The organism is Pseudomonas sp., from assembly GCF_035277045.1.
Taxonomy (GTDB): Bacteria; Pseudomonadota; Gammaproteobacteria; order Pseudomonadales; family Pseudomonadaceae; genus Aquipseudomonas.
Genome location: NZ_DATELE010000265.1, coordinates 1 through 56,959, shown reverse-complemented (window position 1 = coordinate 56,959; position 56,959 = coordinate 1). Strand labels below are relative to the sequence as shown.

At 64.0% G+C, this 56,959-nt stretch carries 50 protein-coding genes (1 of these 50 cut by a window edge); 35 read left to right on the top strand and 15 right to left on the bottom strand.

Annotation, left to right across the window (positions count from 1 at the left end; genetic code table 11):
* On the bottom strand, nt 1-1,695 hold the 5' portion of the coding sequence (plsB, locus tag VJS90_RS14910) for a glycerol-3-phosphate 1-O-acyltransferase PlsB (protein ID WP_324122412.1). It extends 780 nt beyond the left edge of the window; 1,695 of the gene's 2,475 nt are visible here — the first part of the coding sequence; it begins with the start codon at nt 1,693-1,695; its stop codon lies beyond the left edge, outside the window.
* A gap of 223 nt (nt 1,696-1,918) precedes the next feature.
* Between plsB and VJS90_RS14905 the strand changes: the two genes are divergently transcribed.
* Nucleotides 1,919-2,128, top strand: a complete 210-nt coding sequence (locus tag VJS90_RS14905; protein WP_158459571.1) for a cold-shock protein — start codon at nt 1,919-1,921, stop codon at nt 2,126-2,128.
* Nucleotides 2,129-2,226: 98 nt separating this feature from the next.
* On the opposite strand, the gene VJS90_RS14900 is transcribed toward VJS90_RS14905, so the two are convergent.
* From VJS90_RS14900 to VJS90_RS14885, 4 genes are all read right to left on the bottom strand, one after another.
* A complete protein-coding gene (locus VJS90_RS14900; RefSeq protein WP_324122411.1) occupies nt 2,227-2,601 on the bottom strand; it encodes a hypothetical protein in 375 nt (124 codons plus the stop codon).
* A gap of 16 nt (nt 2,602-2,617) precedes the next feature.
* Complete coding sequence (locus VJS90_RS14895; RefSeq protein ID WP_324122410.1) at nt 2,618-3,430, bottom strand: putative RNA methyltransferase; 813 nt, start codon at nt 3,428-3,430, stop codon at nt 2,618-2,620.
* Nucleotides 3,430-4,581: a succinyl-diaminopimelate desuccinylase gene (dapE, locus tag VJS90_RS14890; RefSeq protein WP_324122409.1), complete on the bottom strand. Its 1,152-nt coding sequence runs from the start codon at nt 4,579-4,581 to the stop codon at nt 3,430-3,432. The genes VJS90_RS14895 and dapE overlap by 1 nt, the downstream gene beginning before the upstream one ends.
* A 143-nt stretch (nt 4,582-4,724) precedes the next feature.
* Entirely contained in the window at nt 4,725-7,316 is a 2,592-nt protein-coding gene (locus VJS90_RS14885) for a glycosyltransferase (RefSeq protein ID WP_324122408.1), read from the bottom strand.
* 252 nt (nt 7,317-7,568) lie between these two features.
* Between VJS90_RS14885 and tcdA the strand changes: the two genes are divergently transcribed.
* Entirely contained in the window at nt 7,569-8,390 is an 822-nt protein-coding gene (tcdA, locus tag VJS90_RS14880; protein ID WP_324122407.1) for a tRNA cyclic N6-threonylcarbamoyladenosine(37) synthase TcdA, read from the top strand.
* On the opposite strand, the gene VJS90_RS14875 is transcribed toward tcdA, so the two are convergent.
* The 4 genes from VJS90_RS14875 to VJS90_RS14860 all read right to left on the bottom strand — a co-directional run bounded on the left by VJS90_RS14875 (nt 8,369) and on the right by VJS90_RS14860 (nt 11,472).
* Entirely contained in the window at nt 8,369-8,779 is a 411-nt protein-coding gene (locus VJS90_RS14875) for a SufE family protein (RefSeq protein WP_324122406.1), read from the bottom strand. The genes tcdA and VJS90_RS14875 overlap by 22 nt on opposite strands.
* The gene (locus VJS90_RS14870; protein WP_324122405.1) at nt 8,776-9,981 is read right to left on the bottom strand and encodes a cysteine desulfurase; all 1,206 of its coding nucleotides are present in this window, start codon (nt 9,979-9,981) and stop codon (nt 8,776-8,778) included. Before VJS90_RS14870 ends, VJS90_RS14875 begins: the two co-directional genes overlap by 4 nt.
* Before the next feature lie 66 nt (nt 9,982-10,047).
* On the bottom strand, nt 10,048-11,082 hold the full coding sequence (gene dapD, locus VJS90_RS14865; RefSeq protein ID WP_324122404.1) for a 2,3,4,5-tetrahydropyridine-2,6-dicarboxylate N-succinyltransferase: 1,035 nt from the start codon (nt 11,080-11,082) through the stop codon (nt 10,048-10,050).
* A 42-nt stretch (nt 11,083-11,124) separates the two neighbouring features.
* A complete protein-coding gene (locus VJS90_RS14860; RefSeq protein WP_324122403.1) occupies nt 11,125-11,472 on the bottom strand; it encodes an ArsC family reductase in 348 nt (115 codons plus the stop codon).
* 324 nt (nt 11,473-11,796) lie between these two features.
* Here VJS90_RS14860 and VJS90_RS14855 point away from each other — a divergent pair, with 324 nt between their 5' ends.
* Nucleotides 11,797-13,443 (top strand): Na+/H+ antiporter, encoded by a 1,647-nt coding sequence (locus VJS90_RS14855; RefSeq protein ID WP_324122402.1) that lies wholly within the window; start codon nt 11,797-11,799, stop codon nt 13,441-13,443.
* 42 nt (nt 13,444-13,485) lie between these two features.
* Here VJS90_RS14855 and dapC read toward each other — a convergent pair whose 3' ends face one another.
* Genes dapC through map form a run of 3 tightly spaced genes read right to left on the bottom strand, consistent with a single transcriptional unit; the run spans nt 13,486 to nt 18,209 of the window.
* Nucleotides 13,486-14,682 (bottom strand): succinyldiaminopimelate transaminase, encoded by a 1,197-nt coding sequence (gene dapC / locus VJS90_RS14850; RefSeq protein ID WP_324122401.1) that lies wholly within the window; start codon nt 14,680-14,682, stop codon nt 13,486-13,488.
* Nucleotides 14,683-14,704: 22 nt separating this feature from the next.
* Nucleotides 14,705-17,404: a [protein-PII] uridylyltransferase gene (locus VJS90_RS14845; RefSeq protein WP_324122400.1), complete on the bottom strand. Its 2,700-nt coding sequence runs from the start codon at nt 17,402-17,404 to the stop codon at nt 14,705-14,707.
* Nucleotides 17,405-17,426: 22 nt separating this feature from the next.
* Nucleotides 17,427-18,209 carry a type I methionyl aminopeptidase gene (map, locus tag VJS90_RS14840; protein ID WP_324122399.1) on the bottom strand — a complete coding sequence of 261 codons (783 nt, stop codon included), beginning with the start codon at nt 18,207-18,209 and terminating at the stop codon, nt 17,427-17,429.
* 291 nt (nt 18,210-18,500) lie between these two features.
* Here map and rpsB point away from each other — a divergent pair, with 291 nt between their 5' ends.
* The 23 genes from rpsB (at nt 18,501) to ispD (ending at nt 44,456) form a co-directional block, all read left to right on the top strand.
* A complete protein-coding gene (gene rpsB, locus VJS90_RS14835) occupies nt 18,501-19,238 on the top strand; it encodes a 30S ribosomal protein S2 (RefSeq protein WP_158459585.1) in 738 nt (245 codons plus the stop codon).
* A gap of 188 nt (nt 19,239-19,426) precedes the next feature.
* Nucleotides 19,427-20,290, top strand: a complete 864-nt coding sequence (gene tsf, locus VJS90_RS14830; protein ID WP_324122398.1) for a translation elongation factor Ts — start codon at nt 19,427-19,429, stop codon at nt 20,288-20,290.
* 182 nt (nt 20,291-20,472) lie between these two features.
* A complete protein-coding gene (gene pyrH / locus VJS90_RS14825; RefSeq protein ID WP_324122397.1) occupies nt 20,473-21,216 on the top strand; it encodes a UMP kinase in 744 nt (247 codons plus the stop codon).
* Complete coding sequence (gene frr, locus VJS90_RS14820) at nt 21,213-21,770, top strand: ribosome recycling factor (protein ID WP_324122396.1); 558 nt, start codon at nt 21,213-21,215, stop codon at nt 21,768-21,770. Before pyrH ends, frr begins: the two co-directional genes overlap by 4 nt.
* 14 nt (nt 21,771-21,784) lie before the next feature.
* The gene (gene uppS / locus VJS90_RS14815) at nt 21,785-22,540 is read left to right on the top strand and encodes a polyprenyl diphosphate synthase (RefSeq protein WP_324122395.1); all 756 of its coding nucleotides are present in this window, start codon (nt 21,785-21,787) and stop codon (nt 22,538-22,540) included.
* Nucleotides 22,540-23,355 (top strand): phosphatidate cytidylyltransferase, encoded by an 816-nt coding sequence (locus VJS90_RS14810; RefSeq protein WP_324122394.1) that lies wholly within the window; start codon nt 22,540-22,542, stop codon nt 23,353-23,355. The genes uppS and VJS90_RS14810 overlap by 1 nt, the downstream gene beginning before the upstream one ends.
* The gene (gene ispC / locus VJS90_RS14805) at nt 23,352-24,542 is read left to right on the top strand and encodes a 1-deoxy-D-xylulose-5-phosphate reductoisomerase (RefSeq protein ID WP_324122393.1); all 1,191 of its coding nucleotides are present in this window, start codon (nt 23,352-23,354) and stop codon (nt 24,540-24,542) included. Before VJS90_RS14810 ends, ispC begins: the two co-directional genes overlap by 4 nt.
* A gap of 57 nt (nt 24,543-24,599) precedes the next feature.
* Entirely contained in the window at nt 24,600-25,952 is a 1,353-nt protein-coding gene (rseP, locus tag VJS90_RS14800) for an RIP metalloprotease RseP (protein WP_324122392.1), read from the top strand.
* Nucleotides 25,953-26,028: 76 nt separating this feature from the next.
* Entirely contained in the window at nt 26,029-28,377 is a 2,349-nt protein-coding gene (gene bamA / locus VJS90_RS14795) for an outer membrane protein assembly factor BamA (RefSeq protein WP_324122391.1), read from the top strand.
* 110 nt (nt 28,378-28,487) lie between these two features.
* Entirely contained in the window at nt 28,488-28,925 is a 438-nt protein-coding gene (locus VJS90_RS14790; RefSeq protein WP_414704945.1) for an OmpH family outer membrane protein, read from the top strand.
* 2 nt (nt 28,926-28,927) lie between these two features.
* Nucleotides 28,928-29,983 carry a UDP-3-O-(3-hydroxymyristoyl)glucosamine N-acyltransferase gene (gene lpxD, locus VJS90_RS14785; protein ID WP_414704944.1) on the top strand — a complete coding sequence of 352 codons (1,056 nt, stop codon included), beginning with the start codon at nt 28,928-28,930 and terminating at the stop codon, nt 29,981-29,983.
* 113 nt (nt 29,984-30,096) lie between these two features.
* Entirely contained in the window at nt 30,097-30,537 is a 441-nt protein-coding gene (fabZ, locus tag VJS90_RS14780) for a 3-hydroxyacyl-ACP dehydratase FabZ (RefSeq protein ID WP_324122389.1), read from the top strand.
* Complete coding sequence (lpxA, locus tag VJS90_RS14775; protein ID WP_324122388.1) at nt 30,534-31,310, top strand: acyl-ACP--UDP-N-acetylglucosamine O-acyltransferase; 777 nt, start codon at nt 30,534-30,536, stop codon at nt 31,308-31,310. Before fabZ ends, lpxA begins: the two co-directional genes overlap by 4 nt.
* A 1-nt stretch (nt 31,311) precedes the next feature.
* On the top strand, nt 31,312-32,439 hold the full coding sequence (lpxB, locus tag VJS90_RS14770; protein ID WP_324122387.1) for a lipid-A-disaccharide synthase: 1,128 nt from the start codon (nt 31,312-31,314) through the stop codon (nt 32,437-32,439).
* On the top strand, nt 32,440-33,069 hold the full coding sequence (rnhB, locus tag VJS90_RS14765; protein ID WP_324122386.1) for a ribonuclease HII: 630 nt from the start codon (nt 32,440-32,442) through the stop codon (nt 33,067-33,069).
* 90 nt (nt 33,070-33,159) lie between these two features.
* Entirely contained in the window at nt 33,160-36,684 is a 3,525-nt protein-coding gene (gene dnaE / locus VJS90_RS14760; protein ID WP_324122385.1) for a DNA polymerase III subunit alpha, read from the top strand.
* A gap of 98 nt (nt 36,685-36,782) precedes the next feature.
* Nucleotides 36,783-37,730 carry an acetyl-CoA carboxylase carboxyltransferase subunit alpha gene (locus VJS90_RS14755; RefSeq protein WP_324122384.1) on the top strand — a complete coding sequence of 316 codons (948 nt, stop codon included), beginning with the start codon at nt 36,783-36,785 and terminating at the stop codon, nt 37,728-37,730.
* 87 nt (nt 37,731-37,817) lie between these two features.
* Nucleotides 37,818-39,101 carry a tRNA lysidine(34) synthetase TilS gene (tilS, locus tag VJS90_RS14750; RefSeq protein WP_324122383.1) on the top strand — a complete coding sequence of 428 codons (1,284 nt, stop codon included), beginning with the start codon at nt 37,818-37,820 and terminating at the stop codon, nt 39,099-39,101.
* 273 nt (nt 39,102-39,374) lie between these two features.
* On the top strand, nt 39,375-41,003 hold the full coding sequence (locus tag VJS90_RS14745) for a CTP synthase (protein WP_324122382.1): 1,629 nt from the start codon (nt 39,375-39,377) through the stop codon (nt 41,001-41,003).
* 4 nt (nt 41,004-41,007) lie between these two features.
* On the top strand, nt 41,008-41,853 hold the full coding sequence (gene kdsA, locus VJS90_RS14740) for a 3-deoxy-8-phosphooctulonate synthase (protein WP_324122381.1): 846 nt from the start codon (nt 41,008-41,010) through the stop codon (nt 41,851-41,853).
* Nucleotides 41,854-42,010: 157 nt separating this feature from the next.
* On the top strand, nt 42,011-43,300 hold the full coding sequence (gene eno / locus VJS90_RS14735; protein ID WP_324122380.1) for a phosphopyruvate hydratase: 1,290 nt from the start codon (nt 42,011-42,013) through the stop codon (nt 43,298-43,300).
* A gap of 173 nt (nt 43,301-43,473) precedes the next feature.
* Nucleotides 43,474-43,752 (top strand): cell division protein FtsB, encoded by a 279-nt coding sequence (gene ftsB, locus VJS90_RS14730; protein ID WP_158459606.1) that lies wholly within the window; start codon nt 43,474-43,476, stop codon nt 43,750-43,752.
* On the top strand, nt 43,749-44,456 hold the full coding sequence (gene ispD / locus VJS90_RS14725) for a 2-C-methyl-D-erythritol 4-phosphate cytidylyltransferase (RefSeq protein WP_324122379.1): 708 nt from the start codon (nt 43,749-43,751) through the stop codon (nt 44,454-44,456). The genes ftsB and ispD overlap by 4 nt, the downstream gene beginning before the upstream one ends.
* Before the next feature lie 95 nt (nt 44,457-44,551).
* Here the strand turns inward: ispD and VJS90_RS14720 are convergent, their stop codons facing one another.
* Nucleotides 44,552-45,454, bottom strand: a complete 903-nt coding sequence (locus VJS90_RS14720; protein WP_324122378.1) for a LysR substrate-binding domain-containing protein — start codon at nt 45,452-45,454, stop codon at nt 44,552-44,554.
* Between the two features lie 106 nt (nt 45,455-45,560).
* Here VJS90_RS14720 and VJS90_RS14715 point away from each other — a divergent pair, with 106 nt between their 5' ends.
* The 8 genes from VJS90_RS14715 to rpoS all read left to right on the top strand — a co-directional run bounded on the left by VJS90_RS14715 (nt 45,561) and on the right by rpoS (nt 52,691).
* A complete protein-coding gene (locus VJS90_RS14715; RefSeq protein WP_324122377.1) occupies nt 45,561-46,673 on the top strand; it encodes an S-(hydroxymethyl)glutathione dehydrogenase/class III alcohol dehydrogenase in 1,113 nt (370 codons plus the stop codon).
* Between the two features lie 8 nt (nt 46,674-46,681).
* A complete protein-coding gene (fghA, locus tag VJS90_RS14710) occupies nt 46,682-47,536 on the top strand; it encodes an S-formylglutathione hydrolase (protein ID WP_324122376.1) in 855 nt (284 codons plus the stop codon).
* Nucleotides 47,537-47,607: 71 nt separating this feature from the next.
* Nucleotides 47,608-48,081, top strand: coding sequence for a 2-C-methyl-D-erythritol 2,4-cyclodiphosphate synthase (gene ispF, locus VJS90_RS14705; protein WP_324122375.1), 474 nt, complete (start codon nt 47,608-47,610; stop codon nt 48,079-48,081).
* Nucleotides 48,078-49,136 (top strand): tRNA pseudouridine(13) synthase TruD, encoded by a 1,059-nt coding sequence (gene truD, locus VJS90_RS14700; protein WP_324122374.1) that lies wholly within the window; start codon nt 48,078-48,080, stop codon nt 49,134-49,136. Before ispF ends, truD begins: the two co-directional genes overlap by 4 nt.
* On the top strand, nt 49,124-49,873 hold the full coding sequence (surE, locus tag VJS90_RS14695) for a 5'/3'-nucleotidase SurE (protein ID WP_324122373.1): 750 nt from the start codon (nt 49,124-49,126) through the stop codon (nt 49,871-49,873). Before truD ends, surE begins: the two co-directional genes overlap by 13 nt.
* 38 nt (nt 49,874-49,911) lie before the next feature.
* Complete coding sequence (locus VJS90_RS14690) at nt 49,912-50,550, top strand: protein-L-isoaspartate(D-aspartate) O-methyltransferase (RefSeq protein ID WP_324122416.1); 639 nt, start codon at nt 49,912-49,914, stop codon at nt 50,548-50,550.
* A gap of 173 nt (nt 50,551-50,723) precedes the next feature.
* Nucleotides 50,724-51,581 carry a peptidoglycan DD-metalloendopeptidase family protein gene (locus tag VJS90_RS14685; protein WP_324122372.1) on the top strand — a complete coding sequence of 286 codons (858 nt, stop codon included), beginning with the start codon at nt 50,724-50,726 and terminating at the stop codon, nt 51,579-51,581.
* A 102-nt stretch (nt 51,582-51,683) separates the two neighbouring features.
* Nucleotides 51,684-52,691: an RNA polymerase sigma factor RpoS gene (gene rpoS / locus VJS90_RS14680; RefSeq protein WP_324122371.1), complete on the top strand. Its 1,008-nt coding sequence runs from the start codon at nt 51,684-51,686 to the stop codon at nt 52,689-52,691.
* Between the two features lie 465 nt (nt 52,692-53,156).
* On the opposite strand, the gene fdxA is transcribed toward rpoS, so the two are convergent.
* Both fdxA and mutS read right to left on the bottom strand, forming a co-directional pair.
* The gene (fdxA, locus tag VJS90_RS14675) at nt 53,157-53,480 is read right to left on the bottom strand and encodes a ferredoxin FdxA (protein WP_324122370.1); all 324 of its coding nucleotides are present in this window, start codon (nt 53,478-53,480) and stop codon (nt 53,157-53,159) included.
* Between the two features lie 139 nt (nt 53,481-53,619).
* A complete protein-coding gene (gene mutS, locus VJS90_RS14670) occupies nt 53,620-56,187 on the bottom strand; it encodes a DNA mismatch repair protein MutS (RefSeq protein ID WP_324122369.1) in 2,568 nt (855 codons plus the stop codon).
* Nucleotides 56,188-56,421: 234 nt separating this feature from the next.
* Between mutS and VJS90_RS14665 the strand changes: the two genes are divergently transcribed.
* Nucleotides 56,422-56,904 (top strand): CinA family protein, encoded by a 483-nt coding sequence (locus VJS90_RS14665; RefSeq protein ID WP_324122368.1) that lies wholly within the window; start codon nt 56,422-56,424, stop codon nt 56,902-56,904.
* The last annotated feature ends 55 nt before the right edge of the window (nt 56,905-56,959 follow it).

Here is a 56,959-nt window from a genome sequence, read left to right as displayed (position 1 = left end):
GTAGGGCACCTTGCGCAGCAGCGTCAGGTACAGGTCGAGCACCCGCGTGAGCGCGTTTTCGTCCAGTGCCATGCGGCTGGTCGAGAGCAGCGCCAGCGCCATGAGGTTGACAGGGTTGATGGCGGCCGCTTCGTTCAGGCGCCGGGCCACGGTTTCGCCGAGGCGTGAAGTGGCCTGGTTGAGCCAGGCCGGGCGGAACTGCGGGCCGAGAGCCTGCTCGCGCCAGTCGGATTGCTGCTGGTCGAGAAAGCCCGCCAGGCGGATCGGTTCGCCAAAGTTGACGTAGACCTGGCCGAAGCGCTGCTTGAGCGCGCCGAACACCTTGAAGATGTCGAGGATCGACTCCTTTTTCTTGCTTGCCCCGCGCAGCTCGCCCAGGTAGGTGCGCCCCTCGAGTACCCGCTCGTAGCCGATGTACACCGGTACGAAGACGATCGGGGTGCGCGAGGAACGCAGGAAGCTGCGCAGGGTGATTGCCAGCATGCCGGTCTTGGGTTGCAGCATGCGTCCAGTGCGCGAGCGGCCGCCCTCGACAAAGTATTCGACCGGGAAACCCTTGGTGAACAGCGTGTGCAGGTATTCGTTGAACACCGCTGTGTACAGCGGATTGCCCTTGAAGGTGCGGCGCATGAAGAACGCCCCGCCGCGGCGCAGCAGGCTGCCGATCACCGGCATGTTGAGGTTGATGCCCGCGGCGATGTGCGGCGGGGTGAGGCCGTTGCGAAACAGCAGGTAGGACAGCAGCAGGTAGTCGATGTGGCTACGGTGGCAGGGCACGTAGATCACCTCGTGGCCAGGCGCGATGTCCTTCACCTGCTCGATGTGGTTGACCTTGATGCCGTCGTAGATCTTGTTCCAGAACCAGCTGAGCACCACCTCGAGGAAGCGGATGGCGGTGTAGGTGTAGTCCGAGGCGATCTCGTTGCCGTAGTGCAGTGCCCGGGCCTCGGCCTTGGCCAGCGGGATCTTCTCGCGCTCGGCCTCATCGCTGATGGCCTGGCGCACCAGCGGGTCGTGGACCAGTCCCTTGACCAGGTTGCGCCGGTGCGAGATGTCCGGGCCGATGACGGCGCTCCTGAGATTGCGAAAGTGCACGCGCAACAGGCGCTGGGCCATGCGCACGGTGCGTTCGTGCCCCTTGTTGTGCTGCACCAGTTCGCGCAGGTGAATGGGGGCCGAGAACTGCACGCGGGTCTTGCGCCCCAGCACCAGCACGGTCAGCAGGCGGCGCAGGCGCCCGGTCACTGCCCAGCTGTCGGCGAACAGCAGCTTCCACGGGCTCGACTCGCTGGCTGGCGTTTGCCCCCAGAACACGCTCACGGGGATGATCTGCGCGTCTTCTTCGGCATGCTGGCTGATCGCGCCGACCAGGCGCTGCAAGGTCGGCGGGGCGCCGCGCTTGTCGTGGCGGCCGAGCCAGTCGGGGTCTGGAGTCAGGTAAAAGAACGCGGCAGGCTCCTGCAACGGGCCCACGCTGACGGGCAGCACCGGACGAGGCAGCCCCGCCTTGGTGCATTCGCGGTCGAGCACGGCAAGGTCGGTCAGCGACGGCGAAGGCAGGGCGTAGAACACCGGGCGGCTGCGGTCGAGCTGGAGGGCCATGGAGGGCGGGTTGATGGTTTCGGATCGCACCCACAGGTACAGCAGGCGGCGCAACGCGCCGAAGATCAGGCGGTGCAAGGGGGAACGGGTCATACGGTGAGTGCCTTGGACAAGGATATTCGAGTACCGGCTCGGGTGGGCCAGTGTGCCGTATCCGCGCAGGTTCGGCAAAAACAGCTCACGTCATAAAATTTCTTTGTTGCCTGACATATACTCGGTCCGCCGCTTGCAGGGGATTTGGCAAGCGGCGTTGGCGCAAGGCAGTAACCCTGTGCCTGCAAGGCGATCTTCACAATAAAAAACCGGAGTAGTTCAGATGTCGTCTCGTGAGACTGGAAACGTAAAGTGGTTCAACGATGCCAAGGGCTATGGCTTCATCCAGCGTGAGGGAGGGGCGGACGTGTTCGTTCACTTCCGCGCGATTCGCGGCGAGGGGCATCGCACCCTGACCGAGGGTCAGCAAGTGGAATACGCGCTAGTGGAAGGGCAGAAAGGCCTGCAGGCCGAGGATGTCGTCGGCCTTTGAGGCCGGCCGCCGCAAGCGCCAAGCTTCAAGCTGCAAGCCGATCGCAGGGCCTGCAGCCTGATGCTTTTGCCGTTGCTCTTACCTGAAACCCACGGCTTTCAGGTCCGCCAGGTAATTTCTTCTTCGCCGTCGGCACTGATGCGGATCCAGCGATCGGCATCTGCCTCGCCTTCTTCCTCGATCCAGCTGCCCGGCGCGCAGCGCACTTCGACCTGCAAGGCCGCATGGGCGGCGCGGGCGCAGGCGATGTCGTCTTCCCACGGCGTCTTGTCACTTTCAAGGAACAAACTGTTCCATTTTCCTACAGCCTTCGGTAACCAGGTAACCGGAATGTTACCGGCCTTGCACTTCCAGGTCTGACCCTTCTGTTGCCACTCGCTGCAAGGGCCCACGGCCTCGTTGAGCCAGGCAGTCACCTGCTTGTGGTCGACGTCGGCGTCCTTGAGGTAGATCTCGATATCAGGTTGGCGCATGTTTGGCTCCGGGTGCTCAGTCTTGACGCACGAAATAGTCGTATCGCATGGAAACCGTGACCACCAGCGGCTCGGCCTGCTCGATCACCAGGGCCCGGCGTTCGGCGCTGGCGCGCCAGCCGTGCGGGGTCATGGCGAGCAGGTTGGCGCGGGCGCTGGCCTCGGCGAGCTCCAGGCGGAAATTCAGGGTTTCGCTGTGGGCATGCCGCATTCCTTCGGGGACCAGCGCCAGGTGCTTGTCGTCGGCATAGGGGCGTACCTCATCGTAGAGCACCTGGCGCAGCTCCATCAGGTGGCCGCTGGTCGGGCCGACGCGCATCAGGCCGCCGCCAGGGCTCAGCAGACGCAGGGCCTCTTGCCAGTCGAGCGGGCTGAAGACACTGGCGATGAACTGGCAGCTGGCATCGGCGAGCGGCACGCGGGCCATGCTGGCGACCATCCAGGTGACCGCCGGATCGCGCCGGCAGGCACGCTTGACCGCTTCACGCGAGATGTCCAGCGCGTAGCCGCAAGCCTCTGGCAGGGCCTGGGCGATCTGCGCGGTGTAATAGCCTTCGCCGCAACCGATGTCGAGCCAGTGACCGGGCTGGCGCTCGGCGGCCAGTTCCGCCAGCCGCCGTGCCACGGGCGCATAGTGGCCGGCGTCGAGAAAGTCGCGGCGCGCCTCGACCATGGCCTGGTTGTCGCCCGGGTCACGGCTGTTCTTGTGCTGCACGGGCAGCAGGTTCAGGTAGCCCTGGCGGGCACGGTCGAAACGGTGTCCGGCCGGGCACACCGCGCCGTTGTCGACACGCGAGAGGGCGGCGCTGCACAGGGGACAGGTAAGCATCAGGCGAGCAACCGTACCAGGGTCTGGTAGTAGATCTCGGTCAGCACATCGAGGTCGCTGGCCAGGATCCGTTCGTTGACCTGGTGGATGGTGGCGTTGACCGGGCCCAGCTCTACCACCTGGGTACCCAGGGTGGCGATGAAGCGCCCGTCGGAGGTGCCGCCGCTGGTCGAGGCCTGGGTCTCGCGGCCGGTGATGGCCTTGATGCTGGCCGATACCGCATCGAGCAGCTCGCCCGGTTCGGTCAGGAACGGCAGGCCGGACAACGCCCATTCGATCGTCCACTGCAGCTGGTGCTTGTCCAGAATTGCCGCGACACGTGCCTGCAGGCCTTCGACGGTCGACTCGGTGGAGAAGCGGAAGTTGAACAGCGCGGTCAGATCGCCCGGTACCACGTTGGTGGCGCCGGTGCCGGAATTGAGGTTGGAGATCTGGAAACTGGTGGGCGGGAAAAAGGCATTGCCCTCATCCCAGTGCTCGGCGGCAAGTTCCGCCAGCGCCGGCGCGGCCAGGTGGATCGGATTGCGCGCCAGGTGCGGGTAGGCCACGTGGCCCTGCACACCGTGCACGGTCAGCTTGGCGCCGAGCGAGCCGCGGCGGCCGTTCTTGACCACGTCACCGACCAGGTTGGTGCTCGAAGGCTCGCCGACGATGCACCAGTCCAGGCGCTCGCCACGCGCGGCGAGGCGCTCGATCACGGCCTTGGTGCCATGGTGAGCGGGACCTTCTTCGTCGCTGGTGATCAGGAACGCGACCTTGCCGCGGTGGTCGGGATGGTCGGCGACAAAACGCTCGCACGCCACCACCATGGCTGCCAGGCTGCCCTTCATGTCCGCTGCGCCGCGCCCGCAGAGCATGCCGTCGGCGTCGATCAGCGCATCGAAGGGCTCGTGCTGCCACGCTTGCACCGGGCCGGTGGGCACCACGTCGGTGTGGCCGGCGAAGCACAGCACCGGACCATCCTGGGTCCCATGGGTGCCCCAGAAATTGTCGACGTCCTCGATCCGCATCGGCTCCAGGGCAAAACCGGCATCACCCAGGCGCTGCATCATCTGTTTCTGGCAATCGGCATCGATCGGGGTCACCGAAGGGCGACGAATCAGGTCGCAGGCCAATTGCAGGGTTGGCGAGAGGTCGGCTGGTGCCGTCATGTAGGACTCCGGGCAAGGCAAGGCGGGAAAAAACTGGGGCGTTATCTTATAGCAAATGGGTGGGCCGCGCTTCCATCCCGTGGGCGCGGCCTTTGTGAGAGCAGTTCACCTGATGTGGGAGCGGCCCTACAGGGGGCGACGTATCAGGCGACTGGCACTTCCTGGCGGTGCTCCACAGGTTTGGGCAGCGACGACAGGAACGCCATGATCAACGCCGCCAGGTACGGCAGCGACTGCACCAGCAGCATGATCACCCAGAACCGCATGTCCGAACTCGGCAGGCCCTGCACCAGGTAGATGCCGCCCGCCGCACCCCACAGCAACAGCATGATGAACAACTCTTCGCGCGCCTCGGCGATCGCAACCAGCAACCCATGGCTGTCAGCGTGCTTGGGCGTGCGGATGAACGGCATGCTGCTGGTGAAGAAGCCATACAGCACGGCCTTGGCGATCGTGTGTGACAGGGCAAGGCCTGCCAGGGCGGCCGCGAAGGCGTCCTTGAGGTTGACGCCCACGGCGCGGCGGTACAGGAAGATGATCTTGCCCACCTTGAACACGAACAGCGCCAGCGGGGGGATCGCGAAGATCAGCAGCGGCGGGTCGACCCGCTGGGGCACGATGATCATCGCCGCCGACCAGAGCAAGGCGCCGAGGGTGAAGAAGATGTTCATGCCATCGGCCACCCACGGCAGCCAGCCGGCCAGGAAGTGATAGCGCTGACCGCGGGTCAGCTCGGTGCCTTTGCCACGCAACAGCGCGGTGGTGTGGTGCTTGATGATCTGGATGGCGCCATAGGCCCAGCGGAACCGCTGCTTCTTGAAGTCGATGAAGGTGTCGGGCATCAGGCCCTTGCCATAGCTGTTGTGGGCATAGGCGGCGGACAAGCCTTTCTCGAAGACGCGCAAGCCAAGCTCGGCATCCTCGCAGATGCACCAGTCAGCCCAGCCGAGCTCCTCGAGCACCGAACGGCGGGTCATGGTCATGGTGCCATGCTGGATGATCGCGTCACGGTCGTTGCGGGTGACCATGCCGATGTGGAAGAAGCCTTTGTACTCGCTGTAGCACAGCTTCTTGAAGGCGCTTTCGTTCTGGTCGCGGTAGTCCTGCGGCGACTGCACGACGGCAATCTTCGGATCGGCGAAGTGCGGCACCATGTGCTTGAGCCAGTTGCGGTCGACGCAGTAGTCCGAGTCGATCACCGCGATCACTTCGGCGTCCTTGGCGGTGTGCGGGATCAGGTAGTTCAGCGCGCCGCCCTTGAAGCCTGCCAGGGGCGCGACGTGGAAGAACCTGAAACGCTCGCCGAGCAGTTCGCAGTGGGCCTTGAGCGGCTCCCACACAGCGGGATCCTTGGTGTTGTTGTCGATGACCAGCACCTCGAAATCCGGGTAGTCGAGGGCGGCCAGCGCATCGAGGGTCTGCTTGACCATTTCCGGTGGCTCGTTGTAGCACGGCACATGCACCGAGACCTTCGGACGGTAGGCGCTGTCGGCCTGCACGGGCAGGAACTCCCGCCGTCGCTTGTGCGTCCAGACCGTCTCGGCCAGTTCATGGGCTTCGGTGAGCAGCACGATGAATACGCCCAGCGCGCCCAAGGCCAGCAGGAAACCGACGGTCAGGCTGAACCAGGTGCTGTACTGCTGGCTGTAGTCGTAGCCGATCCACACCAGCACCGACCCGCACAGGAACGCGGTGAAGGTAAGGAAGGTGCGGCCGCGCTGGCGCAGGGCCGAGCCATCGATCAGCAGCAAGGTCAGGGCGAGCATCGCCAGCACCACCGAGCCGACCGCCAGCACGCGCCACTGCGGGATCGCGACCACGGGCCCTTCGAAATTGAATTTCTGCTGGCGCTCGGCGTTGAACACGCCCCAGTATGCGCCTACCGAGCCTTCGTCACTGGCCTTCCACGGTTGGTCGTAGGCTTCGATGATGAAATAGTTGTAGCCCCGGCGATTGAGCGTGTTGGCCAGGGTGCGCAGGTAAATGGCCTGGTCCGCCTGGGTGGCGTCGGCGCCGCCGCGCATGCGCCCGTTGCTCGGCCAGCCAACTTCCGACAGCAGCAGTGGCTTGCGCGGGAACTGCTGCTTGAGTTCGCGGGCGCGATCGAGCACGAATTCCACCGAGTCGCTCATCGGCACGAATTCCCAGTAGGGCAGGATGTGCGCGGCGATCAGGTCGACGTGGTCGGCGAGCTCGGGGTGTTCCTTCCAGATGTGCCATTGCTCGCTGGTGGTCACCGGCACCTTGACGGCCGCCCGCACCCGGTCCAGGTACTGGATCAGCCCCTCGGGGGTGACTTCCTCGCGGAACAGCGCCTCGTTGCCCACCACGACCCGCACCACGCTGCGCGAGGTATTGGCCAGCTCGATGGCCTTGGCGATCTCGCGTTCGTTGCGCTCGATGTCCGGGCTGATCCACACCCCCAGGGTCACTCGCAGGCCGAGTTCTTCAGCCAGCCGCGGGATCTGGTCCTGGGTGCCTTCGACCGTGTAGATGCGGATGCTGTCGGTCAGCTTGCTCATCTGCTCCAGGTCTTGGCGCAACTGGGCCTCGTCGGGGTACTGGCCACGTTGCGGGCTCTGTCCCAGGCGAAACGGCGAGTAGGAGAAGCCGGAAATCTGTTCCGGCCAGGCAGGAGCCGTTACCGGGCGATTGATCAGGGCCCAGAACCCGGTGAACAGCGCGGCGATGGCCAGGACCACCACCAGGTTGATTCCAAATTTACGCGATGACATAAGGTGTGGAGGTTCCGAAGGCGGAAACGGACGGACGCTGCCGGACCGCGGGATCTACGCTTGTCCGGAAGACACAAGAGTTGGATTTTCTGCGCGGGCCGAAGTTCTTGCCCGGCCTGTTGTAGTCCAAATCTATCAATTACGTTGGACATTAAAGCATTGAACCGGCCAATACCAATCTGCAGGCCCGGTGTTGATGCCATCGCCTGCTTGGCGGCCTATAATGCGCGCCGGTTTTTTCGGGGTGACACCATGAGTACAGAAGATCCACGCTTCGCCGGCGTCGCCCGGCTGTATGGCGACGAGGGCCTGCAGCGCTTGCGCCAGGCCCATGTGGCAATCGTCGGGATTGGCGGCGTCGGCTCGTGGGCGGCGGAAGCCATGGCGCGCAGCGGGGTGGGCGAGATCTCCTTGTTCGACCTGGATGATGTCTGCGTCAGCAACGTCAACCGCCAGGCCCATGCCCTGGACGGTGAGATAGGGCGACCAAAGGTCGAGGTCATGGCCGAGCGGCTGCGGGCGATCAATCCTGCCTGCACGGTGCATGCGGTGGCGGACTTCGTGACCCGGGACACCATGAGCGAGTACATCACCGAGCAGATGGACTGTGTGCTCGACTGCATCGACAGCGTGATGGCCAAGGCGGCCCTGATTGCCTGGTGCCGGCGGCGCAAGATCGCGGTGGTCAGCACCGGCGGCGCGGGAGGGCAGATCGACCCCACCCAGGTGCAGGTCTGTGACCTCAACAAGACCTTCAACGACCCGCTCGCCTCACGGGTACGCTCGACCTTGCGCCGCGACTACAACTTCTCGCGCAACGTCAGTCGCAACTACGGTGTGCCCTGCGTGTTCTCCTCCGAGCAGCTGCGCTACCCCAAAGGCGATGGCAGCGTTTGCCTGCAGAAGAGCTTCGTCGGTGAAGGGGTACGCCTGGACTGCTCGGGCGGCTTCGGTGCGGTGATGATGGTGACCGCGACCTTTGGCATGGTGGCCGCCAGCAAGGCCGTGGAGAAACTGGTGGCAGGCGCCCGGCGGCCATCCGAGCGCCAGGTTCAGGCGCCAGACGCCAGCTGAGCCATGCGCTGCAGCACGGCGTGCAGGCCGTTGCTGCGCGAGGGCGAGAGCTGGCGCTCGAGCCCCAGCTGGGTAAACCAGGCGCGCAGGTCGAGTTGCGCCAGCGCGGCGCTGTCCAGGCCCTGGACCCGCACCAGCAGCAGGGCCAGCAGGCCGCGTAGCAACCGCGCATCGCTGGCTGCCTTGAAATGCCACTGACCGTCTTGCTGCCCGGCCACCAGCCACACCTGGCTCTCGCAGCCATGCACGCGGTTGGCGTCGACTTTTTCGGCTTCATCAAGCGGCGCCAGATGCTCGCCCCATTGCATCAGCAGGCGCGCGCGCTGCTCCCAGCCGCGGGCCTGTTCGAAACGCTGCAGCGCCTGGCCGGCCTCGACGGGCAGGCTCATCGCAGCAGCTCCAGGCCTTGGTCCAGCGCGTCGAAGAAGCGCTGCAGGTCGTTGCTGTCGTTGTACAGGGCCAGCGAGACGCGAATCGCACCCTCAAGGCCAAGGCCCTGAAGCAAAGGCATGGCGCAGTGGTGTCCGGCACGCACGGCAATGCCTTGCTCGGTGAGCAGGTGGGCAATGTCGGCGTTATGCACCCCGTCGATGACGAAGCTGGCCAGCGCCGTCTGCGGCGAGCCTAGCAGGCGCACCCCCTCGCGCTCCGCCAGCCCACGCAGCAGTTGCTGGTGCAGGACGGCCTCGTGGGTCGCGACGGCATCCGCGTCCAGGCTGCCCAGGTAATCCAGGGTGGCGCCCAGGCCGATGACCCCGGCAATCGGCGGCGTGCCGGCTTCGAAACCCAGCGGCGCCGGACGAAAGCTTGCGGCGTGGTACTCGGCGATCTGCACCATCTCGCCACCGAACTGCCAATGGCGCAGACGCTCCAGGGCCTGGCGGCGGCCATGGATCACGCCGACGCCCTCGGGACCATACAGCTTGTGGCTGGAAAACACATAGAAGTCGCAGTCGAGCTGCTGGACATCATGACGGCCGTGGACCACGCCCTGGGCGCCATCGACAACGGTCAGCGCGCCCTGGGCGCGGGCATGGGCCAGCAGGGGCGCCAGCGGCTGCCAGGTGCCCAGGACGTTGGACAGCTGGCTGAGGGCAAGCAGGCGGGTGCGCGGGCCGATCAGCTGCAAGGCCTGCTCAAGATCGATGTGTCCGTGAGCATCCAGTGGCAGCACGACCAGGCGAGCGCCACGGCGCCGTGCCAGCTGCTGCCAGGGCAACAGGTTGGCATGGTGCTCCAGGGCGCTGATGACGATCTCGTCACCGGCTTCGAACAGGTATTCCAGGCCATAGGCCAGGAGGTTCAGGGCCGATGTGGCGCCGTGGGTGAAGATGATCTGCTGGGCATCGGCGGCGTTCAGCCAGGCGGCGACCTTGTCGCGGCTGGTCTCGAAGGCCTGGGTCGCCAGGGCGCCGGGCAGGTGCTGGGCACGGTGCACGTTGGCTGCGCCATGGGCGTAATAATGAGTGAGGGCGTCAAGCAGCGCCTGGGGTTTTTGCGTGGTCGCGGCGTTGTCCAGGTAGGTCTGGTGCTGCCGCTGCAGGGCGTCGATGGCTGGAAAGTCAGCGCGCCAAGGGGAAGGCTGGAACATGATCGGGGACCTGGAAATCGGGCCTGGCAGTAGGCCAGGCCCGATCTTACCACTTCACACCCGCTCTTAGTTGTGGGCGTGCAGGGCTTCGTTCAGCTCGATGGCCGACTTGTGGGTCTTGCATTCCACCGCGCCGCTGACCGAGTTGCGGCGGAACAGCAGGTCGGTCTGGCCAGCCAGGTCGCGTGCCTTGACCACCTTGACCAGCTGGTTCTGCTCGTCGAGCAGTTGCACCTTGGTGCCCGCGGTGATGTACAGGCCGGCTTCGACGGTGTTGCGGTCGCCCAGCGGGATGCCGATGCCGGCGTTGGCGCCGATCAGGCAGCCTTCGCCGACGGTGATGGTGATGTTGCCGCCGCCCGACAGGGTGCCCATGGTCGAGCAGCCGCCACCCAGGTCCGAGCCCTTGCCGACGAACACGCCTGCCGACACGCGGCCTTCGATCATGCCTGGGCCTTCGGTGCCCGCGTTAAAGTTGACGAAGCCTTCGTGCATGATGGTGGTGCCTTCGCCGATGTAGGCACCCAGGCGCACACGGGCGCTGTCGGCGATACGCACGCCGGCCGGTACCACGTAGTCGGTCATTTTCGGGAACTTGTCCACCGAGAACACTTCCAGCAGCTCGCCCTTCAGACGCGCTTCGAGCTGTTGCTCGGCCAGCTCGCCCAGGTCGATCGCGCCCTGGCTGGTCCAGGCAACGTTCGGCAGCAGCGGGAAGATGCCGGCCAGGCTCACGCCGTGCGGCTTGACCAGGCGGTGCGACAGCAGGTGCAGCTTGAGGTAGGCCTCTGGGGTCGAGGTCAGGGTGGTGTCTTCGGCCAGCAGGGTGGCGACGACCGGCTTGTGGCTTTCGGCCAGGCGGGTGAGCAGGGCGGCCTGGGTGGCATCGATGTGCTTGAGGGCATCGGCCAGTTGCGAGGCCTGGGCAGGGCTGAACGTGATCGCCTGGTTACCGCCTTCATAGCCCAGGATCGGCGTCACGGCGTCGATCAGTTCGGCGGCCGGGTTGAGCAGGGGTTGCGGGTAGAAGACTTCCAGCCAGGTGCCCTGGCGGTTCTGGGTGCCGACACCGAAGGCCAGGCTGAACAGAGTGGTGGACATGCGGTTTCCTCTTGCGAATAGGGAGTGGGTGCGCAGGCTGAGTCAGCCTAGGGCGGCGGCGTACAGGTCCGGCTTGAAGCCGACCAGGGTACGGCCGCCGAGGTCGAGGACCGGGCGCTTGATCATCGAAGGTTGCGCCAGCATCAGCTCGACGGCCTTGGCCTGGTCGAGGCCGGATTTGCTGGCGTCGTCGAGCTTGCGGAAGGTCGTGCCGGCGCGGTTGAGGACTACTTCCCAGCCATGCTCGTCGCACCAGCGGTTGAGGCTGTCACGGTCGATGCCCTGGGTCTTGTAGTCGTGGAACGCGTAGTCGATGGCCTGTTCATCAAGCCAGGTACGGGCCTTTTTCATGGTGTCGCAGGCTTTGATGCCGTAGAGGGTGTGAGCCATTGAATTTACTGAGAAAGCCCGGGTGTTCAGGCCTTCTCGAGATCTCCCGGAAATGCGATGCCCGATTATGCGACATCGGTACATTGAGCGCCACGGGTGTGGGATGAGGTCGCACACTTGGAATCCGCACGCAACATCCGTCTTGCAACTCTCATCCACCCATAATGTCCATTCGTGGCAACATCAAGTTACAGGTCGCCTCCTCAGCTGCGACCTTCGTACAGCGGCCAGCCTGCCCCATTCGCATTAACATATTGTTTCAAATGGCAATATCCACCCCGTGAACATCGCCACGCCATATTCGCATCAGAGGAACCCCGCCGCATGCAGTCCGCCTACACCGTCCTCATCCTGCTGATGCTGGTAAGCGTTTCCAAGCTGGTAGGGCGGGTGCTTCCCCTGCCATTGCCGCTGGTGCAGATCGGTGCCGGCGCGCTGCTGGCCTGGCCGAACCTGGGCTTGCACGTCGCCCTGGACCCGGAGCTGTTCCTCTTCCTGTTCCTGCCGCCGCTGCTGTTCGTCGATGGCTGGCGCATGCCCAAGCGCGAGCTGTGGCGGCTGCGCGGGCCGGTGCTGACGCTGGCGGTGGGGCTGGTGCTGTTCACCGTCGTCGGCGCCGGATACTTCATTCACTGGATCCTCCCGAGCATTCCGCTGCCGGTGGCCTTCGCCCTGGCGGCCGTGCTTTCGCCGACCGATGCGGTGGCGGTTTCGGCGATCACCCAAGGCCGGCTGCCGACGCCTTTGATGCATATGCTGCAAGGCGAAGCGCTGCTCAACGACGCGTCTGGCCTGGTGACATTCAAGTTTGCCTTGGCAGCGGCGATCACCGGCGTGTTCTCGTTGACCGAGGCAAGCCTGACCTTCGTCCTGGTGGCGCTGGGCGGCCTGGCTGTGGGCGTGGCCCTGAGCTGGCTGGTCGGGCGCCTGCGGATGTGGATGATCGCCCGTGGCTGGGATGATCCGGCCACCCACGTGGTCTTCATGCTGTTGCTGCCCTTCGCGGCCTACGTGCTGGCTGAACGCCTCGGCGCCTCGGGGATCCTCTCGGCGGTGGCGGCGGGCATGATGCAGAGCTGGCTCGACCTGTTGCCGCGCCAGACCAGCACGCGCCTGCTCAACCGCAGCGTCTGGTCGTTGCTCGAGTTCGCCTTCAACGGGTTGATCTTCCTGCTGCTGGGCTTGCAGCTGCCGGATATCGTCAAGGCGGTGGCCAGCCACGAGACCTCGTTGTGGCCGACGCTGGCGTATCGCTGCCTGGACGTGCTGGCAATCTTCGGGGTGTTGATCCTGCTGCGGTTTGTCTGGGTGCAGAGCATCTGGCGGGCCATCGGGGTGATTCGTCGCTGGAGGGGCAAGCCCGAGCTGGTGCTGGTGCCTACCGCGCGTTCGTGCTGGCTGCTGACCCTGGGTGGCGTGCGCGGGGCGGTGACATTGGCGGGTGTGATGTCGGTGCCGTTGCTGATCGCGGCCGGTAGCCCGTTTCCCGAGCGCGACCTGCTGATCTTCATCGCTGCCGGGGTAATTCTGCTGTCGCTGGTGTCAGCCTGTGTGGCGCTGCCTTTGTTGCTGCGCGGGGTGGACAAGAGTCCGGACGAGACACTGCAGCAGGAAGTGCAGGAGGCCTGGAAACGTACCGCCGAAGCGGCGATCCACGCGCTTGAAGCAGAAGAGGTGGTCGAGGCGGGCACGCCCCAGGACGCCGCTCAGGCCGCCATGGCCGTCGAGCTGAAAGGTCGGTTGATGGCCGAGTACCGCCAAGCGCTGGAAAGCTACAACGACAGCGATGAGGCCCGTGCCCTGGCCCAGCAGATGGACCAGCTCGAACGCCGCCTGCGGCTCAAGGCCCTGCGGGCCCAGCGGCTGGAGCTGTATAACCTGCGCCGCCAGCATCAGGTCGGGGATGACGTGGTGCGCAAGGTACTGGGAGAGCTGGACATGAGCGAGGCGAACCTGGGACATGTAAGGTAAGAGCGGGACGCGGCCGCTCTTACACAGTTCGCGGGGCGAAATTCAGCGAGCCTGCAGGAATTCCCGGATCCGCTGCGCGGCCTCGATGCACTCCGCCAGTGGAGCCACCAGGGCCATGCGCACGCGGCCGGCACCTGGGTTGACGCCATCGACCTCGCGCGACAGGTACGATCCTGGCACCACGGTCACATGCTCGCGCTCGAACAGGTCGCGGGTGAACGCCGCGTCGTCCCCTGGGACCTTGGCCCACAGGTAGAAGCTGCCATCGGGACGCTGAACGTCCATCACCGGCTGAAGAATCTCCAGCACCGCATCGTATTTGGCGCGGTACTGATCGCGGTTGGCGCGCACGTGGTCCTCGTCCTGCCAGGCGGCGACGCTCGCCAGCTGCGTCTGCACTGGCATCGCGCAGCCGTGGTAGGTGCGGTACAGCAGGAATGGCTTGATGATCTTCGCATCCCCCGCCACGAACCCGGAGCGCAGGCCCGGCAGGTTGGAGCGCTTGGACAGGCTGTGGAACACCACGCAACGGGAGAAGTCACTGCGGCCCAGTTCAGCGCAGGCGCTGAGCAGACCTGGCGGCGGGTTTTCCTCGTCGAAGTACAGCTCGCTGTAGCACTCGTCGGCGGCGATCACGAAGTCATGCTCGTCGGCCAGCGCGATCAGCTTCTTCAGGGTATCCATCGGCACCAGGGCGCCGGTGGGGTTGCCGGGCGAGCACAGGAACAGGATCTGGCAGCGCTGCCACACCTCGGCCGGCACAGCGTCAAAGTCCGGATTGAACCCGTTGCTGTCCAGGCACGGCAGGTAGTGCGGGGTAGCGCCCGCCAGCAGGGCAGCGCCTTCGTAGATCTGGTAGAACGGGTTGGGGCTGATCACCAGGCCATCGTCGGCGCGATTGACCACCGCCTGGGTAAAGGCGAACAGCGCCTCGCGGGTGCCGTTGACCGGCAATACATGGCGATCGGCATCTAGCCAGCCGGCCGGCACGCCGAAACGTCGCTCGCACCAGTGGCCAATGGCCTGACGCAAGGCGGGCAGGCCGAGGGTGCTGGGGTAGACCGCCAGCTTGTCGAGGTTGTCGGCCAGGGCCTTGGCGACGAAGGCCGGCGATTCGTGCTTCGGCTCACCGATCGACAGGGCGATGGCGCGTTTGTCTGCCGCGGGCGTCACGCTGCCAAGCAGGGCGCGCAGTTTCTCGAACGGGTAGGGCTGAAGCTGGGTCAAGGCATGGTTCATCGGCGCGGGGTCTCGTCAAACGTTAAAAGGTCACGCGGGCTGGGTTGGCATCGCTGCTCTGGCCGGCCTGCAACTGCTGCACGATCGCCTCTTGCAGGCGTGCGCACAGCTGCGGGTCGGAGAGCGGCTGGTTGTCGGCGTCGGTGATGAAGAACACGTCTTCCACGCGCTCGCCCAGGGTGGCGATCTTGGCATTCTGCAGCGACAGGTCGAACTCCAGGAAAATCCGGCCGATACGTGCCAGCAGGCCAGGGCGGTCGGGCGCGGTCAGCTCGAGGATGGTCACCGGGCGCTGGGCATCGTTGTGGATGGTCACCTGGGGCGCGAAGGTAAAGTGCTTGAGCTGGCGCGGCACCCGTCGCTGGATGATGGTCGGGTAGTCCTCGGGATTGCGCAGGGCCTCGGTCAGGCCATCGCGGATCTGCCTCACCCGCACGGGGTTGTCGCCGATCGAGCCGCCGTCGTTGTCGAGCACGATGTAGGTGTCGAGGGTGAACTGACTGCTCGAGGTGATGATGCGGGCATCATGGATGTTCAGGTTGAGCTGGGACATGGCCGCCACGGTCACCGCGAAGAAATCATGCTGGTCCGGTGCATAGATGAAGATCTGCGTGCCGCCCTCGAACTCGCGCTGGGTGGTTTCCTTGATCAGCACCAGCGGGCCGCCGTCGGCCGGCTGCTGGAGGATCGCGTCGGTGTGCCAGGCAACGTCGGCGGCGGTGTGGCGCAAAAAGTAGTCATCACCGAGCTGCGACCACAGCTGTTCGACATCGTCCGGATCGGTGCCCTCGCGAATCAGGGTGTCGAGCGCCGCGCTCTGGGTCTGGCGGATCTGCTCCTCGCGGTCCAGCGGGTTTTCCAGGCCCCGGCGCAGCGCGCGCTTGGTCTCGGTGTAGAGCTGGCGCAGCAGGCTGGCGCGCCATGAGTTCCACAGGCTGGGGTTGGTGGCGTTGATGTCGGCCACGGTCAGCACGTAGAGATAGTCCAGATGGGTCTCGTCGCCCACCAGCGAGGCGAAGTCGTTGATCACCTGCGGGTCGGAGAGGTCCTTGCGCTGGGCGGTGGTCGACATGCCCAGGTGATTCTGCACCAGCCAGACGATCAGCCGGCTGTCCCAGGCCGGCAGCTGATGGCGCTGACAGAAGGCCTGGGCATCGACCGCGCCGAGCTCCGAGTGGTCACCCTGGCGGCCCTTCCCGATGTCATGGTACAGGCCGGCCAGGTAGATCAGCTCGGGCTTGGGCAGCCGGCCCATGAGCTTGCTGGCCAGCGGGAATTTCTCTGACACCGGCGTGTACTGCAGCTTGCGCAGGTGCTTGATGAGGTTGAGGGTGTGCGCGTCGACTGTATAGATGTGGAACAGGTCGTGCTGCATCTGGCCGACGATCAGGCCGAACTCGGGCAGGTAACGCCCAAGGATGCCGTAGCGGTTCATCCGCCGCAGGTTGCGGTGGATGCCGATCTCGCACTTGAACAGCTCGATGAACAGGCTGGTGTTGCGGATATCGTTGCGAAAGTTGTCATCGATAAGGTGGCGATGCTCGCGCAGCAGGCGCACCGTATCGGCGCGCACACCCTTGATCTCCGGGTGCTGGGCCATCAGCACGAAGATCTCCAGCATGGCGAACGGCGTGCGCTTGAACACGTTCGCGCTGACCGCCTCGATGTAGCCATCATGCAGGCGGAAGCGCGCGTTGAGCGGCTGGGTACTGCCGTTGTCATCGGCGAGGATGACTTCCTCGAAGTGCTGGATGATCAGGTCGCACAGCTGGCTGATGCTCATCACCACCCGGTAGTACTGCTGCATGAACTGCTCGATGGCGCGCTTGGGGTTCTCGTCGCTGAACCCTAGCAGGCCGGCGATGCTGCGCTGGTGGTCGAACAGCAGGCGATCCTCGGCGCGTCCGGCCAGCATGTGCAGCGCGTAGCGCACCTTCCAGAGAAACTCCTGGGACGAGGCGAGCAGCTCGTTCTCGCTTTCCAGCAGGAAGCCTTCGCCTGCCAGGGCATGCAGGTTGAGGGTGCCGTACTGGCGGCGCGCGACCCAGAGCACGGTCTGGATGTCACGCAGGCCGCCGGGCGAGCCTTTGACGTTGGGCTCAAGGTTGTATTCGGTGTCGTTGTACTTGTGGTGGCGAGCCTTGAGTTCGGCCCGCTTGGCCAGGAAGAACTCCTTGCTGGGCCACACGTGCGCGGTGCTGGTGGCTTCGAGCATGCGCTGACGCAGGGGCTCGGGGCCGGCAATGGTGCGGCTTTCCATCAGGTTGGTGATGACGGTCAGGTCGGCGCGTGCCTGCTCGACGCATTCCTCGACCGTGCGCACGCTCTGGCCCACTTCAAGGCCGATGTCCCACAGCAGCGTGAGGAAACCCTCGATCGCCGGACGGTAGAGTTCGTGCTGCTCGCTGCCCAGGAGGATCAGCAGGTCGATGTCCGAACCCGGATGCAGTTCGCCGCGTCCGTATCCGCCCACGGCGACCAGGGCGATGCCGGACGGGTCGCGCCAGTCGAACTGCTTCCAGGCCTGCTGCAGGATATTGTCGACGAACCAGGCGCGGTCCTCGATCAGGCGACGGATCTCGCGGCCGCCGCGAAAGCGCGCGTCAAGCACCTCGCCAGCCCGGCGAATGGCTTTCTTGAAGGCGGGGATAGGGCTTGCCTTGAGGGCCAGTTCCGCCTGGAACTGGCCGCGGTCGAACAGATCGGGATCCACCTGGGGCATCTGCTTGCGTTCCTGGAAAAAGTCAGGCCGACGTGCGGGCGATGGTGTCGTCTTTGCGCAGGGTGAAGATTTCGTAGCCAGTGGCGGTGACCACCAGGGTGTGTTCCCACTGGGCCGAGAGCTTGCGGTCCTTGGTGATCGCGGTCCAGCCGTCGCCCAGCACCTTGGTGTCGGCCTTGCCCTGGTTGATCATCGGCTCGATGGTGAAGGTCATGCCTTCCTTGAGCTCCATGCCGGTGCCGGCCCGGCCGTAGTGCAGGATCTGCGGCTCTTCGTGGAATACCTTGCCGATGCCATGGCCGCAGAACTCGCGCACCACCGAGAAACCGTTCTTCTCGGCGTGCTTCTGGATCACCTCGCCGATGTCGCCCAGGCGGCAGCCCGGCTTCACCAGTTCGATGGCCTTGTACAGGCACTCCTGGGTGACCTGGGACAGGCGCTCGGCCCACGGAGCCACGGTGCCGACATGGAACATGCGGCTGGTGTCGCCGTGGTAGCCGTCCTTGATCACGGTCACGTCGATATTGAGGGTGTCGCCTTCCTTGAGCGGCTTCTCGCCAGGGATGCCGTGGCACACCACGTGGTTGATCGAGGTGCAGATCGACTTGGGGAAGCCCTTGTAGTTGAGCGGCGCCGGGATGGCCTTCTGCACGTTGACGATGTAGTCGTGGCAAAGGCGGTCGAGCGTCTCGGTGGTCACACCGGGCTTGACGTGTTCTTCGATCATTTCGAGGACTTCGGCGGCCAGTCGGCCGGCGATGCGCATCTTCTCGATGTCGTCGGCGGTTTTGATGGTTACGGTCATTACAGGCTCTCTACGGCGCCGCGCAGGGCGCAAACAAACAGGAAAGGCCCGATTCTAGCAGAGCAGGGTGGCAATCTGGGCGACAATGCACGGGCCGGTGACGGATGACGGTGATCCGTGTTCCGTTTGCGGGCGCTCTGTGGTATAACATGCGCCGCTTTCGGGGATGCCCCCGCGAGCACAAACCCACACACGTGTCGACACGATGACCTGGGTGCCCCGGTTCCGCTGGAATCGCGGGTTGGTCATTGGGATACGTGGAGGCCCAACCCGACTTATCAAGGAACTATCATGTCCCAAGTCAACATGCGCGATATGCTGAAGGCCGGTGTGCACTTCGGCCACCAGACCCGTTACTGGAACCCGAAAATGGGCAAGTACATTTTCGGCGCGCGTAACAAGATCCACATCATCAACCTGGAAAAAACCCTGCCGATGTTCAACGACGCTCTGTCGTTCGTCGAGCGCCTGGCCCAGGGCAAGAACAAGATCATGTTCGTCGGCACCAAGCGTTCCGCTGGCAAGATCGTCGCCGAGCAAGCTGCTCGTTGCGGTTCGCCGTACGTTGATCACCGTTGGTTGGGTGGCATGCTGACCAACTACAAGACCATCCGTGCATCGATCAAGCGCCTGCGCGACCTGGAAGTCCAGGCCGAAGACGGCACTTTCACCAAGCTGACCAAGAAGGAAGCGCTGATGCGCTCCCGTGACCTGGAAAAGCTGGATCGCAGCCTGGGTGGTATCAAGGACATGGGCGGCCTGCCTGATGCCCTGTTCGTGATCGACGTCGACCACGAGCGCATCGCGATCACCGAAGCCAACAAGCTGGGCATCCCGGTCATCGGCATCGTCGATACCAACAGCAGCCCTGAAGGTGTTGACTACGTGATCCCAGGTAACGATGACGCCATCCGCGCCATCGAGCTGTACATGACTTCGATGGCTGACGCTGTCATCCGCGGCCGCAACCATGTTGCCGGTGGCACCGAAGTCTTCGCTGAAGAAGCGGCGGCACCTGCTGCCGAGTAATTGACGCCTGGCGTCTACTTGGCACGCAAAAAGGGGGCTAGGCCCCCTTTTTGCCACCTTGAAATCCTCCTGTCAGCCTGGGTGCCGCATCATGTGCTCCCACTGGCATGAAGGCAGTGGATTTCCAGAATTGAACGCCCGTGACGAGCGGGTGGAATGGTTGAAAAACTTTCCAAGAGGATTTTGAAATGGCAGCAATTACTGCAGCGCTGGTCAAAGAACTGCGCGAGCGTACCGGCGAAGGCATGATGGATTGCAAGAAAGCCCTTGAAAAGGCTGGCGGCGACATCGAGCAGGCCATCGACGACATGCGTGCTTCGGGCGCCATCAAGGCCGCCAAGAAAGCAGGCAACGTCGCCGCTGAAGGCGCCATCGCCATCAAGGCGGACGACAAGGCCGCCGTTCTGCTGGAAGTGAACTCGCAGACCGACTTCCTGGCCCTGCAAGACGACTTCAAGAACTTCGTCGCCGAAAGCGTCGAAGCCGCCTTCGCCGACAAGCTGACCGAAGCCGCTCCGCTGATCGCTTCGCGTGAAGCCGCTCGTGAAGCCCTGGTCGCCAAGGTTGGCGAAAACGTCAACATCCGTCGCCTGGTGCGCGTTGAGGGTGACGTTGTCGGTACCTACCTGCACGGTAACAAGATCGGTGTCGCTGTTGTCCTGAAAGGCGGTGACGTCGAGCTGGCCAAGGACATCGCCATGCACGTGGCTGCCAGCAACCCAGAGTTCCTGCTGCCATCGCAGGTTTCTCCCGAGGCCATCGAGCGTGAGAAAGGCGTCTTCCTGCAGCTGAACGAAGAGAAGATCAAGGGCAAGCCTGAGAACATCGTGGAAAACATGGTCAAAGGCCGTATTTCCAAGTTCCTGGCCGAAGCGAGCCTGGTCGAGCAGGCGTTCGTCAAGAACCCTGAAGTCAAGGTTGGCGAGCTGGCCAAGAAGGCAGGCGCTGAAATCGTTTCGTTCACCTACTTCAAGGTAGGTGAAGGCATCGAGAAGCCGGTCGACAACTTCGCTGAAGAAGTTGCCGCTCAGCTGGCCGCTGCCAAGCAGTAAGACAGACCCGTCTGTCGCCCCAAAGAGGCTGCCCGCTCACGCGCGCAGCCTCTTTGTCAAACCGGAAGCAGGTTTATCCAGCCTGTCTCCGCTGGCGCTGAAGCAGCGCCACGCTACAGTTAGCTGGCTTTACACAGCCCGCGCAGAATATTCTTGGAAAAAAGCCGCAGGAGAGACTCGCAATGGCTCAGCAGGTGAGTGGTCGCCAACCTCGCTATAAACGCATTTTGCTCAAACTTAGCGGCGAGGCCCTGATGGGCTCGGAAGAGTTCGGGATCGATCCCAAGGTGCTCGATCGCATGGCCCTGGAAGTCGGCCAGCTGGTCGGCATCGGTGTCCAGGTCGGCCTGGTGATCGGCGGGGGCAACCTGTTCCGTGGCGCGGCGCTCAGCGCAGCCGGCATGGACCGGGTCACCGGCGATCACATGGGCATGCTGGCGACCGTCATGAACGGCCTGGCCATGCGCGACGCGCTGGAGCGCTCGAACATTCCGGCCCTGGTCATGTCCGCGATTTCCATGGTTGGCGTTACCGATCATTACGATCGCCGCAAAGCCATCCGTCACCTTAATTCCGGTGATGTGGTAATTTTCTCCGCCGGTACCGGCAACCCGTTCTTCACCACCGACTCGGCGGCCTGCCTGCGCGGTATCGAAATCGATGCCGACGTGGTGCTCAAGGCGACCAAGGTCGATGGTGTGTACACTGCCGATCCGTTCAAGGACCCGCATGCCGAGAAGTTCGACCGTCTGACGTACGATGAAGTACTCGACCGCAAGCTCGGGGTGATGGACCTGACCGCAATCTGCCTGTGCCGCGACCACAAGATGCCATTGCGGGTATTCAACATGAACAAGCCTGGCGCCCTGCTGAACATCGTTGTCGGTGGCGCTGAAGGAACCCTGATCGAGGAAGGCGAAGCATGATCAACGAAATCAAGAAAGACGCCCAGGAGCGGATGACCAAGTCGCTGGAGTCCCTTCAGCATGCATTCAGCCGCATCCGTACCGGCGTTGCGCACCCGAGCATCCTGGAAGGCGTGATGGTGCCTTACTACGGCTCGGACACGCCTATCAAGCAAGTGGCCAACATCACGGTCAAGGATTCGCGCACCCTGCAGGTCGTTGCTTTCGAGCGCAACATGCTCTCGGCGGTCGACAAGGCAATCGGCAGTGCCGGCCTGAACCTGAACCCGACCAACCTGGGCGAGCTGCTGCTGATCACCATGCCTGCGCTGACCGAGGAAACCCGCAAGGGCTTCACCAAGCAGGCGCGTGACGCTGCCGAAGACGGCCGCATCGCGGTGCGCAATATTCGCCGTGACGCCTTGAGCCAGCTCAAGGACCTGGTCAAGGAGAAGGAAATCAGCGAGGACGAAGAGCGTCGCGCCGCTGATGATATCCAGAAACTGACTGACAAGTTCGTGGCCGATATCGAAGTGGCTGTGAAGGCGAAGGAAAAGGACCTGATGGCCGTCTGAGGTCAGAACTTTTCATGGATAAGACCAAGCTGGCGGCATCGTCTTCGGTGCCGCGTCATGTCGCGATCATCATGGACGGTAACAATCGCTGGGCGAAGAAGCGCCTGTTGCCCGGCGTTGCCGGGCACAAGGCCGGCGTCGATGCGGTGCGCGCGGTGATCGAAGTGTGCGCCGAGGCCAAGGTCGAGGTGCTCACGCTGTTCGCCTTTTCCAGCGAGAACTGGCAGCGGCCGGCCGACGAGGTGGGCGCGCTGATGGAGTTGTTCTTCTCGGCCTTGCGCCGTGAGGCCAGGCGCCTCAATGACAACAACATCAGCCTGCGCATCATCGGTGACCGCTCGCGGTTCCACCCTGAGCTGCAGGCTGCCATGCGCGAGGCCGAAGCACTGACCTCGGGCAGTGGCCGGTTCATCCTGCAGATCGCGGCCAACTACGGCGGCCAGTGGGATATCGCCCAGGCCGCCCAGCGCCTGGCGCGCGAAGTGCAGGCCGGTCATCTGCGGCCCGAGGACATCACCCCGGGCTTGCTGCAGACGTGCCTTGCCACCGGTGACCTGCCGTTGCCCGACCTGTGCATCCGCACCGGAGGGGAGCACCGCATCAGCAACTTCCTGCTCTGGCAGCTCGCCTACGCCGAGCTGTACTTCTCCGACCTGTACTGGCCGGACTTCAAACACGAGGCCATGCGCAATGCCCTGGCCGATTTCGCTTCACGCCAGCGTCGCTTCGGGAAAACCAGCGAGCAGGTCGAAGCTGGAGCTCGTGCTTAATGCTTAGACAACGCATCATTACCGCGCTGATCCTCATGCCGATCGCCCTGGCGGGATTCTTCCTGCTCAGCGGCGGGTATTTCGCCCTGTTCATCGGCTTCGTGGTCACTGTCGGTGCCTGGGAATGGGCGCGGCTGGCCGGCCTCATGGCCCAGCCGCTGCGCTTTGCCTATGCCGCCGTGGTGGCCGGGGCACTGATGCTGCTGTACCTGATGCCGGACCTTGCCCCCTGGGTGCTGGGTGCCTCGGTGATCTGGTGGGGCCTGGCGACCTGGCTGGTGCTTACTTATCCGCGCAGCAGCGAGCTGTGGGCCAGTGCCGCCTGCCGCCTGCTGATCGGCCTGCTGGTGCTGCTGCCGGCCTGGCAGGGCCTGATGCTGCTCAAGCTGTGGCCGCTGGGCAACTGGCTGATCCTCGCGGTGATGGTGCTGGTGTGGGGTGCCGATATTGGCGCCTACTTCTCGGGCCGTGCCTTCGGCAAGCGCAAGCTGGCGCCGCAGGTGAGCCCGGGCAAGAGCTGGGAGGGCGTCTATGGCGGTCTTGCGGCCAGCCTGTTGATTACCCTGGGTGTCGGCCTCTCGCGCGACTGGGGTTTCGGCGCGCTGTTGCTCGGTCTGCTCGGCGCCGCGGTGGTGGTCATGGCCTCGGTGGTCGGCGACCTCACCGAAAGCATGTTCAAGCGCCGCTCCGGCATCAAGGACAGCAGCAACCTGCTGCCCGGCCATGGTGGCGTGCTTGACCGCATCGACAGCCTCACCGCCGCGATCCCCCTGTTCGCCGTGCTGTTGTGGGCCGCGGGCTGGGGTGGCATGTGAGTGCCATTCAGCGCATTACCGTGCTGGGGGCCACCGGCTCCATCGGCCTGAGCACGCTGGATGTGATCGCGCGTCATCCCGAGCAGTACCAGGTGTTCGCCCTGACCGGTTATTCACGCCTGGACGAGCTGTTGCAGCTGTGCCTGCTGCACCGTCCGGTGTTTGCCGTGGTGCCCACTGCCCAGGCTGCCGCTTGGTTGCGCGAAGGCTTGAAGGCGGCGGGCAGTGCCACCGAGGTGCTGGAAGGCGAAGCCGGCCTGTGCCAGGTGGCCGCTGCGTCCGAGGTGGATGCGGTGATGGCCGCGATCGTCGGCGCCGCCGGCCTGCGGCCAACGCTGGCCGCGGTCGAGGCGGGCAAGAAGGTGCTGCTGGCCAACAAGGAAGCCCTGGTGATGTCGGGCGCGCTGTTCATGGATGCGGTGCGGCGCAGTGGCGCCGTGCTGCTGCCGATCGACAGCGAGCACAACGCGATTTTCCAGTGCCTGCCGGGCGACTACGCCCGCGGGCTGGCCGAGGTTGGCGTGCGGCGCATCCTGCTCACTGCCTCGGGCGGGCCGTTCCGCGAAACACCATGCTCGGAGCTGGCGAACGTCACGCCCGAGCAGGCCTGCGCGCACCCTAACTGGTCAATGGGCCGCAAGATTTCGGTCGACTCGGCCAGCATGATGAACAAGGGCCTCGAGCTGATCGAAGCGTGCTGGCTGTTCGACGCGGTCCCGGCCAAGGTCGAGGTCGTGGTGCATCCGCAGAGCGTGATCCACTCGCTGGTCGACTATATAGACGGTTCGGTGCTGGCGCAGCTGGGCAACCCTGACATGCGCACGCCGATCGCCAACGCCCTGGCCTGGCCAAAGCGGATCGACTCCGGGGTCGCGCCGCTCGACCTGTTCGCCATCGCCCGCCTGGATTTCCAGGCGCCCGACGAACAGCGCTTTCCCTGCCTGCGCCTGGCGCGGCAGGCTGCCGAGGCGGGCAACAGTGCCCCGGCGGTGCTCAACGCGGCCAACGAAGTGGCGGTCGAGGCGTTTCTCCAGCGGCGCATCCGCTTCCCGGAGATCGCGAGTATGATCGAGCAAGTGCTTGATCAGGAGCCGGTGGTGCCGGTGCCATCGCTTGCCGCGGTATTCGCCGCCGACCAGCGCGCGCGCGAGCTGTCCCGGGAATGGCTGAACCGATACGGGCGCTGAAACCCTGCGCCCACGTGCGCTTCACCCGGCACTGCCGAACATCGTTTGGAGAAAGACATGACTGCGCTCTACATGATCATCGGCACCCTGGTTGCACTGGGCGTGCTGGTCACCTTTCACGAGTTTGGCCACTTCTGGGTCGCCCGGCGCTGTGGTGTCAAGGTGCTGCGGTTCTCGGTAGGCTTTGGCACGCCGCTGCTGCGCTGGCATGACCGCCATGGCACCGAGTTCGTGGTCGCGGCAATCCCCTTGGGCGGCTACGTCAAGATGCTCGACGAGCGTGAAGGCGATGTTCCGGCGGCACTGGCCGGGCAATCCTTCAACCGCAAGACCGTCGGCCAGCGCATCGCGATCGTCGCGGCGGGCCCGATTGCCAACTTTCTCCTGGCCATCGTCTTCTTCTGGTTGCTGGCAATGCTGGGCACCCAGCAGATCCGTCCGATCATTGGCGCGGTCGAGCCAGGCAGTCTTGCGGCCACCGCGGGCCTGACGGCTGGGCAGGAAATTGTTTCGATTGATGGCGAACCCACCGATGGCTGGTCGGCGGTCAACCTGCGGCTGGTGCGTCGCCTCGGCGAGAGCGGCACCTTGCAGGTCGGTGTGCGCGACGAAGGCGCAAGCGCCGAGCGCCAGCATCAGCTGGTGCTCAAGAGCTGGCTCAAGGGCGCCGATGAGCCCGACCCGATCCAGTCGCTGGGCCTGCGCCCGTGGCGCCCGGCGATTACCCCGGTGCTGGCCGAGATCGACCCTAAAGGCCCTGCCGCGGCCGCCGGTCTGAAATCCGGCGACCGGCTGCTGGCCCTTGATGGTCAGCCGCTGAGCGACTGGCAGCAGGTGGTCGACAGCGTGCGCGGGCGTGCCGACAGCAATGTCCAGATACGCATTGACCGTGATGGCGCGGTGCTGGATATCCCGGTCACCCTGGCCCGCCGCGGCGAGGGCAAGGCCGCCGGCGGCTATCTGGGGGCAGGGGTGAAAGGTGTCGAATGGCCAGCAACCATGCTCCGCGAGGTGAGCTATGGCCCGCTCGACGCCGTTGGCCAAGGGCTCTCCCGCACGTGGGACATGAGCATCCTGACCCTTGAATCGCTGAAGAAAATGCTCTTCGGCGAGCTCTCGGTAAAAAACTTGAGCGGACCGATAACCATTGCTAAAGTGGCGGGCGCTTCAGCCCAGTCCGGCGTTGGGGATTTCCTGAATTTCCTTGCCTACCTGAGCATAAGCCTCGGAGTTCTTAACTTGTTGCCCATTCCTGTACTGGATGGGGGGCATTTGCTGTTTTACCTGATCGAATGGGCCCGCGGTCGTCCGCTGTCCGATCGGGTGCAAGGTTGGGGGGTCCAGATCGGTATCAGTTTGGTCGTAGGGGTGATGTTGCTTGCCCTGATCAACGATCTGGGTCGTCTTTAACGCTTCGCTCAATTACGAACCTGCCGCCCCCTGGCGGCGGGGTTGTTTATTGCCAGTTGGAATAAAAAAGGACTTCATGAAACGTCTGCTGCTAACTGCGGTCCTCTCCGCACTGATGATCGCTGAAGTTCACGCCGAGTCCTTCACCATCTCCGATATCCGCGTCAACGGCCTGCAGCGGGTTTCCGCCGGCAGCGTGTTCGGCGCCTTGCCCCTGAACGTCGGTGACGAGGCGGATGACCGCCGTCTGGTGGAATCCACCCGTTCGCTGTTCAAGACCGGCTTCTTCCAGGACATCGAGCTGAGCCGTGATGGCAACATCCTGATCATCAACGTAGTCGAACGTCCGTCGGTGTCCAGCATCGAGATCGAAGGCAACAAGGCGATCAGCACCGAAGACCTGATGAAGGGCCTGAAGCAATCGGGCCTGGCCGAAGGCGAGATCTTCCAGCGGGCCACCCTCGAGGGCGTGCGCAACGAGCTGCAACGCCAGTACGTCGCCCAGGGCCGCTACTCGGCCGAGGTCAACGCCGAGGTGGTGCCGCAGCCGCGCAACCGCGTGGGCCTGAAGATCAACATCAACGAAGGCACCGTTGCCGCGATCCAGCACATCAACGTGGTGGGCAACAACGTCTTCAGCGATGACGACCTGGCCAGCCTGTTCGAGCTCAAGACCACCAACTGGCTGTCGTTCTTCAAGAACGACGACAAGTACGCCCGCGAAAAGCTTTCCGGTGACCTGGAACGCCTGCGTTCCTACTACCTGGACCGCGGCTACATCAACATGGACATCGCGTCCACCCAGGTGTCGATCACCCCGGACAAGAAGCACGTCTACATCACCGTGAACATCAACGAGGGCGAGAAATACACCGTCCGCGACGTGAAGCTGTCCGGTGACCTCAAGGTGCCCGAGGACCAGGTCAAGTCGCTGCTGCTGGTGCAGCCGGGCCAGGTGTTCTCGCGCAAGGTGATGACCACCACCTCCGAGCTGATCACCCGTCGCCTGGGCAACGAAGGCTATACCTTCGCCAACGTCAACGGCGTGCCACAGCCCAACGAGCAGGATCACACCGTCGACATCATGTTCGTCGTCGATCCGGGCAAGCGTGCCTACGTCAACCGCATCAACTTCCGCGGCAACACCAAGTCCGAGGACGAAGTGCTGCGCCGCGAGATGCGCCAGATGGAAGGCGGCTGGGCGTCGACCTACCTGATCGACCAGTCCAAGACCCGCCTCGAGCGTCTGGGCTTTTTCAAGGAAGTCAACGTCGAGACCCCGCCGGTGCCAGGCACCGACGACCAGGTCGACGTCAACTACAGCGTCGAGGAGCAAGCGTCCGGCTCGATCACCGCCAGTGTCGGTTTCGCCCAGAGCGCCGGCCTGATCCTGGGTGGTTCGATCAGCCAGAACAACTTCCTCGGTACCGGTAACAAGGTGTCCATCGGCCTGACCCGAAGCGAATACCAGACCCGGTACAACTTCGGCTTCGTGGACCCCTACTGGACCGCCGATGGCGTCAGCCTGGGCTACAACGCCTTCTACCGCAGCACCGACTACGACGACCTCGACGTCGACGTGGCAAGCTACGCGGTCGACAGCCTGGGTGCCGGTGTCAGCGTCGGTTACCCGATCAGCGAGACCTCGCGCCTGACCTTCGGCCTGACCGTGCAGCATGACGAAATCAAGACCGGCCGCTACACCGTCGACGAGATCTTCGACTTCGTCAATCAGGAAGGCGAGGACTACCTGAACTTCAAGGCGTCGGCCGGCTGGTCCGAGTCGACCCTGAACAAGGGCGTGCTGGCAACCCGGGGTCACTCCCAGAGCCTGACGCTTGAAGCGACCACGCCGGGCAGCGACCTGTCGTTCTTCAAGCTCGACTACCGTGGCCAGCTGTTCAAGCCGATCAACAACGACTACACCCTGCGCCTGCACACCGAGCTGGGCTACGGTGATGGTTATGGTTCGACCTCGGGCCTGCCGTTCTACGAGAACTACTACGCCGGTGGCTTCAACTCGGTACGTGGCTTCAAGGACAGCAGCCTGGGTCCACGCAGTACGCCGAGTACTGGTACTAACCCTGGCACCATTCGCGACCCGGACCAGGACCCGCTGCCGTTCGGCGGCAACGTGCTCGTCCAGGGCGGTGTCGAGTTGCTGTTCCCGCTGCCGTTCGTCAAGGACCAGCGTTCGCTGCGCACCTCGGTCTTCTGGGACGTGGGTAACGTGTTCGATACCAACTGCGGCTCCCAGCCTGACTGCGAGAAGGTCGGCCTGGGCGGCCTGGCCAGCTCCGTTGGTCTTGGCGTGACCTGGATCACCGCCCTGGGCCCGTTGAGCTTCAGCCTGGCGATGCCGGTCAAGAAGCCGGACGAAGCCGATACCCAGGTGTTCCAATTCTCTCTGGGCCAGACCTTCTGAGGTCTGCCCCATGCAATCGACAACGGATTCTCTAGGAGTGCATCGTGCGTAACTTGATCAAACTGGCCGTCGTGGCCGCGGCGCTGGTCGCCACCCCGGCTTTCGCCGAAATGAAGGTCGCCGTGCTGAACTATCAGATGGCACTGCTCGAGTCGGACGCCGCCAAGAAGTACGCGGTCGATGCCGAGAAGAAATTCGGCCCGCAGCTGACCAAGCTGAAGACCCTCGAGGGCAGCGCCAAGAGCATCCAGGACCGCATCATCAAGGGCGGCGACAAGATGAACCAGCAGGAGCGCGAGCGCCTGGAGCTGGAATTCAAGCAGAAAGCCCGTGACTTCCAGTTCCAGTCCAAGGAACTGAACGAAGCCAAGGCCGTTGCCGACCGTGACATGCTCAAGCAGCTCAAGCCCAAGCTGGATGGCGCTGTCGAGGAAGTGATCAAGAAAGGCGGCTTCGACCTGGTGCTGGAGCGCGGTGCGGTCATTGATGTCAAGCCACAGTACGACATCACCCGCCAGGTCATCGAGCGCATGAACCAAGCTCGCTGATCATGACCCTGACCATGACGCTCGGCCAGCTGGCCGAAGCGCTCGGCGCTACCCTCAAGGGTCCCGAGACGCTGGAAATCACTGGCCTGGCCACCTTGCAGGAGGCCGGGGCAGGGCAGTTGAGCTTTCTTGCCAACCCCCAGTACCGCAAGTACCTGGCCACCACCCATGCCGCGGCGGTGCTGCTCAAGGCCGCCGATGCCGACGATTTCGCCGGCAACGCGCTGATCGTGCCCGATCCGTACCTGGCCTACGCACGCATCTCTCACCTGTTCGATCCCAAGCCCAAGGCTGTGGCGGGTATTCATCCCAGCGCCGTGGTTGCCCAGGACGCCCAGGTGGATCCCCTTGCGTGCGTTGGGCCGTTCGCGGTGATCGAGAGTGGCGCGCGGATCGGTCCGGGCGTGACCATCGGTGCCCACTGCTTCATCGGCGCGCGTTGCGTTGTCGGCGAGGGTGGCTGGCTGGCACCGCGGGTTACCCTTTACCACGATGTGCGCATTGGTGCGCGCGTGGTGATCCAGTCAGGTGCGGTCATCGGCGGCGAGGGCTTCGGCTTTGCCAACGAGAAAGGCATCTGGCGCAAGATCGCGCAGATTGGTGGCGTGGTCATCGGGGATGACGTTGAAATCGGCGTTAATACCGCCATTGACCGCGGAGCTCTCGCGGACACGCGGATCGGTGACGGGGTCAAGCTCGACAACCAGATCCAGATCGCCCACAACGTGCAGATCGGTGACCACACGGCCATGGCGGCCTGTGTCGGTATCTCGGGCAGTACCCGAATCGGCAAGCATTGCACCATCGCCGGCGGTGTCGGCATGGTCGGTCACATCGATGTCTGTGATGGCGTGTTCGTTTCCGGGATGACCATGGTTACCCGGTCGATCACCGAGCCAGGCGCCTATTCTTCCGGTACGGCCATGCAGCCGTTGGCCGATTGGCGCAAGAGTGCCGCGCGGATTCGCCAACTCGACGAGATGGCCAAGCGCCTCCAGCAGTTGGAAAAACGTGTCGACACCGTGACCTCAGGTGGCCAGCCCTCATCAGAAGGCTGATACCATTTCCTGAGCAAGAGTGAACAGTTGCTAGCTGGCCCTCTCTGGATTTGCAAAAGGAGCGCCTGGTCAGCAGCTGCGCTCACTATTCTTACTACAGGCTTCCCCCCGAAATGATGGACATCAACGAGATTCGCGAATACCTGCCTCACCGTTACCCGTTCCTGCTGGTGGACCGGGTAGTGGAGCTGGACTTCGAGGCCCAGAGCATTCGTGCCTACAAGAATGTCAGCATCAACGAGCCGTTCTTCAATGGCCACTTCCCCGGGCATCCCGTGATGCCGGGCGTGCTGATCATCGAGGCCATGGCCCAGGCGGCCGGTATTCTCGGATTCAAGATGCTCGACGCCAAACCGGCCGACGGCACCCTGTACTACTTCTGTGGCTCCGACAAGCTGCGCTTCCGCCAGCCCGTGGTCCCAGGCGACCAGCTGGTCCTCGAAGCCCAGTTCATCGGGCGCAAGAGCACCATCTGGAAGTTCGCCTGCAGGGCGCTGGTCGATGGCAAGCCAGTCTGCTCGGCTGAAATCACCTGCGCGGAACGCAAGCTATGAATTTGATTGATCCTCGGGCGATCATCGACCCCTCGGCCAGGCTGGCCGAGGGTGTCGAGGTCGGCCCTTGGTCGATCGTTGGCCCTGATGTCGAGATCGGGGAAGGCACTGTCATCGGTCCGCATGTGGTGCTCAAGGGGCCGACCCGAATCGGCAAGCACAATCGCATCTACCAGTTTTCCTCGATTGGCGAAGATACCCCCGACCTCAAGTACAAGGGCGAGGCGACGCGCCTGGTCATCGGCGACCACAACGTGATCCGCGAAGGCGTCACGATTCACCGTGGCACCGTGCAGGACCGTTCCGAAACCACCCTGGGCGATCACAACCTGATCATGGCCTACGCCCATATCGGGCACGACAGCGTCATCGGCAACCACTGCATCCTGGTCAACAACACCGCGTTGGCCGGCCATGTGCACGTGGGCGACTGGGCGATCCTGTCCGGATTCACGCTGGTGCACCAGTACTGCCATATCGGCGCGCACAGTTTCTCGGGCATGGGCACGGCGATCGGCAAGGACGTTCCGGCGTTCGTGACCGTGTTCGGCAGCCCGGCCGAGGCGCGCAGCATGAACTTCGAAGGCATGCGTCGCCGTGGTTTCAGCGACGAGGTCATCCAGGCCCTGCGTCGTGCCTACAAGATCGTCTATCGCCAAGGCCTGACGGTCGAGGAGGCGGTCAGCGAGCTGGGCGAGCTTGCCGGCCAGTACAGCGAAGTCGACCTCTTCCTGCAGTCGGTCCAGACCTCCGCCCGCGGCATCACCCGCTGACATGGCCGAGCTCTGTGTAGCCCTGGTCGCGGGTGAGGCCAGCGGCGATATCCTGGGTTCCGGCCTGATGCGCGCCTTGAAGGCGCGCCACCCGCAGGTGCGGTTCATCGGCGTCGGCGGCCCGCTGATGGAGGCCGAGGGCCTGCGATCCTACTTCCCCATGGAGCGCCTGGCGGTCATGGGCCTGGTCGAAGTGCTGGGTCGACTGCGCGAGCTGCTCAAGCGGCGCAAGGACCTGGTCCAGACCCTGCTGGCCGAGAAGCCGGACGTCTTCATCGGTATCGACGCTCCGGACTTCACACTCAATATCGAGCTGCAGCTGCGCAAGGCCGGCATCAAGACCGTGCATTACGTCAGTCCGTCGGTATGGGCGTGGCGGCAGAAGCGTGTGCTGAAGATCCGCGAAGGCTGCGACCTGATGCTCACGCTGCTGCCGTTCGAAGCCAGGTTCTATGAAGAACAGGGCGTGCCGGTGCGGTTCGTCGGCCATCCGCTGGCCGACACCATCCCGCTCGATGCCGACCGGCAGGCAGCGCGGGCCGTCCTGGGCTTGCCCCCGGGGCCGCTGGTGGCCCTGATGCCGGGCAGCCGCGGTGGCGAGGTCGGGCGCCTGGGCACGCTGTTCCTGGATACGGCCGAGCGCTTGCGCGCGATGGTGCCGGGGGTGCGTTTCGTGTCCCCCTGCGCCAACCCGACGCGCCGTGCCCAGCTCGAACAGATGCTGGAGGGACGCGACCTCCCGGTGACCTTGCTCGATGGCCAGTCGCACCAGGCCCTGGCCGCGTGCGACGCGGTGCTGATCGCGTCGGGTACCGCGACGCTCGAGGCCTTGTTGTTCAAGCGCCCAATGGTGGTGGCCTACCGCCTGGCGCCGCTGACCTTCTGGATTCTCAAGCGCATGGTGAAAAGCCCCTACGTATCGCTGCCCAACCTGCTCGCCCAGCGTCAGCTGGTGCCCGAGCTTCTGCAGGACGCGGCCACCAGCGAGGCGCTGGCCCAGGCCCTGGCCCCGCTGGTGACCGATGGCGCGCAGCAGACAGAGGGCTTCGACCAGATTCATCGAACCCTGCGCCGCGACGCCTCCAACCAGGCGGCCGAAGCGGTACTTGCACTGCTGGGGGACCGCTAGATGCAGATGGGACTGGACTTCAACCTGGTCGAGGACCTGGTCGCCGGGGTCGATGAAGTGGGCCGCGGACCGCTCTGCGGCGCCGTGGTCACCGCTGCGGTCATCCTTGATCCCGCGCGCCCGATCCTCGGCCTGAACGACTCCAAGAAACTCACCGAGGCGCGGCGCGAGCTGCTGTTCGAGGAAATCTGCGAAAAGGCCCTGAGCTTCTGCATTGCCCGGGCCGAAGTCGAGGAAATCGACAGGCTGAACATCCTCCACGCGACCATGCTGGCCATGCAGCGTGCGGTCGAGGGATTGTCGATCACCCCAAGGCTTGCGCTGATCGATGGCAACCGCTGCCCGAAACTCGCCGTGCCTTCGGCGCCGGTGATCAAGGGCGACAGCAAGGTGCCGGCGATCGCCGCGGCGTCCATCCTGGCCAAGGTCAGCCGAGACCGGGAGATGAGCGCGTTCGAGCTGATCTATCCTGGCTACGGTATTGGCGGCCACAAGGGTTATTCGACGCCGGTCCATCTCGAGGCCCTGTCGCGGCTGGGCCCCACTCCCATTCACCGGCGCTCGTTCGCACCGGTACGGGCCGCCTATGAGGCCCGTGAGGGCCTGATCGGGTCGTTGCTCGAATTCTAGTATCACCTTGCCGTCGAAGGGCGGCTGCTGTTTTGTTCGGGGCCCGGTACAATCCGGGCCTTGTTGTCTCGTGCTGCTATAGGATCATCCATGTCGGTTTCCTTCGTTCACCTTCGCGTGCATTCCGAGTTCTCGCTGGTCGACGGCCTGGTGCGGATCAAACCGCTGGCCAAGGCCCTGGCCGGGATGGGCATGCCGGCGGTGGCGATCACCGACCAGAGCAACATGTGCTCGCTGGTGAAGTTCTACAAGACGGCCATGGGGGCTGGCATCAAGCCGATCTGCGGGGCCGACCTGTGGCTGGCCGGGTCCGACCCTGACGCACCGCTGTCGCGTATCTGTTTCCTGGCGATGAATGCCAAGGGCTATCGCAACCTGACCGAGCTGATCTCCCGGGGTTGGGTCGAGGGCCAGCGCAATGGCCTGGTGATTCTGGAGCGCGAGTGGATCGCCCCGGCCAGCGAAGGGCTGATCGCCCTGTCCGCGGCACGGGAGGGTGATATCGGCATGGCCTTGCTCGGCAACGACCCCGAACAGGCCGAGGCGCTGCTGCGCGACTGGATGAGCATGTTCGGCGACCGCTTCTACGTCGAGGTGCAGCGCACCAACCGGGCGGGCGACGAGCAGTACCTGCATGCCGCCGTGGCCTTGGCCGACAGGCTCGGCGCCCCGCTGGTGGCGACCAACGATGTGCGTTTTCTCAAGCAGACCGACTTCGATGCCCATGAAACCCGCGTCTGCATCGGCGAAGGCCGGGTGCTGGACGACCCGCGGCGCCCGCGCAACTACAGCGACCAGCAGTACCTGAAAAGCGCGCAGGAAATGGCCGAGCTGTTCAGCGACCTGCCCGAGGCGCTGGAGAACACGGTCGAGATCGCCAAGCGCTGCAATATCGAGGTGCAGTTGGGCAAGCACTTCCTGCCCGATTTCCCGACCCCCAATGGCATGGGGATCGATGACTACCTGCGCCATGTGTCCCACGAGGGCCTGGAAGAGCGCCTGGCCGTGCTGTGGCCCAGGGAAACCACGCCAGACTACGAGGAAAAGCGCCAGGTCTATCTGGACCGCCTCAAGTTCGAGCTGGATATCATCATCCAGATGGGCTTCCCCGGTTACTTCCTGATCGTCATGGACTTCATCAAGTGGGCCAAGAACAACGGCGTGCCGGTAGGTCCGGGCCGGGGTTCGGGTGCCGGCTCGCTGGTCGCCTACGTGTTGAAGATCACCGACCTCGACCCGCTGGCCTACGACTTGCTGTTCGAGCGCTTCCTCAACCCGGAACGGGTCTCGATGCCCGACTTCGACGTCGACTTCTGCATGGACGGCCGCGACCGCGTCATCGAGTACGTGGCCGACGCCTATGGCCGCAACGCCGTGAGCCAGATCATCACCTTCGGCACCATGGCGGCCAAGGCGGTGGTGCGCGACGTGGCGCGGGTCCAGGGCAAGTCCTATGGCCTGGCCGACCGCCTGTCGAAGATGATCCCCTTTGAAGTGGGCATGACCCTCGAGAAAGCCTACGAGCAGGAAGAGGTGCTCCGCGACTTTCTCAAGGGCGACGAGGACGGCCGCGAGATCTGGGACATGGCGCTCAAGCTCGAAGGCGTCTGCCGTGGTACCGGCAAGCACGCCGGCGGCGTGGTGATCGCGCCGACCAAGCTGACCGACTTCTCGCCGATCGCGTGCGATGAGGAAGGCGGCGGCCTGGTGACCCAGTTCGACAAGGACGACGTCGAGGCGGCGGGCCTGGTGAAGTTCGACTTCCTCGGCCTGCGGACCCTGACCATCATCAAGTGGGCGATGGAGACCATCAACCGCGAGCAGGCCAAGCAGGGCCTCGACGACCTGAACATCGACTTCATCCCGCTCGATGACAAGAAGACCTACGACCTGTTGCAGCGCGCCGAGACCACGGCCGTGTTCCAGCTCGAATCGCGCGGCATGAAGGAGCTTATCAAGAAGCTCAAGCCCGACTGCCTCGAAGACCTTATCGCACTGGTGGCACTGTTCCGCCCAGGCCCGCTGCAGTCGGGCATGGTGGACGACTTCATCAACCGCAAGCACGGCCGCGCCGAGCTGGCCTATCCGCATCCCGACTACCAGTACGACGGTCTGCAGCCGGTGCTGGCGCCGACCTACGGCATCATCCTGTACCAGGAACAGGTGATGCAGATCGCCCAGGTCATGGCCGGCTACACTCTGGGTGGCGCCGACATGCTGCGCCGGGCCATGGGCAAGAAGAAGCCCGAGGAGATGGCCAAGCAGCGCGGCGGCTTCATCGAAGGCTGCGCGAACAACGGCATCGATGGGGACCTGGCAGGCAACATCTTCGACCTGGTGGAAAAGTTCGCGGGCTACGGCTTCAACAAGTCCCACTCGGCCGCCTACGGCCTGGTCTCGTACCAGACCGCCTGGCTCAAGACCCACTTCCCGGCGCCGTTCATGGCCGCGGTCCTTTCCGCGGACATGCACAACACCGACAAGGTGGTGGTGCTGATCGAGGAAGTGCGCAACATGAAGCTGCGCCTCGATGCACCGGACGTGAACAACTCCGAATACAAGTTCACCGTCAACGAAGATGGCCGCATCGTCTATGGCCTGGGCGCGATCAAGGGCGTGGGCGAGGGCCCGGTGGAGGCGATCGTCGAGGCGCGCGCCCAGGGCGGGCCGTTCAGTGACCTGTTCGACTTCTGTGCCCGTGTCGACCTCAAGCGCATCAACAAGCGCACCCTTGACGCGCTGATCCGAAGCGGCGCGCTGGATCGTCTCGGGCCGTTCTTCTTCGACGAGATCAAGGCCTACCAGGCCAACATCGACACCAACCGCGCGGTGCTGCTGGCCGCCCTCGAAGAAGCGATCAAGTCTGCCGAGCAGACCGCGCGAACCGCCGACAGTGGCCACGCCGACCTGTTTGGCGGGCTGTTCGTGGAAGCGGACGCCGATGTCTACGGCAACCATCGCAAGGCCCGCGAGCTGACCCTCAAGGAGCGCCTGCGCGGCGAGAAGGACACGTTGGGCCTGTACCTCACCGGTCACCCGATCGACGAGTACGAGAGCGAGATCCGCCGCTTCGCCCGCCAGCGCATCATCGACCTCAAGCCTGCGCGCGACACCCAGACGGTGGCGGGGATGATCATTGCCCTACGGGTCATGAAGAACAAGAAGGGCGACAAGATGGGCTTCGTCACCCTCGACGACCGCTCAGGGAGGATCGAGGCTTCGCTGTTCGCCGACTCCTTCATGGCTGCCCAGGCCTTGCTGCAGACCGACGCGATGGTGGTGGTCGAAGGCGAGGTCAGCAATGATGACTTCTCCGGCGGCCTGCGCCTGCGGGTCAAGCGGGTGATGAGCATGGAGGATGCCCGCACCAACCTCGCCGAGAGCCTGCGCCTTAAGGTGCACCGCGATGCGCTCAAGGGCGACCGTCTCAACTGGCTGGGCGAGTTGTTCACCCGTCACCGCGGCGCCTGCCCGATCACGCTTGAGTACACTGGCAGCGATGCCCGGGCCATGCTGCAGTTCGGCGAGACCTGGCGAATCGATCCGGCGGATGGCCTGATTCAGGCGCTGCGTGACCAGTTCGGACGTGAGAACGTCTTTTTGCAATATCGATGAATTTTTAATCTCGACCTGAATGCGCCTGATCCCTTAAGGTAGGGCGCCAAACGGATCAACCGGCCGGCCGCCTGGCCGTCGACCCTAGACGGATGCCTATGAACCCGAATTTCCTGGATTTCGAACAGCCGATCGCTGACCTGCAAGCCAAGATCGAAGAACTTCGCCTGGTTGGTAACGACAATTCGCTGAACATCGGCGATGAGATTGGCCGTCTGCAAGACAAGAGCAGCGCACTGACCGAAAGCATCTTCGGCAACCTGACCAGCTGGCAGATCGCCCGCCTGGCCCGTCACCCGCGCCGCCCGTACACCCTGGACTACCTGCAGCACATCTTCACCGAGTTCGAAGAGCTGCACGGCGACCGTCACTTCTCCGACGACGCGGCGATCGTGGGGGGCACCGCCCGTCTCGACGGCCGTGCGGTCATGGTCATCGGCCACCAGAAGGGCCGTGAAGTGCGCGAGAAAGTTCGCCGCAACTTCGGCATGCCGCGTCCGGAAGGCTATCGCAAGGCGTGCCGCCTGATGGAAATGGCCGAGCGCTTCAAGATGCCGATCCTGACCTTCATCGACACACCTGGCGCCTACCCTGGCATCGACGCCGAAGAGCGCAACCAGAGCGAGGCCATCGCCTGGAACCTGCGTGTGATGGCGCGCCTGAAGACCCCGATCATCGCCACCGTGATCGGTGAGGGTGGCTCGGGCGGCGCGCTGGCGATCGGTGTCTGCGACCAGCTGAACATGCTCCAGTACTCGACCTACTCGGTGATTTCGCCTGAAGGCTGCGCGTCGATCCTGTGGAAGACCGCCGAGAAGGCCCCTGATGCCGCCGAAGCGATGGGCGTCACCGCCGAGCGCCTGAGCAGCCTGGGCATCGTCGACAAGGTGATCGGCGAGCCCCTGGGCGGCGCCCACCGCAACCCGGCGGTCATGGCCGAGAGCATCCGTGCTGAACTGCTCCAGCAGCTCGACATGCTCGACAAGTTCGACCATGACGCGCTGCTCAAGCGCCGTTACGACCGCCTGATGAGCTACGGCCTGTAATTCAGGCCCCATGGGGGTGGGCCTGAACGGCTCATCTCCGTGGACGCTGTCCGGGTGGACCTTGCATCGCTCCACCGAGGTCCTCCCATGATCAACCTCACCCCCTGGCTCGGCGCTCCCGCCTGGTACATCGCCTTTTCCGGCGGGCTCGACTCCACTGTCCTGCTGCACCTCCTCGCGCATCACCGGCGTCACCACGATGCCCCTCCGATCCATGCCTTGCATGTTCATCACGGCCTGCAACCCGCTGCTGACGACTGGCCTGCCCATTGCCAGCAGGTGTGCGGCGAGCTCGGTATCGAATTGCGCGTGATCCACGTCCAGGTCGCCCCCGGCGCCAGCCTCGAGCAAGCCGCCCGCAACGCCCGTTATGCCGCGTTCGTCAACGCGATGGTCCCGGGCGCGGTGCTGTTCACCGGCCAGCACCGTGACGATCAGGCCGAGACCCTGCTGCTGCATCTGCTGCGAGGCGCAGGGGTGCGCGGGCTGGCTGGCATGCCAGGCGAGCGATCGTTGGGGCAGGGTAGCCTGGCGCGACCGCTGCTGGGCCTGTCGCGGGCGCAGCTGCAAGCGTACGCCGACGCCCATGGCCTGCGCTGGATCGAAGACCCCTCCAACGCCGATACCGTGCATGCCCGCAACTACCTGCGCCATCATGTGGTGCCGGTGATCCAGCAACGCTGGCCCCAGGCGACGCAGAATATCGCGCGCAGCGCGGAGCACCTGGGCGAGGCACTGGCGCTGCTGGACGAACTGGCCCGAGACGACCTCGACCAGGCCCGCGGCGCGAGCCCGTTCGACTGGCTGGGCCTGGACTCGCTGGACCTTCCGGCCTTGGCGCTGCTGTCGCCAGCCCGTCAGCGCAACGCCCTGCAATCGTGGCTGGCCGGGCGTACCCGGCTGCCTGACAGCCGGCACTGGGCTGGCTGGGAGGCCCTGCGCGACGCCGCCCATGATGCCCAGCCGCTGTGGCGGCTGACCGACGGCCAGTTGCAGCGCAGTCAGCAACGCCTCTGGTGGCTGGCTGGCGACTGGCTGAGGGCGCCGGCAGGCCCGGTTCCCTGGACCGACGCTGACGTCCCGCTGGCGCTGCCGGGCAACGGCAGTGTGCGGCTCAGCGGCAATCTGCCTCAGGGCCCGCTGCACATAGGCTATCGTCAGGGCTGCGAGTGTTTGCGGATGGAGGGGCGAGGGCACCGCGATCTCAAGCGCCTGCTCAACGAATCGCAGGTGCCGCAGTTCGTTCGCGCACGTCTGCCGCTGCTGTTCCAGGGCGATCGGCTGCTGGCCGTCGGCAACCTGCCGGCCCTCAGCCAGGGTCAATGGCAACTGCACTGGCAAGCGCCGACCAGCGCGCAAGGTTTGAGATGAAAGGCACATTCGGGTAGACTACGCTCCCTTCTTGATACAGCTTCTGTGCTTTCCTCGAAATCACGGGAGTTGCCGATTACCAAGCAGTTCTTTGCTGGGCGAATTTCTAAAAATGTTTAGCGAGCTCCATGCCGGGTCAACGACCCCCGGTCTGTCCAGACGCGGCAGTTTTTCAAGGTGCACTGTGATTGACGCTGGTGATCGGGGGCTTCGGCCTTCCTTCGCTTATCTTGGCGGCGCTGGCCGCTTTAACGCAGACTTCTAGGGTTTTTCATGACGCGCTACATATTCGTCACGGGCGGTGTTGTTTCTTCATTGGGGAAAGGCATTGCCTCGGCCTCCCTGGCGGCCATCCTGGAGGCGCGGGGGCTCAAGGTCACCATGCTCAAGCTGGACCCGTACATCAACGTCGATCCGGGTACCATGAGTCCGTTCCAGCACGGTGAAGTCTTCGTCACCCACGACGGTGCCGAGACCGACCTTGACCTGGGCCACTACGAGCGGTTCATCCGCACGACCATGACCCAGAACAACAACTTCACCACCGGCCGCGTCTACGAGCACGTGCTGCGCAAGGAGCGTCGTGGTGACTACCTGGGCGCGACCATCCAGGTCATCCCGCACATCACCGACGAGATCAAGCGCCGCATCATCAAGGGCGCGGGCGATGCCGACGTGGCCATGGTCGAAATCGGTGGCACCGTGGGCGACATCGAGTCGCAACCGTTCCTCGAAGCCATCCGCCAGTTGCGTTTCGAAGTCGGCGCCAAGCGCGCGATGCTGATGCACCTGACGCTGGTGCCGTACATCGCCACCGCCGGCGAGACCAAGACCAAGCCGACCCAGCACTCGGTCAAGGAGCTGCGCTCCATCGGCCTGCAGCCGGACGTGCTGGTGTGCCGTTCCGATCACCCGATCGACAGCTCGTCGCGCCGCAAGATCGCCCAGTTCACCAACGTTGAAGAACGTGCGGTGATCGCGCTGGAAGACGCCGACACCATCTACAAGATCCCGGGCATCCTGCATTCCCAGGGCCTGGACGATTTCGTCGTCGAGCGTTTCGGCCTGCAGTGCGGCAGCGCCGACCTGTCCGAGTGGGACGCGGTGGTCGATGCCAAGCTCAACCCGGAGCAGGAAGTCACCATCGCCATGGTCGGCAAGTACATGGAGCTGCTCGATGCCTACAAGTCGCTGATCGAAGCGATGAGCCATGCCGGTATCAGCAACCGCACCAAGGTCAACCTGCGCTACATCGACTCCGAAGACATCGAGAACCAGGGCACCGGCCTGCTCGAGGGCGTCGACGCGATCCTGGTCCCGGGCGGTTTCGGCCTGCGCGGTGTCGAAGGCAAGATCACTGCCGTGCAGTACGCTCGCGAGAACAAGGTCCCGTACCTGGGTATCTGCCTCGGCATGCAGGTGGCGGTCATCGAGTTCGCCCGTAACGTGATGGGCTGGAAAGACGCCAACTCCACCGAGTTCGACCGCAACAGCGGCCACCCGGTCGTGGGCCTGATCACCGAGTGGGCCGACTCCACCGGCGCCGTCGAGACCCGTACCGAAACGTCCGACCTGGGTGGCACCATGCGCCTGGGCGCCCAGGAATGCCAGATCTCCAGCGGCTCCAAAGTGCATGCCTGCTACGGCAAGGACGTGATCGTCGAGCGTCACCGTCACCGCTACGAGGTCAACAACAACCTGCTGCCGCAGATGATGGAAGCCGGCCTGCAGGTGTCTGGCCGCTCCGGCGACGGCGCGCTGGTCGAAGTGGTCGAGTCCAAGGACCATCCATGGTTCGTGGCGTGCCAGTTCCACCCCGAGTTCACCTCCACCCCGCGTGACGGTCATCCGCTGTTCAGCGGTTTCGTCAAGGCGGCACTGGCACAGAAGAACAAGGCCTGACTCCATGACCCAGAAGATCATCCGCGTCGGTAACATCGAGATCGCCAACGACAAGCCGTTCGTACTGTTCGGCGGCGTCAACGTGCTCGAGTCCCGTGACCTGGCCATGAAGGTCTGCGAAGAGTACGTGCGCGTTACCGAAAAGCTCGGCATCCCGTACGTGTTCAAGGCCAGCTTCGACAAGGCCAACCGCTCGTCCGTCTCCTCCTTCCGCGGCCCAGGCCTGGAAGAGGGGATGAAGATTTTCGAAGAGATCAAACGGACCTTCAATGTCCCGGTGATCACCGACGTGCACGAGCCCCATCAGGCCGAGGCCGTCGCCAAGGTCTGCGACATCATCCAGCTGCCGGCCTTCCTGTCGCGCCAGACCGACCTGGTGGTGGCGATGGCCAAGACCGGCGCGGTGATCAACATCAAGAAGGCGCAGTTCCTCGCGCCCCAGGAAATGAAGCACATCCTGGCCAAGTGCGAGGAAGCCGGTAACGACCAGCTGATCCTCTGCGAGCGTGGTTCGAGCTTCGGCTACAACAACCTGGTGGTGGACATGCTCGGCTTCGGCCTCATGAAGCAGTTCGAGTACCCGGTGTTCTTCGACGTGACCCACGCCCTGCAGATGCCGGGTGGCCGTTCGGATTCCGCCGGCGGCCGCCGCGCGCAGGTCACCGACCTTGCCAAGGCTGGCATCAGTCAGGGCCTGGCCGGGCTGTTCCTCGAGGCTCACCCTGATCCGGACAACGCCAAGTGCGACGGTCCATGTGCCCTGCGCCTGGACAAGCTGGAGCCGTTCCTGACCCAGCTCAAGCAGCTCGATGACCTGGTGAAGAGTTTTCCGACGGTAGAAACCGCATAAAAGCTGTTTTCTCGGGTAAAGTACCGCCCGTTCCACCCCTGACCAGCCGGTCGGGGGCTGCCTCCACCCGGTCTGCCCTTTGCAAATCCGCCGGGTGAACGGCCCGAATTTCCCAAAGCTGCAGTTGTTTTCGTCAATTCCTGGAGTGCTTACAACAATGGCAAAAATCGTCGACATCAAAGGTCGTGAAGTTCTCGATTCGCGTGGCAACCCCACCGTGGAAGCCGATGTACTGCTCGACAACGGCATCATCGGCAGCGCCTGCGCGCCGTCCGGTGCTTCCACCGGCTCGCGCGAAGCGCTCGAGCTGCGTGATGGCGACAAGAGCCGTTACATGGGCAAGGGCGTCCTGAAGGCCATCGGCAACATCAATGGCCCGATCCGCGACCTGCTGCTGGGCAAGGACCCTGCGGACCAGAAAGCCCTCGACCGCGCCATGATCGAACTGGACGGTACCGAGAACAAGGCCAAGCTGGGCGCCAACGCCATCCTCGCCGTGTCCCTGGCCGCCGCCAAGGCCGCCGCCCAGGACCAGGACCTGCCGCTGTACGCGCACATCGCCAACCTCAATGGCACTCCGGGCCAGTACTCGATGCCGGTGCCAATGATGAACATCATCAACGGCGGCGAGCATGCCGACAACAACGTTGATATCCAGGAGTTCATGGTTCAGCCGGTCGGCGCCAAGACCTTCTCCGACGGTCTGCGCATGGGCACCGAGATCTTCCATCACCTCAAGGCTGTACTGAAGGCCCGTGGCCTGAACACCGCCGTGGGTGACGAAGGCGGCTTCGCGCCAAACCTGACCTCCAACGAAGATGCCCTGTCGGCCATCGCCGAAGCCGTGGCCAATGCAGGCTACAAACTGGGCACCGACGTGACCCTGGCGCTGGACTGCGCTGCCAGCGAATTCTACGAGGAAGGCAAGTACAACCTGTCTGGCGAAGGCAAGTCGTTCGACGCCGAAGGCTTTGCCGACTACCTGAAGGGCTTGACCGAGCGCTTCCCGATCATCTCGATCGAAGACGGCCTGGACGAGTCCGACTGGGCTGGCTGGAAGATTCTCACCGACAAGCTCGGCGAGAAGGTGCAACTGGTCGGCGACGACCTGTTCGTCACCAACACCAAGATCCTCAAGGAAGGCATCGAGAAGGGCATCGGTAACTCGATCCTGATCAAGTTCAACCAGATCGGCTCGCTGACCGAAACCCTCGAAGCCATCCAGATGGCCAAGGCCGCCGGCTACACCGCGGTGATCTCGCACCGTTCCGGTGAAACCGAGGACTCGACCATCGCCGACCTGGCCGTGGGTACCGCCGCCGGCCAGATCAAGACCGGCTCGCTGTGCCGCTCTGACCGTGTATCCAAATACAACCAGCTGCTGCGCATCGAAGAGCAACTGGGCGCCAAGGCTGTGTACCGCGGTCGGGATGAGTTTCGCGGCTGAGCAAGAGATGGTAAAAAGACAGCAGCTGCGGCAGGCTGAACCTTCGTCCCATTGAAGGTTCAGAAGCCTCTTGCAGGTTTCTGTCCACGAAGCCTGGCCTCGGCCAGGCTTTGTGCTATCCGAAGCCTGCGTCTGAAGTTTCAGTGCGGCGGTCTTTAACCCTGGATAACGTGATGCGCAGTCCCTATTGGTTGTTTCTCATCCTGCTCCTGCTGTTGGGTGGCCTGCAGTATCGCCTCTGGGTCGGTAATGGCAGCCTGGCCCAGGCGGCCGACCTGCAGAAGCAGATCGCCGAACAGCACACGGAGAACGAGCGGCTGCTCGAACGCAACCGCGTGCTGGATGCCGAGGTCCTGGAGTTGAAGAAAGGCATGGAAACCGTGGAAGAGCGGGCCCGTCACGAATTGGGAATGGTGAAGGAGGGCGAGACCCTCTACCAGCTGCCACAATGACCGATACCTTGCCGGCCTTCTGGGCCGTGATTCCTGCCGCGGGCGTAGGTGCCCGCATGGCTGCCGACCGTCCCAAGCAATACTTGCAGCTAGGTGGCCGGACCCTTATCGAGCACAGCCTCGACTGTTTTCTCGATCATCCCTCGCTCAAGGGGGTGATTGTCAGCATTGCCGCCGAAGACCCGTACTGGCCTGGCCTGCGGTGCGCGCAGGATCCCCGCATCCAGCGTGCCGCCGGCGGCGAGCAGCGCGCCGATTCGGTGCTCAACGCACTCCTGCTGCTGCATGCCCAAGGCGCCGCGGACAGCGACTGGGTGCTGGTGCATGATGCCGCGCGCCCGAACCTCGCGCGCGGCGACCTCGACCGCTTGCTCGCGGAGCTGGCCGATGATCCGGTGGGCGGACTGCTCGCGGTCCCGGCCCGCGACACGCTCAAGCGGGCCGACGCCAGCGGCCGGGTGAGTGCCACGGTCGACCGCAGCACGATCTGGCAGGCCTTCACTCCGCAGATGTTCCGCCTGGGTGCCCTGCATCGGGCGTTGGCGGACGGCCTGGTGGCGGACGTGGTGATCACCGACGAGGCCTCGGCCATCGAGTGGGCTGGCCAGGCGCCGCGGCTGATCGAAGGGCGCAGCGACAACATCAAGGTCACCCGCCCGGAGGACCTGGAATGGTTGCGCCAACGGTGGGCATTGCGGGGATGAGGACTCGCCGAAGCTGAAGGCGTCTATGCGCCAGACGTGCTATTCAGAGAATGCACAAAGCAAGGGCGAGTCCTGGATCAAGCGTAGCGCTTTTTTCATGAAGCTGCTTCGCTGTATTGCGGCAATCGCGCCAAGCCTTCTTTCAGATAATCCACCAGCCGGCGCACCTTCGGCGAGAGGTGGCGCTGCTGCGGATACAGCGCCCAGACGGCGGTATTGGGTGGCTGATGGGTCTCGAGCAACGACACCAGCGCCCCGCTCTGCAGATGTTCGCGCACGTAATAGTCGGGCAACTGACATAACCCCACCCCCTGCAACGCGGCATCCAGCACCGCCTGGCCACTGTTGCAGCGCCAGTTGCCCTGCACCCGCTGGCTGAGCTCGCGGCCTTGCTGCTGCAATGACCAGATATCCGAACTGCCGATCAGGCAATTGTGGCGGGCCAGCTCCGAGAGGCTGTGCGGGCGGCCGTAGCGCTCCAGGTAGGACGGTGAGGCGCACAGGTACATGCGCCTGGGCGCCAGGCGGGTGGCGACCAGCCGTGAGTCCTGCAGGCGTCCGAGACGAATCGCCAGGTCCATGCCTTCGTGCAGCAGGTCGAGCGACCGGTTGCTCAGTTCGATCTCGATGCGCAGCTGCGGGTACAGCGCCATGAATCGCGTCACCAGTGGCACGATGAAACGCTCGCCATAGGCCACCGCGCAGGTCATGCGCAGCAGGCCTTTGGGCTCGCTGGCAAGGTCACCCATGGCGCGCAGCGCCTCCTCGTGGCCATCCTGCAGGCGCTGGCAGTGCTGCAGAAAGGTCTGCCCAGCTTCGCTCAAGGTCACCCGCCGCGTGCTTCGATACAGCAGGCGGGTTTGCAGGCGCTCTTCCAGCCGGGCGATCTGCCGGCTGACATGCGAGGAGGAAACGCCCAGTCGCTCGGCTGCCGCGGTGAACTGGCCCGATTCGGCGACGGCCACGAATTCATCAATGCCTTCCCAGCGATTACTCATTGATTGTCCCAGTACAGCAATAATGTTTTGACATTGACTGGATTATTCATCAAATGCTGGTGAATTACACTGATGGACTGAATTCCTACACCCCTGGAGACCTTTGATGATCAAGTCCCGTGCCGCCGTAGCCTTCGAGGCCAAGAAACCGCTCGAAATCGTCGAAGTCGACGTTGCCATGCCCAAGGCCGGTGAAGTCCTGCTGCGCGTGGTTGCCAGCGGTGTCTGCCACACTGACGCCTACACCCTGTCGGGTGCTGATCCTGAGGGAATCTTTCCTTCGATCCTCGGCCATGAGGGTGGGGCGATCGTCGAGGCAGTGGGCGAGGGCGTCACCTCGGTAGCCGTCGGCGACCACGTGATCCCGCTGTATACCCCGGAATGCGGTCAGTGCAAGTTCTGCCGTTCCGGCAAGACCAACCTGTGCCAAGCCATCCGCGCCACCCAGGGCAAAGGCCTGATGCCCGATGGCACCACGCGTTTCTCCTACAAGGGCCAGCAACTGTTCCACTACATGGGTACCTCCACGTTCTCGGAGTACACCGTGCTGCCGGAAATCTCGGTGGCCAAGATCCAGAAAGAGGCCCCGCTCGAGAAGGTCTGTCTGCTCGGCTGCGGCGTGACCACCGGCATCGGCGCGGTGCTCAATACCGCCAAGGTCAAGCCAGGCGACACCGTGGCCATCTTCGGTCTGGGCGGCATCGGCCTGTCGGCGATCATTGGCGCGGTCAAGGCCAAGGCGTCGCGGATCATCGCCATCGACATCAACCCGGCCAAGTTCGAGATCGCCAAGCAGCTCGGCGCCACCGACTGCATCAACCCTAAGGACTACGACCGTCCGATCCAGGAAGTCATCGTCGACCTGACCGACGGCGGCGTGGACTTCTCCTTCGAGTGCATCGGCAATGTCCAGCTGATGCGCGCGGCGCTTGAGTGCTGCCACAAGGGCTGGGGCGAATCGGTGATCATCGGCGTTGCCGGTGCGGGCCAGGAGATCGCCACCCGCCCGTTCCAGCTGGTCACCGGCCGCGTCTGGCGTGGTTCGGCGTTCGGCGGCGTGCGTGGCCGCAGCGAGCTGCCAAGCTACGTGGCCATGGCCGAAACCGGCGAGATCCCGCTGGACACCTTCATCACCCATACCATGGGCCTGGAGGACATCAACAAGGCCTTCGACCTGATGCACGAAGGCAAGAGCATCCGCAGCGTGATCCACTTCTGAGGTCAGTCATGAGCCTGGAAAACATCTCCTGCCAGAAAAGCTTCGGCGGCTGGCACAAACGCTACAGGCACACCTCGCCCGTGCTGGGCTGCGACATGGTGTTCGCCGTGTACCTGCCGCCTCAGGCCGAGCAGGGCGAGAAACTGCCCGTGCTGTACTGGCTCAGCGGCCTGACCTGCACGGACGAGAACTTCATGCAGAAGGCCGGTGCTCATCGGCTTGCCGCCGAGCTTGGGCTGATCATCGTCGCCCCCGATACCAGCCCGCGTGGCGAGCAGGTGCCGGGTGACCCGGATGGGGCGTGGGATTTCGGCAAGGGCGCCGGTTTCTATCTCAATGCTACCCAGCAGCCATGGGCCACGCACTATCGCATGCACGACTACGTGGTGGATGAGTTGCCCGCGCTGATCGAGGCGCACTTCCCCGCGTCTGGCCAGCGCAGCATCAGCGGCCACTCCATGGGCGGACACGGCGCGCTGGTGTCGGCGCTGCGCAACCCGGGGCGCTACCGTTCGGTGTCGGCGTTCTCGCCCATCTGCAATCCGCTGGATTGCCCGTGGGGCGAGAAGGCGTTTTCCCGTTACCTGGGTGACGACCGCGCGCGCTGGCGCGAATGGGATGCCAGCGTGCTGCTGGCGGAGACGCCGGCCGGGCAGTGTCCGCCGCTGTTGGTAGACCAGGGCGATCGCGACGATTTCCTGGTCAACCAGCTCAAGCCCGAGGCGCTCGAGCAGGCCGCGAAAAAAGGTGGCCACGAGCTGACCTTGCGTTTGCAGCCAGGTTACGACCACAGCTACTACTTCATCGCCAGCTTCATCGAGGAGCACTTGCGCCATCACGCCGTGGCGCTAGGGCGGCTGTAGCCCGACAAAGCCCGCCCAAGGCGGGGCAAAGCAGGTAGAATCACGCCCTGACTCAATCAGGGCGTTTTTCTATGCGTATTGGCCACGGCTACGATGTGCACCGCTTCACGGACGGCGATTTCATTACCTTGGGCGGGGTGCGCATCGCGCACAGATTCGGCCTGCTTGCCCACTCCGACGGCGATGTCGTATTGCACGCCCTGAGCGACGCATTGCTGGGCGCCGCCGCGCTGGGCGACATCGGCAAGCACTTTCCCGACACCGATCCGCAGTTCAAGGGCGCCGACAGTCGCGTGCTGTTGCGCCACGTGGTCAAGGTGGTCCTGGCCAAGGGCTGGAAGGTCGGCAACGTCGACGCCACGATCGTTGCCCAGGCGCCGAAAATGGCGCCGCACATCGAGACCATGCGCCAGTTGATCGCCCAGGACCTGGACGTCGGACTCGACCAGGTCAACGTCAAGGCCACCACCACCGAGAAGCTGGGCTTCGCCGGTCGCGAGGAGGGCATCGCCGTGCACGCGGTCGCCTTGTTGCTGCCAGCATGACCGAATTCGAACTGCTTGGGCCACGCGCCTGCGGCGAGGCGCTGGGCACTGCCGTGCTCAAGGCTGTCGCCGAAGACTTCCAGGTCGACGAGGTGCTGGACATTCCGCTCTCGGGCCAGGGCGAGCACCTGTGGCTGTGGGTCGAGAAGCGTGAGCTCAATACCGAGGAGGCGGCCCGGCGCCTGGCGCGTGCGTCAGGCGTGCCGCTGCGCAATATCAGCTATGCCGGCCTCAAGGACCGGCAGGCGCTGACTCGCCAGTGGTTCAGCCTGCACTTGCCTGGCAAGGCCGACCCTGACCTGTCGCGTGCAGAGGACGATAGCCTGCGCATCCTCAAGCAGGTGCGCCACTCGCGCAAACTGCAGCGCGGCGCCCATTCGGCAAACGGCTTCACCCTGCGGCTGACCGCGCTGGCCGCTGATCATCCGGCGCTGGACGCGCGCCTCGCGCAGCTCAAGCAGCATGGCGTGCCGAACTACTTCGGCAGCCAGCGCTTCGGCCATGCCGGAGGCAACCTCGTCGATGCCCGCGACTGGGCCGCCCGCGCAGCCCTGCCCGAGCAGCGCAATGTCCGCTCGCGCCTGCTGTCGACCGCACGCAGCTTCCTGTTCAACCAGGTGCTCGCCGCGCGAGTTGCCGATGGCAGCTGGCAACGGGCCCAGGTGGGCGACCTGCTGGCGTTCACCGATAGCCGCAGTTTCTTTCCCGCCGGTGAGCAGGAATGTTCCGATCCTCGCCTGGATATCCTCGACCTGCATCCGACAGGTCCGCTCTGGGGCGAAGGCCCGACACCCGCGCAGGGCGTGACGGCCGTGGTGGAACAGCGCATCGGTGATGCGGATGCGGCACTTTGCCAGTGGTTGGCTCGGGCGGGCATGGGTCACGAACGTCGCATTCTGCGGCTCCCTATTGGTGAGCTGACGTGGCATTATCCGGAGCCTGATATCCTGCAACTGCAATTCGTCCTGCCGGCCGGATGCTTCGCCACCGTCGTGGTGCGCGAGCTTGTGGATCTGGTGCCGGCAGGGCAGACGGACAGCCCATGCGTATTCTGATTTCGAACGACGACGGTGTAACCGCACCCGGACTTGCCGCGCTGCATGCCGCGCTGGCGGACTACGCCGACTGCGTGGTCATCGCCCCGGACCAGGACAAGAGTGGCGCCGGCAGCTCGCTGACGCTTGATCGTCCCCTGTGCCCGCAGACCCTGGCCAATGGCTTCATCAGCCTCAATGGCACGCCAACCGACTGCGTGCACCTGGGGCTCAACGGCCTGCTCGAGCAGACCCCCGACATGGTGGTCTCGGGCATCAACCTGGGCGCCAACCTGGGCGATGACGTGCTGTACTCCGGCACCGTCGCCGCGGCGCTCGAGGGGCGCTTCCTGGGCGGCACCTCGCTGGCGTTTTCCCTGGTCTCGCGCCAGCCCGACAACCTGCCGGCGGCGGCGCACATCGCACGCCGCCTGGTGGAGGCCCAGTCACGTCTGGAGCTGCCTGCGCGCACCGTGCTGAACGTGAACATCCCCAACCTCCCGCTGGAGCACATCCGTGGCATCCAGCTCACCCGCCTGGGGCATCGGGCACGGGCTGCGGCGCCGACGCGGGTGGTCAACCCACGGGGCAAGGAGGGATACTGGATCGCGGTCGCCGGAGACGCCGAGGACGGTGGGCCAGGCACCGATTTCCACGCCGTGATGCAAGGCTACGTGTCGATCACTCCCTTGCAGCTCGATCGTACCTTCAACGACGCCTTTGAGCGTCTCGACGGCTGGCTGGAGGGGCTGCTGTGATGCGCGAACAGGACGACCGGATGCGTCATGGCATCGGCATGACTTCCCAGCGCACGCGCGAGCGCCTGATCCAGCGCCTGATCGAGGAAGGCGTGACCAGCACCCAGGTGCTTGACGCGCTGCGCCGGACCCCGCGCCACCTGTTCGTCGACGAAGCGCTTGCGCACCGTGCCTATGAAGACACCGCCTTGCCGATCGGCCACAACCAGACCATCTCGCAGCCCTTCATGGTTGCGCACATGAGCGAGTTGTTGCTCGAGGCCGGTCCGCTGGACAAGGTCCTGGAGATCGGTACGGGGTCGGGCTACCAGACCGCCATCCTGGCCCAGCTGGTCGAGCGGGTTTTCTCGGTCGAGCGGATCAAGGTCCTGCAGGACCGCGCCAAGGAGCGTCTGGTCCAGCTCAACCTGCGCAACGTGGTGTTCCGCTGGGGCGATGGCTGCGAGGGATGGCCAGCGCTTGCGCCCTATAACGGCATCATCGTCACCGCGGTTGCCTCCGAAGTGCCGCAGGCCTTGCTGGACCAGCTCGCGCCCGGCGGACGGATGGTCATTCCGGTAGGCGCGTCAGGGGAGCTGCAGCACCTGATGCTCATCGTGCGTGAAGAGCACGGGTTCTCAAAACGCGTGCTGGGCGCGGTGCGGTTCGTGCCTCTGCTCAACGGGCCCCTGGCCTGACCCGCGGCGGTAATATTTGCGGCGGCTGCGAATTCTCCAGGCGCAGTCCTGTCTATCTGGCGGGGCCCTTGCCGTGATGGTGGGTTTCGCCCCAGGTGTCGAACCCTGACGCGGCAGGGTTATAGTTGAAACAATATTGCATTTGATAACGTCACCATGAGAGGAAGCGGCGGGTGGGTCATACAATCATTCAGCAGCGCAGGGATCGATCGAGCTTCAAGCTTCTGGTGATTGCACTGGCCACGGGCATGCTGCTGGCCGGCTGCTCCAGTACCCCCTCCGGCGGCGCCCGGGTGGTCGATCGCAACAATGCCGTTCCCAAGCGCCCCACGGTGACCTCGGGGCAGTACATCGTCAGGCCGGGCGACACGCTGTTTTCTATCGCGTTCCGCTATGGGTGGGACTACAAGGAGCTTGCCGCGCGCAATGGCATTGCCGCCCCCTATACCATCCGCCCGGGACAGCCGATACGCTTCAGCAGTGGTGCCGCAGGGAGCACCACCGTGGTCTCCGGACCCTCGTCCGCGAGCAAGACGACGGTCATTCGTCGGCCAGTGGCCACTACCTCCGGAGCCCCTTCCAGCGCCAGCAAACCGGCGTCAACAGTGGCCGTTGCCACGTCGGCCGCGCCAGTTCAGGTGCCCGCCGCAGAGCGATCCGCTGGTGGCTGGGCATGGCCCGCAAACGGCGTGGTAATTGGCAAATTTGCTTCAAACGGTAGTTTGAATAAAGGCGTTGATATCGCCGGTGATTTGGGACAGCCTGTTTTTGCTGCTGCAAATGGATCAGTGGTTTACGCCGGGAGTGGCTTGCGGGGCTACGGCGAGCTGATCATCATCAAGCACAGCGATACCTATGTCAGTGCCTACGGTCATAACCGCAGGCTTTTGGTTCGGGAGGGGCAGCAAGTCAAGGTTGGGCAGACTATTGCCGAGATGGGGTCCACAGGCGCTGACCGGGTGAAGCTGCATTTCGAGATTCGCCGCCAGGGTAAACCCGTCGACCCACTGCAGTTTCTGCCAAGCCGCTGATTGCTGTCCTGGCCTGTCCTGACATAGTGGGGACAGGCTCAAGCGCTGCCATGGAATGGTGCCGCTCGAGTCTGAGTTCGAACTCAGCAAAGGACTATAACAATGGCTCTCAGTAAAGAAGTGCCGGAGTTTGACATCGACGATGACGTTCTCTTGATGGAGACGGGCATCGTTTTGGAAACGGACGTGGTGTCAGACGAACCTGCTGTACCTTCGGTTCGGACCAGGGCCAGCAAAGGCTCCTCGCTTAAGCAGCACAAGTACATCGACTACACTCGCGCACTTGATGCTACTCAGTTGTACCTTAATGAAATCGGATTCTCGCCTCTTCTGTCGCCTGAAGAGGAAGTTCATTTCGCGCGGCTGTCGCAACGGGGTGATGCGGCGGGCCGCAAGCGCATGATCGAGAGCAACCTTCGCCTCGTGGTGAAGATCGCGCGGCGCTATGTCAATCGCGGGCTGTCCTTGCTCGACCTGATCGAGGAGGGCAACCTTGGCCTGATTCGCGCGGTGGAGAAATTCGATCCTGAGCGCGGCTTCCGGTTCTCGACCTACGCGACCTGGTGGATTCGCCAGACCATCGAGCGGGCGATCATGAACCAGACCCGCACCATTCGCCTGCCGATTCACGTGGTCAAGGAACTCAACGTCTACCTGCGCGCGGCACGCGAGCTGACCCAGAAACTCGACCACGAGCCTTCCCCGGAAGAGATCGCCAGCCTGCTTGAAAAGCCGGTGGCCGAGGTCAAGCGCATGCTGGGCCTCAACGAGCGCGTCTCTTCGGTGGATGTTTCCCTGGGTCCGGATTCGGACAAGACCCTGCTTGATACCCTGACCGATGACCGGCCCACCGATCCCTGTGAGCTGCTACAGGACGATGATCTGTCCCAAAGCATCGATCAGTGGCTGGGCGAGCTGACCGACAAGCAGCGCGAGGTGGTGATTCGCCGCTTTGGCCTGCGTGGTCATGAGAGCAGCACGCTCGAAGACGTCGGGCTGGAGATTGGCCTTACCCGCGAGCGGGTGCGCCAGATTCAGGTCGAGGGCCTCAAGCGCCTGCGTGAGATCCTTGAAAAGAATGGCCTGTCCAGCGAGTCGCTGTTCCAGTAACGCTGCTCGCTGCGCAAGACGCCCCGAACTCGGGGCGTTTTTGTTTGTGGGGGAAAGCTTTCATCCGCCACCTTCGTTGCTTTGCGTGTAAGCGTTCGCTTACTCGTCGTGTAAGTCATTGCAGCATGGATCAGTAAATCATTGTCGTTTTCAACGTCGTACTTTACTTAACCTACTGTTTTAAATGAGCTTTTTAAAAATGGGTAGGTGTGTCTGCGGAATCTTCTTGAGAGGTTTTGCGCTTGCCCGTCACGGTGAAAGGGCTAGTATCTGACCTGTGTCCAGGGAATGACACAGGCTTTCAAGGATGACGGCCATGGACATCGCAGGATGCGATTCATCAGGATGATGAGCAAGGACTACAGGGACTACGGAAAAAAATGTGGGCGGGTCAAACCGCCCCTTTTTTTCGCCTGCAGAAAATGAAAAAGGCCCGCAAGGGGCCTTTCGATGAAGCGTTGAAACTCAGCGTTCCAGGTCGGCGATCTTGCCGGTCTTGCCATCCCACTCTTCAGCGTCTGGCAGGGCGTCCTTCTTCTCGGTGATATTTGGCCAGATCTCAGCCAGCTCGGTGTTCAGCTCGATGAAGTTCTCCATGCCGGCAGGTATTTCATCTTCCGAGAAAATGGCTTGGGCAGGGCACTCAGGCTCGCACAGTGCACAGTCGATGCACTCATCCGGGTGAATGACCAGGAAGTTCGGGCCTTCGTAGAAGCAGTCCACCGGACACACTTCTACGCAGTCGGTGTATTTGCACTTGATGCAGTTGTCGGTGACGACGAAGGTCATTTCTAATTCTCTCCTCAGGCTACGGCAGCGTGCCCTTCCTTACAGGGCAGCGCGGTTTACAAGTGTGGCTGCAGGCCAGGCTAGGTGCCTGCAGCACCGGCAAACCGCGCGGGATTCTATCAGCTTGTGTGTCAGGGCGTTATAACAGAGTCTTCAGTGCATAGAGCATTTCCATAGCTTGACGAGGGGTCAGGCCGTCCACGTCAAGTTTTCCGAGCTTGTCGATCACCGGATGCGGCAGGTTGGCGAACAGGTCGCTCTGGTGCGGCACGTTAGGCGTGCCGCCCGCGGCAACCGGCGCATCCTGGGGCAGACTGGCGGTTTCCAGGCGGCTCAGGTGCTCCCGCGCGCGCTGGATGACCGGCCCTGGCACGCCTGCCAGTTGCGCCACTGCCAGGCCATAGCTCTGGCTGGCGGGTCCAGGCAGCACATGGTGCAGGAAGACGATGCGTTCCTTGTGCTCGGTGGCGTTCAGGTGCACGTTGGCCACCAGTGGCTCGCTCTCCGGCAACACCGTGAGCTCGAAGTAGTGCGTGGCGAACAGCGTGTAGGCACGAAGCCTGGCAAGCCGCTCGGCGGCGGCCCAGGCCAGCGAGAGACCGTCGAAGGTGCTGGTGCCGCGGCCCACTTCGTCCATCAGCACCAGGCTGCGGTCGGTGGCGTTGTGCAGGATGTTGGCGGTCTCGCTCATCTCGACCATGAACGTCGAGCGGCCACCGGCCAGGTCGTCGCTCGAGCCGATCCGGGTGAAGATGCGATCGACCAGCGACAGCTCGCAGCGCGCCGCGGGTACGAAGCTGCCGATATGCGCCATGAGCACGATCAGCGCCGTCTGGCGCATGTAGGTCGACTTGCCGCCCATGTTGGGACCGGTGATGATCAGCATGCGCGTGCTGTCGTCCAGGGTCAGGTCGTTGGCCACGAAGGGGGTGGTCAGTACCTGTTCCACCACCGGGTGACGGCCTTGCTCGATACGCAGGCAAGGTTCGTCGACAAAGCCCGGGCAGTTGAGGTCAAGGGTAAGCGCGCGCTCGGCAAGGTTGCTCAGCACGTCCAGCTCCGCCAGCGCCGCCGCGGTATCCTGCAGCGGGGCCAGGTGGCCGATGAGGTTCTCGAGCAGCGCGTCGTAGAGCATCTTTTCGCGCGCCAGGGCGCGGCTCTTTGCCGACAGCGCCTTGTCCTCGAAGGCCTTGAGCTCCGGGGTGATGAAGCGCTCGGCGCCCTTGAGCGTCTGGCGTCGTATGTAGTCGCCCGGCGCCTGTTCGGCCTGCTTGCTCGGCAGCTCGATGAAGTAGCCATGCACGCGGTTGTAGCCCACCTTCAGGTTGGCAAGGCCGGTACGGGCTTTCTCACGGGCTTCCAGGTCGATGAGGAACTGGCCGGCGTTCTCGCTCATGGCCTGCAGCTCGTCCAGTTCCGCGTCGTAGCCGGTCTTGAGCACGCCACCGTCGCGGATTACCGCGGGCGGGTTGTCGATAACGGCCTTTTCAAGCAGCCCGGACAGTTCCGGGTAGGTACCGGCGATGGCCGCCAGGCGCGCGAGGTGCGGCGCCTCGAGTTCGGCCATGGCGTTCTGCAGCTCCGGCAGCGCCCCCAAGGCATCGCGCAGGCGCGCCAGGTCGCGCGGGCGGGCATTGCGCAGGCCGATGCGGGCGAGAATCCGCTCGATGTCGCCGATGTCCTTGAGCTGCGGCTGCAGTTTTTCGAACCGGTAGCCATCGAGCAGGCAACGGATCGAGCCCTGGCGTGCGAGCAGCACCTTGAGGTCGCGTAGCGGGCGGTTCAGCCAGCGGGTCAGCAGGCGGCTGCCCATGGCGGTCTGGCAACGGTCGATCACCGACTGCAGGGTATTGTCGCGGCCACCGGCCAGATTGACGTCCAGCTCCAGGTTGCGGCGGCTGGCGCCGTCGAGCACCACCGTGTCGTCCAGGCGCTCATGGCGCAAGCTGCGCAGATGGGGCAGGGCGGTACGCTGGGTTTCCTTGGCATAGGCCAGCAGGCAGCCGGCGGCGCCGATGGCCAGGGTCAGTTTCTCGCAGCCGAAGCCTTTCAGGTCCTGGGTCGCGAACTGCTGGCACAGGCTCTTGCGTGCCGAGTCGCGATCGAAATCCCACGGCGCACGGCGGCGGCTGCCGCGGCGTTTCTCGGCGGGCAGGCCCTGTGGCCAGTCATCCGGGTACAGCAGCTCCACCGGGTTGATGCGGTCGAGTTCGGCCAGCAGGTTTTCCCAGCCCTTGATTTCCTGCACCGTGAAGTTGCCGCTGGTGATGTCCAGCACCGCCAGGCCGAACAGGCGCTCGTCGCCCAGCAGCGCCGCGATCAGGTTGTCGCGGCGCTCGTCCAGCAGGGCCTCGTCACTGACGGTGCCCGGCGTGATGATGCGCACCACCTGCCGCTCGACCGGCCCCTTGCTGGTGGCCGGGTCGCCGATCTGCTCACAGATCACCACCGACTCGCCAAGCTTGACCAGCTTGGCCAGGTACCCCTCCGCCGAATGGAAAGGGATGCCACACATGGGGATCGACTGGCCCGCCGACTGGCCGCGCGCGGTCAGGGTGATATCCAGCAGTTTCGCGGCTTTCTTCGCGTCTTCGTAGAAGATCTCGTAGAAGTCGCCCATGCGGTAGAACATCAACTGGTCGGGGTGCTGGTTTTTCAGCCGCCAGTACTGTTGCATCATCGGGGTGTGTGCGGAGAGGTCAGACATTCAGGGCCTTACAGCGGTGAGTCTAGTTAGACGATTGCGGATTGGGGCGGATTCTACAGGTTTTGAAAGCGGCTTGGGGACCTGTGGTGGCTTGGGAGAGGGGTGGCAGGATGCATGTCTTGAGATGTGCGGCGCCCTTGGATCGAGCACCGCCCGATAATTCAAGACATACACCCAGCCGCCCTCACAAAGCACCACGGTGCTAGGGTATGCACCACCTTCAAGGAGCCCGCCATGGACCCGATCACCCTTCTTTCCACCCGCCTGGGTGAACATCTGCGCGATCTGAATGCCCAAGTAAGCACGGCCGAGTCATGCACCGGTGGTGGCATCGCCGAGGCGATCACACGGATTCCCGGCAGCTCGGCGTGGTTCGAGGCAGGTTACGTCACCTACTCCAACAGGCAGAAGACGCGCCAGCTGAATGTCCCTTCCATGCTGTTCGAGACGGTGGGTGCGGTCAGCGAAGAAGTGGTCCAGGCCATGGCCACTGGCGCCCAGGCGGCCAGCGGCGCGCGCTTCGCCGTGGCCGTCAGCGGCGTCGCCGGGCCCGATGGCGGCTCGCCTGCGAAGCCGGTGGGCACGGTCTGGCTGGCCTGGGCCGATGGCCCACGGGTGCGCTGCGAGCGCCGCCAGTTCGAAGGCGACCGCGAGGCAGTCCGTCGGCAAACGGTGATCGCCGCGCTGGAAGGCTTGTTACAGCTTGGCACCGAGTAAATGCCAGGCGGGGGTAGGCGGAAACGAATCCCTGTGGAATAATACTGGCTACTTA

Excerpts from the sequence above, each read along its gene's own strand:
- VJS90_RS14810 (WP_324122394.1), top strand. The coding sequence starts at position 22,540 with ATGCTTAGACAACGCATCATTACCGCGCTGATCCTCATGCCGATCGCC.
- ispF (WP_324122375.1), top strand. The coding sequence starts at position 47,608 with ATGCGTATTGGCCACGGCTACGATGTGCACCGCTTCACGGACGGCGAT.
- VJS90_RS14870 (WP_324122405.1), bottom strand. The coding sequence starts at position 9,981 with ATGTTCCAGCCTTCCCCTTGGCGCGCTGACTTTCCAGCCATCGACGCC.
- VJS90_RS14715 (WP_324122377.1), top strand. The coding sequence starts at position 45,561 with ATGATCAAGTCCCGTGCCGCCGTAGCCTTCGAGGCCAAGAAACCGCTC.
- mutS (WP_324122369.1), bottom strand. The coding sequence starts at position 56,187 with ATGTCTGACCTCTCCGCACACACCCCGATGATGCAACAGTACTGGCGG.
- VJS90_RS14875 (WP_324122406.1), bottom strand. The coding sequence starts at position 8,779 with ATGAGCCTGCCCGTCGAGGCCGGCCAGGCGCTGCAGCGTTTCGAACAG.
- uppS (WP_324122395.1), top strand. The coding sequence starts at position 21,785 with ATGGATAAGACCAAGCTGGCGGCATCGTCTTCGGTGCCGCGTCATGTC.
- dapD (WP_324122404.1), bottom strand. The coding sequence starts at position 11,082 with ATGTCCACCACTCTGTTCAGCCTGGCCTTCGGTGTCGGCACCCAGAAC.
- rnhB (WP_324122386.1), top strand. The coding sequence starts at position 32,440 with ATGCAGATGGGACTGGACTTCAACCTGGTCGAGGACCTGGTCGCCGGG.
- VJS90_RS14900 (WP_324122411.1), bottom strand. The coding sequence starts at position 2,601 with ATGCGCCAACCTGATATCGAGATCTACCTCAAGGACGCCGACGTCGAC.
- VJS90_RS14745 (WP_324122382.1), top strand. The coding sequence starts at position 39,375 with ATGACGCGCTACATATTCGTCACGGGCGGTGTTGTTTCTTCATTGGGG.
- VJS90_RS14690 (WP_324122416.1), top strand. The coding sequence starts at position 49,912 with ATGACTTCCCAGCGCACGCGCGAGCGCCTGATCCAGCGCCTGATCGAG.
- dapC (WP_324122401.1), bottom strand. The coding sequence starts at position 14,682 with ATGAACCATGCCTTGACCCAGCTTCAGCCCTACCCGTTCGAGAAACTG.
- lpxA (WP_324122388.1), top strand. The coding sequence starts at position 30,534 with ATGAATTTGATTGATCCTCGGGCGATCATCGACCCCTCGGCCAGGCTG.
- lpxD (WP_414704944.1), top strand. The coding sequence starts at position 28,928 with ATGACCCTGACCATGACGCTCGGCCAGCTGGCCGAAGCGCTCGGCGCT.
- surE (WP_324122373.1), top strand. The coding sequence starts at position 49,124 with ATGCGTATTCTGATTTCGAACGACGACGGTGTAACCGCACCCGGACTT.
- tsf (WP_324122398.1), top strand. The coding sequence starts at position 19,427 with ATGGCAGCAATTACTGCAGCGCTGGTCAAAGAACTGCGCGAGCGTACC.
- VJS90_RS14895 (WP_324122410.1), bottom strand. The coding sequence starts at position 3,430 with ATGCTTACCTGTCCCCTGTGCAGCGCCGCCCTCTCGCGTGTCGACAAC.
- eno (WP_324122380.1), top strand. The coding sequence starts at position 42,011 with ATGGCAAAAATCGTCGACATCAAAGGTCGTGAAGTTCTCGATTCGCGT.
- ispD (WP_324122379.1), top strand. The coding sequence starts at position 43,749 with ATGACCGATACCTTGCCGGCCTTCTGGGCCGTGATTCCTGCCGCGGGC.
- rpsB (WP_158459585.1), top strand. The coding sequence starts at position 18,501 with ATGTCCCAAGTCAACATGCGCGATATGCTGAAGGCCGGTGTGCACTTC.
- kdsA (WP_324122381.1), top strand. The coding sequence starts at position 41,008 with ATGACCCAGAAGATCATCCGCGTCGGTAACATCGAGATCGCCAACGAC.
- map (WP_324122399.1), bottom strand. The coding sequence starts at position 18,209 with ATGACCGTAACCATCAAAACCGCCGACGACATCGAGAAGATGCGCATC.
- VJS90_RS14905 (WP_158459571.1), top strand. The coding sequence starts at position 1,919 with ATGTCGTCTCGTGAGACTGGAAACGTAAAGTGGTTCAACGATGCCAAG.
- bamA (WP_324122391.1), top strand. The coding sequence starts at position 26,029 with ATGAAACGTCTGCTGCTAACTGCGGTCCTCTCCGCACTGATGATCGCT.
- rseP (WP_324122392.1), top strand. The coding sequence starts at position 24,600 with ATGACTGCGCTCTACATGATCATCGGCACCCTGGTTGCACTGGGCGTG.
- dnaE (WP_324122385.1), top strand. The coding sequence starts at position 33,160 with ATGTCGGTTTCCTTCGTTCACCTTCGCGTGCATTCCGAGTTCTCGCTG.
- truD (WP_324122374.1), top strand. The coding sequence starts at position 48,078 with ATGACCGAATTCGAACTGCTTGGGCCACGCGCCTGCGGCGAGGCGCTG.
- VJS90_RS14755 (WP_324122384.1), top strand. The coding sequence starts at position 36,783 with ATGAACCCGAATTTCCTGGATTTCGAACAGCCGATCGCTGACCTGCAA.
- frr (WP_324122396.1), top strand. The coding sequence starts at position 21,213 with ATGATCAACGAAATCAAGAAAGACGCCCAGGAGCGGATGACCAAGTCG.
- VJS90_RS14720 (WP_324122378.1), bottom strand. The coding sequence starts at position 45,454 with ATGAGTAATCGCTGGGAAGGCATTGATGAATTCGTGGCCGTCGCCGAA.
- VJS90_RS14790 (WP_414704945.1), top strand. The coding sequence starts at position 28,488 with ATGAAGGTCGCCGTGCTGAACTATCAGATGGCACTGCTCGAGTCGGAC.
- pyrH (WP_324122397.1), top strand. The coding sequence starts at position 20,473 with ATGGCTCAGCAGGTGAGTGGTCGCCAACCTCGCTATAAACGCATTTTG.
- lpxB (WP_324122387.1), top strand. The coding sequence starts at position 31,312 with ATGGCCGAGCTCTGTGTAGCCCTGGTCGCGGGTGAGGCCAGCGGCGAT.
- VJS90_RS14885 (WP_324122408.1), bottom strand. The coding sequence starts at position 7,316 with ATGTCATCGCGTAAATTTGGAATCAACCTGGTGGTGGTCCTGGCCATC.
- tcdA (WP_324122407.1), top strand. The coding sequence starts at position 7,569 with ATGAGTACAGAAGATCCACGCTTCGCCGGCGTCGCCCGGCTGTATGGC.
- fdxA (WP_324122370.1), bottom strand. The coding sequence starts at position 53,480 with ATGACCTTCGTCGTCACCGACAACTGCATCAAGTGCAAATACACCGAC.
- fabZ (WP_324122389.1), top strand. The coding sequence starts at position 30,097 with ATGATGGACATCAACGAGATTCGCGAATACCTGCCTCACCGTTACCCG.
- VJS90_RS14845 (WP_324122400.1), bottom strand. The coding sequence starts at position 17,404 with ATGCCCCAGGTGGATCCCGATCTGTTCGACCGCGGCCAGTTCCAGGCG.
- rpoS (WP_324122371.1), top strand. The coding sequence starts at position 51,684 with ATGGCTCTCAGTAAAGAAGTGCCGGAGTTTGACATCGACGATGACGTT.
- dapE (WP_324122409.1), bottom strand. The coding sequence starts at position 4,581 with ATGACGGCACCAGCCGACCTCTCGCCAACCCTGCAATTGGCCTGCGAC.
- tilS (WP_324122383.1), top strand. The coding sequence starts at position 37,818 with ATGATCAACCTCACCCCCTGGCTCGGCGCTCCCGCCTGGTACATCGCC.
- ftsB (WP_158459606.1), top strand. The coding sequence starts at position 43,474 with ATGCGCAGTCCCTATTGGTTGTTTCTCATCCTGCTCCTGCTGTTGGGT.
- fghA (WP_324122376.1), top strand. The coding sequence starts at position 46,682 with ATGAGCCTGGAAAACATCTCCTGCCAGAAAAGCTTCGGCGGCTGGCAC.
- VJS90_RS14860 (WP_324122403.1), bottom strand. The coding sequence starts at position 11,472 with ATGGCTCACACCCTCTACGGCATCAAAGCCTGCGACACCATGAAAAAG.
- VJS90_RS14665 (WP_324122368.1), top strand. The coding sequence starts at position 56,422 with ATGGACCCGATCACCCTTCTTTCCACCCGCCTGGGTGAACATCTGCGC.
- VJS90_RS14855 (WP_324122402.1), top strand. The coding sequence starts at position 11,797 with ATGCAGTCCGCCTACACCGTCCTCATCCTGCTGATGCTGGTAAGCGTT.